This is a genomic window from Janthinobacterium sp. ROICE36 (genome assembly GCF_002869965.1).
Lineage (GTDB): Bacteria > Pseudomonadota > Gammaproteobacteria > Burkholderiales > Burkholderiaceae_D > Janthinobacterium.
The window spans coordinates 57,672-114,697 of the sequence record NZ_PEBS01000007.1 but is presented as its reverse complement, the minus strand read 5'-3'; the positions used below and the strand labels follow the sequence as shown (position 1 = coordinate 114,697).

Below are 57,026 nucleotides of genomic sequence, written 5' to 3'. Positions count from 1 at the left end.
TTCTCGCTCGCTTGTTCAGGCGCGCATCACCCAAGTCCAGCTGTTCAAACTCCGTTGCTGCCCAGTGCGTCGATGCAGTCGCCAATTGATTCATCCAAAAGGCGAGAGTAAACGCGAAAACGGCCAAGTTTACAAGAGCTGCTGCAACTCATTGAATGTAAATGGATTTTCGGCCAGATGCTCGGCGGGCGGGACTTGTGTATAACGGCGTGATATTGCCCTGACCGCACGCACAGCAGAGTCCGGCCCGCCGCACGGCAGGTTTTTAGTGAATTCATCTAATTTGTTGAAATTGATTTTTTGAGCGTGATTGCGTATCATTCCATTCAACTTCATCCTCGACCATAAAGCCCATCATGCACACTGCAGACGTATGCACTACCCAAAAGGCCGCCGAAATCCTCGGCATCTCGGTCACATCGGTGCAGCAATTGGTCGAGGCCGGCGTTATCGAAGCCTGGAAGACCAAGGGCGGCCACCGGCGCATTCCCCTCGCGGCCGTCGAAGCCTACAAGGGCAATCCCGGCCAGCCGGGCCAGGGCCAGCGCGCGGCACGGGCCAACCGCCCCGCACCAGCGGGCCGCCCGCCATCCATCCTGGTGATCGAAGACAATCCGATCGAACGCGCGCTGTATGAAAAGCAGATCGGTTCATGGGGCTTGCAGGCAAGCTTGCGCTTTTGCGAGAACGGCTACCAGGCGCTGATGGAAATCGCCCGCGACCAGCCCGACATCCTGCTGGCCGACATCATCATGGAAGGCATCGACGGCTACGAAGTGATCCGCACCATCCTGGCCGACCCGCTGCTGGCGGACATGCATATCGCCATGCTGTCGAGCCTGACGCCGGAGGAACTGGAAAAACGCGGTGGCGTGCCGCCCGGCGTGGTGTTCTTTGCCAAGCCCGTCAATTACGACGAGTTGCGTGGCTATCTGCGCGCCTGCTGCGCCGGCCATGCGCGGCGCAACAGCCTGGCCGCCTAGCAGTCTGTCGGACTTAAAGCTCGATGATAACTGCCCGGTCGTGTCCAGCTGGATTTCGCCAACTTATTTCCGTGATCGGGCCACGCACGACGCTGTAAAGCGTCCAGTGGCTTTCTGGCACACCGTTTCGCGCTCGATTCCAGGTTTTTTTTAGCCGATCAGGCCATATTCAGTACATTCATGCGCTTCAGATTCCATGCAAGGGCTACCAGTGCCCACTCGTTGGCGACCTTCCGCTTTCCGCGCACCAGAAACTGGCGCAATTTCATCACATGTTTGATGATGCCAAAGACCGGCTCGACTGTTTGCTCTCGCAACGCATAGTCAGCGCGGCCGGTCTCGGTTTTCAGCCGGTGCGCCATGGTTCAGAAAGATCCAAGCGCTCGATCACCTCCACGATGAAGCGCGCCAAGTGGTTCTCCGGCAGCCAGTCTTCCACCGATGGCGGAAACAAGTAGCTGGTCTGTCGGTCTACGGGGATAAATCTGCTCATCCGGGCCTCGTGGGATTCAAATCGTCGTCGGCATCCATTTTACTGGCTCGCTCGCTTCGTTCCAGGTCAAAGTCCTGATCTTCATGGCCGCCACGTTGGGCGCGATGATGCGCGCACCCATCATGGCGGTGGTATTCGCGTTCGAACTGACGCACGACACCAATGCGCTGCTCCCGGTGTTGACAGCATCGGTCGTGGCCTACGATTTTACCGTATTGACCATGCATCGCTCCATCCTGACCGAAAAGATTGTGCGTCGTGGCTATCATATCTACCGCGAGTACGGCATCGATCCGCTTGAGCGCCACAGCGTAGCGGAAGTGATGACGGCCAACCCGACCTGCATCGCGGCCAGTGACCACATCATCGACGTCTTGGAGTCGCATTTCGGCAGCGCGCAGCTACACCGGGCTTTTCCCGTAACACGTGAAGGCGTACTTGTCGGCATGCTTGACCGTACGGAGCTGATCGCAGCAGTCGCCGACAAAATATACGTCAGCGAACTATTTGGAGTGAACGTCCCCATCGTTGCACTGGCCGACGAAACATGCCGTTCGGTTGCCACCCGGCTCGCGGTGCATGAACTCGAGCGCGCACCGGTGGTGGTGGACCCCGGCTCACGTAAGGTAGTTGGACTGGTCAGCCGCAGCGATTTAATTAAGGCAACCCTAGCCATACACGATGAAGAGCATGAGCGCCAGACCATACGGCGTTACTCTTTTTTCTCCATTTCGCGATTCTCAACAACAAAATCCAACAAGAAATAAGGCTGCGGTAATGACGGAATAAGCTGCAACGGTACGGCTTTTCCGGCATTCGGCCAATTGCAATATTGTCAATGCCATACTGAAAATCAAAGAGGTAAAGCCATTACAATGGCGTAAATGACATGCAGGTCGCCGGTCGACCCGGATAAATGTAGCTTAATTTACAGCGAATGCTGATTTGAAGGGGCCTTCAGCGGCAATTATTCCTGGCCGAGAATCCGCTGGAATGCTGGACTGGCCGCTTCAAATTCAGGTCACTACAAAAATTGCTTACCAGTCGCCTTCAGCCGGAGTGCGCAGTCTTACCCCGTGCCGCTGCGCGCACTCCGAGATAACCCTTGAACGTCGCGATCACCAACGGCACCGCGCCGAACAGGATGAACACCAGGTCTCCGGGCAGCCGCAGCCATTCGAGCAGGCGTGATCTCTCGCTACCGATATAATCAAGGCTGCGCGCGTGCCAGTACCCGTGCTGGACCACGTCCCAAATTTGCAGCACTCCGCTCGGGAACAAGCTCATCGTCACCATCATCGCCAGTCCGACGTTTGTGCCCCAGAAGGCGACTTTGATGTATTTCTCAATACCAGACCAGCGCGTATCGTCGCTGGTCTGGCGCAGCACGAACACCATTAGCGCGATCGCCAGCATGCCAAATACCCCCATCATCGCGGCGTGGCCATGGTTCGGCGTCAGCTGGGTGCCGACTTCGTAATAGCTGACGATCGGCAGATTGATAAGGAAGCCGAACATGCCGGCACCGACGAAATTCCAGAAACCCACTGCCATCAGAAAATAGAACGTCCACTTGTGCGGGATCGCGATCGCCTTGCCGCAGACGTCGCAATCGCCGCGCGTCGTGCGGATGAAGTCCCATGCATCCAGGGTCAGCAACGTCAGCGGCACCACTTCGATCGCCGAGAACAGCGCGGAGAGCGCCATGTTGACGTCGGTTTGCCCGGTGAAATACCAGTGGTGGCCTGTGCCCATCAAGCCGCCGAGAAAGTAGAGTATGGCGTCCAGATAGATCACCCGCAGCGCGACATTGCGTCGCGTCAGACCAAGTTGATAGAACGTCAGCGCCACCACGGTCGTGGCGAAAAACTCGAAAAATCCTTCCACCCACAAATGGATGATCCAGAAGCGCCATGTATCGACCACCGTAAAATTGGTCTTCGCGCCAAAGAACAGCGCAGGAACATAGAATACCGGGATTGCCAGCGCAGCAATCAGGAACATCCGGACGATTGGCCTGACTGACGGCTGTTCCAGCGTGCGCGGCCGCACCAGCAGCCACAGCATCGCAAACCACACGAACAAACCGGCAACCAGCAGGTACTGCCACAAGCGGCCCAGCTCCAGATACTCCCAACCCTGGTTGCCCAGCCAAAACCACCAGCGGCCGAGCAGTTGCGAGATACCCAGCCACTCGCCAAGCAGGCTGCCGCCGATCACCAGCGCGAACGCCACGAACAGCACATGGGTCCAGCCGGCCAGCCAGCGCGGCTCATCGGTTCGCAGCGAACGGCCAAGAAACAGGGCGGCCGCGACATAGGCGGTGGCTATCCAGAAGATCGCCATCTGCAAATGCCAGGTGCGCACCAGGTTGCTCGGAAAGATGCGCTCCAGCTGGAAACCATAGAAGCTGCCCGGGTCGGCGCGATAGTGCGCCACGGCGCCACCGACGAGCGATTGCGCCAGCAATAACAGCGCAACAACAACGAAAAATTTCACCAGCGCGTTCTGGCCCGGGCTCGATTGACCAGGGACCAGTTGCGGATGGACGTGATGGCCGCGCGTGATCCAGCCGAGGTAATCGAATTTCCCGAATGCCAGCAGCACCGTAGCAATGCCAGCTAGCAAAACCATCAGGCTTAACGCACTCCACATCAGCGCGCTGGACGTGGGCAGGTTGCCGACGCTCGGATCGTACGGAAAATTGTTGGTATACGAATAGGTCTGGCCGGGACGCTCGGCCACCGATGCCCAGGCCGCCCACATGACGAAGGCGGCGAATTGACGCAGCTCGGTCGGATCGGAAATGAGCTTGGCCTTCAAGCCGCCGTTGCGCGACGGTTCGCGAAAATAGGCGGTCCAGTAATCGACTTGCTGCCGATAGGCTGCGGCCTGCGAGCCGGTAAAGCGCAGCGTCGCGGTGGCCGGGTCGTAACGATTGGTTTTCAGGTCCAAGATGGCTTCGCCTTGCACCGCCGCTTGCTGCGAGCGCTGCAACGCCGCGAAGGGTTGCCCATAGTGTTGCTGCGCAATGGCCTCGACCGTGTGCTGCCCCATGCGGTGCAAAGTCTCGGCCGAATAATCAGGACCAAGATAGGCGCCATGGCCCCAGATGCTGCCATTGGCCATCAAGCCGTACCTGAGAAATATCGCCTGACCGTTGCTGATGTCGTCACCGCTGAATACGGCGCTGCCCTGCTCATCGACGACCTGCACCGGGATCGGCGGGGCATTCTTGTACGACAGCATGGTAACCGTGATCAGCCCGGCAAAGCCAAGCCCCATCACGATCAATATGGCGCGTATCCACCACGGCGAAAGCGGGCCATCATCTTCGGTTACCGGTTGTGCTGCGTCACTCATGATCTATTTCCTTGAATGGCATTTATTGCGTTGTGCGCCAATGAGCTTGGGATTTCGCGGCGTTTGGGCTTCGGTGTCGTCACCGCAGTTGCATGTTGACTTGCGTTGCTTGCAACAGCACAAAAATAGATCGGTATTGGATCGCTGGCAGGAAATGATTGCGTCAACGCTACATCCAGGGCTGCGGCCGAATGTTTTGATTTCAGTTCATTGGCTGCAACATTCCCGCTGGCCTCAGTCAGCGTTAGATTTACAGTCGCTTCATCAGCCTTCGAAAGCGGGAGGTCGGTTATCTCCGCCTGTGCTGGCCACTTCGCATAGCATTGCAACCCACAGAAATAGACGACATCGTCAACGGCCTCGGCGACCTGTGTTTCGGACAGCGGCAGCTCTTTCCCGCATTGTGCGCATGGAGTAATTGCCAACGGAAATCTATTTTCGGGCTGTGACATAATGTTTCTCCGGTAGCGATAAACCATCGCGTCCTGACGTTTCGGCCGCCGCTTCGATTGCCAGGAAATTGGTCCCCTCGCGGAATGCATCAGTTGGGCAAACGTCTACGCAATGCGTGCATTTGCACTTAATGCTGCTTTCGGTCACCACGAATGTCATGCAATTTCTGTCAATGTCACCCATCGGTGGCCACGCATTGCAGTTGCGTTCGTCATAACGAGTTCTTGACCATCATCAAGCGGATTTGCTCGATTGCCCGTGATGGCGCGAGCCCCTTGGGACACACTTCGGTGCAGTTCATGATCGTACGGCAGCGAAATAGCCGATAAACATCGTTCAAGTCGTCGAGACGTTCCTGCGTGGCCCGATCCCGACTGTCAACGATGAAGCGTTCGGCCTGCAGCAGTCCGGCTGGCCCGACGAATTTGTCCGGGTTCCACCATGATGACGGACATTGACTGGTACAGCATCCGCACAAGATGCATTCATAAAGACCGTCGAGCTTATCGCGTTCCTGCGGCGACTGCAGGCGCTCTTTTTCCGGAGCAGGTTCATCGTTGATGAGATAAGGCTTGATGGAGTGATAATGTTTGAAGAACTGTGTCATGTCCACCACCAGGTCGCGGATCACCGGAAAGCTCGGCAAGGGACGCAACACCACCGGTTCCTTAAGATCCCATACACGGGTGATGCACGCCAGCCCGTTGCGGCCATTGATATTCATCGCGTCAGAACCGCACACGCCTTCGCGGCATGATTTCCTGATGGTCAGCGAATCATCTTGCATCTTTATACGCAGAATAACGTCCAGCAGCATCCGGTCGGTGGCTTCCAATTCAATCTCGAAATCCTGCATGTACGGTTTTTTATCTTGTTCCGGATGGAAGCGAAAAATTGAAAATTTCATTGTGTCTCCCAATTTCTTGCGTAGTTGAAGGACGCGTCAGCCATGCGCGCGCCACAAAATGCGAATCACCCATGCGCCAAGCCCGATCAGGCCGAGAGCCAGCAACGCCAGTGCTCCAACACGAACGGCGAGCGGTTTAACGTAGTCGAGGATGACATCGCGCAGGCCAACCCACATGTGCGCCAGCAACGCAGCGAAGAAAACGAATGCGGCGCTGCTGACCACGGGGTGCGCTATCCAGGTATGCCAGGCCAGATACGATCTGGGCAGGTCAAGCAGAAAATACGCAAGCACGAACACGAGGAACAGCAGCATGTAGACTGCGCTCACGCGCTGCACCAGCCAAGCACGCAGGCCGGAAACGGCCCGTCTCAAAACAATGCTCCAGCAGCCAGCAGCGCCACGGCGACCCCGCCAAGATTGACGCTCCAGGCGCTACGCCGCGCGGCAGGTAAACGGGAACCAATATCGATGTCGCTCAAGAGATGGCGCACGCCGGCGAATAGATGGTGTGCCAGTGCCCAGATAAAGGCAAGTGCAGCCACCTTGAAAGCCGGATGTGCAAACAGCTGCGTTACCCCTACGTAGGATTTTGGGTCTCGCAGCGATTGATCGAGCAGATAGGCGCAGAACGGGATGCCGATCGCCAGCAACATGCCGGTGATCCGATGGGTGATTGACGTCACGGCGCCAACCGGCATTTGAATCTGCGTCAGGTTGAAAAATACAGCTTTTCTCATTTCTTGCTCCGTGGTGATTTCACGTGATCGGAAAACGACCCGATCCTTTCGCGCAACACGGGCAATAGCGCATGTTCAAACCAAGGGTTACGCTGGAACCATGACGTGTTGCGCGCCGAAGGATGCGGCAACGGAAGATATTCAGGCGCAAACTCGCGCCACGCCTTGACGGTTTCGGTCAATGACGGCTTGCGCCGTTTGCCCAGAAAGTGCCGTTGTGCGTGCAGACCGACTAAGAGCGTTATTTCAATCTGCGGCAGTTTGGTCAGCAAATGATCAAGCCACAAGCTCGCGCATTCGCGGCGTGGGGGCAAGTCGCCGCCCTTGCCCCGTCCCGGATAGCAATATCCCATTGGGATGATCGCGATTTGCGACGCGTCATAAAACCTGGCCGCGTCGATCCCCATCCACGTGCGCAGCCGCTCCCCACTCGGATCGTCCCACGGTATCCCCGACGCATGCGCGCGCGCGCCGGGAGCCTGACCGACGATGAGGATGCGCGCCGCACCCCCCACTTGCAGCACTGGACGCGGGCCAAGCGGCAAATGCGGCGCGCAGGCCCGGCAGTGGCGCACCTCCGTCAACAATCCGCCAAGGGTGGGATATTCCACGTTACGCATATTGTTTTCGCACCTTAGTGCCCTACGTGCGTCTTCCGGCCCAAGAGAAAATCTCTCAGCGCGACGGCGTCGTTATGCACTTCGTCATGGGCGGAATAGACCAGTGTGATCGGGTTCGTGCGCGCCAGCGTGCGCAATTGCTTGAGCTGTTCGCCGTGCTGGCGTAATTCCTCGGCATAACGAAGCCGAAACTCTGGCCAGCGCGCGGGATCGTGTCCGAACCACTTCCTTAACGCGGTGCTGGGCGCGAGGTCTTTCGCCCAATGATCCAGTGTCGCGTCTACTTTCCTCACGCCACGCGGCCATAATCGATCGATCAATACGCGCGTCCCGTCATCGTGCGCCGCAGGCTCGTATGCGCGTTTCAGTTTGACATTGCCGGCTTTGATTCTGACGCTCATCAGTTCGCTCCTGGACAGCGTAAACAATTGATCTTAGTCCTCTTCTTGTTTCAGCGCCGTTCCTTTGTACATCGCAATGTGGTCAGTCTTATCGCTCTTGATTTCGTACTGTGGATCGTCCACTGTGGCGTGATGCGTCTATCCCTTGTAATCGACGTTTTTTGTGTGCACCTTGGTGATCATGCCGGAGATGTGCCCAGCCTCGGAGGCCCAGCTCACGTGATCGCCGATCTTGACTTTATGATTCATGCTGCGTCTCCGACTAAGGTTCGGCTTGCAAGGCGACGGCATCCGCTGGGGATGGCGGCGGATAGGTGACTTGCGTTCCCTCAACGTGGGCGAACGCAGTCAGAACGTGTGGCTTGCGCCCCTTCGCCCCAATAATGTCTTCAACGCGAATGCCGCGAACAAGAAGCGCGTCGCCGATCATCGATCGATGACAGCGCCACGCAACCGCTTCGGCGCACATCACGGCCCGAAGGAGTGGACCGGGTGCTGGGCGACGCGCTGCGGCTGGAACAGGTGCTGCTCAACCTGACCAGCAATGCCATCAAGTTCACCGCGCAAGGCACGGTCGAGCTGTTGATTTCATCAGCAAACCATTCGACGTGCCGCCGAACGGTGCGGCGCCCGTGATCGACCTGGCGCTGGGGATGGCGCAATGGCGCGATGAAGCGCCCTGCCGTCAGCACCTGTCGCGCTTTCGCGACACCTACCGCAACACGGTCGGCGCCATGCGTGCGCTGCTGGCGGCCAATGCGCGCAGCGACGCCGCCGCGCTGGCGCACAAGCTGGCCGGCGTGGCTGGCAGCCTGGCCCTGCCCGCCACCCTGCAGGCGGCCCAGCAAGCCGAACAGCTGCTGCACGCCGGCGACGATGCCGCAGCAGCCCTCGACACACTGGAACAGGCGCTGGCGCACGCCATCGATGCCGTCAGCGCCTTCACGGCACAGACGCCGCCGCCCGGCCAGCCGGCCATGCCGGAAACGCAACATGGCCGGGCATGCCAATGCTAAACTTGCCAATATAAAAATTGGGGAGACGCTATGATCTGGCTCAGGGATTTGCTGCTGCGTGCCTTCATGCTGGGGCTGCTGCTATTCGTCGTAGGCGAATCGCTGTCGTACTGGACGCCGGAAATCAAAAAACTGCTGGCCTGGCGTCCTTTCTGAGGTGCGCCTAGCCTTCGCGGCCATCCACTCTGGCGCGCCACAGATACGGCGCATACACGTAGGCAAACAGGCCAAAGGCCAGTGACCAGCACGCGCCTGCCGCCAGCAGCAGCGGCATGGCCAGCGCTGCGGGACCGACTGCGGCCAGCAGGCGTGCCAGCGCGCCCAGCTGGATCAGCCAGTACATCGCCGCTTCCGCCCGGCCGCCCGTCAACGGGCGCCCCGTGTGGCCCAGGGTGGTGCGCGTCATCATGCCGATGATCAATCCCGCCATCGACCCCACCGTCAGCGCGTGAAAGGCAGCGCTGGCCGGCAGCAGCCCCAGGCTGGCGGCCGCCAGCAGCGCAAAGCCGACGCCTATCCACGCATACGACAGGTGCAAAATCCACAACAAGGGCACGCGCAAGGTGCGCTGCGGCTGCCAGGCCAGCAGATTGGCCAGCGAGACGCCGGCAGCCACGAGGGCCAGCGGCGCCGTCAGCCAGGCTGGCGCGCCTGCCAGCCACGCGATGGCCGCCGTCGCCATGCAGGCCACGGCGACCAGCGCCCGCTTCGGACTGGCCACCGGCGTACGATTGGGATTGATATCGGGCGCCCCATTGCGCGTAAACATGGGGATCACGCGCGCACCGATCACCGATTCGATCAGCACGATGATGAAGATGGCCGCCTGCACGGGCACGAACAGCGACAGCGGCAACCAGCCCAGCACGGCCGCATGGAACAGGCCATTGGCCAGCGCCAGCAAGGCCAGCAGGCCCACCAGGAACAAGTTACGCGTATTGCCCGAGCGCCGCAGCGCCTGATACAGGGGCCAGGCGGCCAGCGGCAGGAACAGCCACTCGACCAGCGCCGCCACCAGCCCTGGACCGCACAGCATGGCCACGCGCCCCGCCAGCCACAACGCCACCAGCGCCATCAGGCGGGCGCCGTGCGGCGTGGGCAAACCCGTCCAGTTGCGCCCCGCCGTGTACAAAAAGCCTACGACGACAGCCAGCGCGAAGCCGAACACCATTTCATGCATATGCCAGCCCAGGCCCACCTGCAGGCCACCTGCAAGCAAGCCGGCATAGCTGGCCAGCCACAGGGGTATGCTGATGGCCGCAAACACGGCCGCCATCAGATAAAATGGGCGGAAACCCAGCTGCCAGACGGCATGACGGGCATGCCAGGGAGCGGCGCCGCCTGTCGTGGAAGGTGGAGAAGGTTCGCTGATCGGGGTAATAGCCATGATGGGCTCGCTTTTAAAGATATATCCAATATACTACTTTAAAAGCGCAAGGACTGCCATCGGCAAAAAGGACTAGCTGTGGGGGTCTGACCCGGCGGGTCAGACTTCAATTACCGGGCTATTTGCCCTGGCGGTGCTCGACCGCATACACGGCCGCCTGCACGCGGCTGGTGAGGTTAAGTTTTTTCAGCACGTTCTGCACATGGATCTTGACCGTGCTTTCGGCCAGGTCGAGGGTGCGCGCGATGCCCTTGTTGCTCTCGCCGCGCGACAGGCAGTCGATGATCTCCTTTTCGCGCGGCGTGAGCTTGTCGAGTTCCGACACGGGTTCCTCACGCCGCGTGCCCGCCTGCAGCTGCGCCACCAGCTTGCCCGTCATCGCTTCGGCGATGACGACTTCGCCGGCGGCCGCGCGGCGGATGGCGCGCACCAGGTAGTCGGCGTCGATATTCTTGATCAGATAGCCGCAGGCACCCGCGCGCAGGGCTGTCGCCAAGTCCTCGGCGTCTTCGGAGACGGTGAGCATGACGATGGCCGTGTCGGGACAGTCGTGCTGCATCAGTTGCAGCGCTTCGACGCCCGACATGCCGGCCATGTTCAGGTCCAGCAACACCACGTCGGGCTGCAGCTGGATGGCGCGCTTGATGCCTTCCACGCCGTCGGCCGCCTCGCCCACCACGGAAAAGTCGGTATGTCGCTGCAGCAGCGAACGTATGCCGCTGCGGAACAGCGCATGGTCGTCCACCAGCATGACAGTGATCGGTTTGACGGGAGTCTCCATTTTTTTGTACTTTCAGATAGTTGCTTAGGCGGCGCGGCGCTGCTCGCGCGACAGGTGCAGTTCGACCGTGGTGCCGCCACCGGGGCAGGCGTGCACGTCGAACGTGGCCTCGATGCGCTGCGCGCGCTCGCGCATGATATGGATGCCGACATGGCTGTCGCCCTTTTCCAGCACGGCGCAAGCATCGAAGCCGACGCCATTGTCGCTGATCGTCAGCGTAAAGTCCTGGTGATCGGCCAGGCGCACCTCGACATGGCTGGCCTGGGCGTGCTTGCGGATGTTCGACAGCGCTTCCTGCACGATGAATAGTAACTGCAATTGCTGTTCGCGGGGGAATGGCGCGCCATCGACATCGGCCAGCAGCTCGGCGTCGATGCCCGTCTGGCGGCGGAATTTGTCCACCGCCGCGCGCAGGGAGCCGATCAGGTCGTCCTCCATCAGGCGGCTGCGGAAGTTGACCAGCAGTTCGCGCACGTCTTCATAGCTTTCCTTCACGCCCGCATGCAGGGCTGGTACGATGCCCGCCACTTCATCGAAGCGCGCATTGCGCACGGAGTCGTCGAGCATCTGCACTTGCAGGTTGAGGAAATTGAGGCTTTGCGCGATGCTGTCATGCAGGCCCTGCGCCACCAGGTTGCGCTCTTCGGAAATGGCCATTTCACGCTCGCGCGCGGCCAGGCGCAGGTTTTCCAGCGCGATGCCCAGCAGCTGGCCCAGGGTTTCCAGCAGCGCCAGCTCGCGCGCGGAAAACACGCGCGCATGGCGGAAATGCAGGTTGAAAAAGCCCAGGTGCTGTTCGTGCGCATGGAGTTGGAAGACGGAGACGGTGGCAAAACCCTCGCGGTGGCAGCGCAGCTCGTGCGCCTTGTCGATGCGGCGCATGTCGTGCACCTTCGCCACGTTCATCTCGACGGCCGTGCCGCACAGGCAGTCGCCCACCTTCAGGCAATGCTCGGACGCCACCAGTTCTTCCGACAGGCCGTGGTGCACCACCATGTGCAAGTTGCCCCGCTCGGCATCGAGCACGCGCACGGTGGAGCCGTCCGCCTCGAAATAATCGACGATGCGCTGCATGAAGCCGCCGCAAATGTCGGCCAAAGGTTGCGGGCGCTGCAGGAAAGCGGCGCTTTCGTACAGCAGGGCCAGTTCGCGGTTGCGGTATTCCAGGGTAGCCGTCTTGCTGCGCACGCCCTCTTCCAGGTTGCCGTACAGCGCTTGCAGGCGGTCGGCCATCTGGTTGAAGCCGCTGGCCAGCTGGCCGAATTCGTCATTGCTTTCGACGGCCAGGCGCACGCTGAAATCGCGTTCCTTCATGCGCTGCATGCCCACCCGCAGCTGCGTGACCGGTTCGATGATGAGCATGAACATCAGGAAAATCATGCTGACCGTGCCGATGACGGCCATGCCGACCAGGATCAGCTGCGAGGCGCGCAGCCAGAAGGTGCGCTGCTCGCTATCGTGCTCGATCAGCCGTACCAGCTGATCGACCTGGCCGACAAAGGTATCGGCGTCGTGCTCGAACTGGCGCGCCCGCGCGCTGGAATCGGCGGCCAGGGCGGCCGGGCGCAGGGCAGCGCGCCAGGCGACGCCGATGCGCTCGAATTCCGACTTGATGGCGGTACTGGGGGGCAGGAACAAGGGACGCTGCGGGTCGCCGTGGCCGATCTTGGCCAGGGTCGCGTCGATCAGCAACGCTTGCTGACGCGCCTGTTCGCGTGCGTCGCTGGCCAGCAGCAGGGTCAGACGGTAGGTTTGCATGCGCAAGCGGCCCGTCTCGTTGATGGCGGCCGAACTGCCTTCGAGTTGCCACGACAGGAACAGGGTGCAGCCGATGGCACTCAAGGCCAGCACCAGCATGAGCAGCAGCGCGCCGACGATCTTGGTCGACAGCTTCTGCCAGGAGGAAAACATCGCCTTCAATTTCATACCGCCCTTGAATGTAAATGCAAACTGCCTCAGCCGCCCGTCTGCGCCATGAACCTGATGATTTTATCGGGCTGCGTATTGAAATCGTGTTGCTGCGGCTTGAGTTCGATGGCGGCGCGGATCGCCGCCTCGATCTGCGCATCCGTGGCCCCGCCGCGCAGCATGGGACCAAGGGCAAATTTTTCTTCCTGGCCCAGGCACAGATACAGGGTACCATCGACGGACAGGCGCACGCGGTTGCACGTGGCGCAGAAATGCTGCGACATGGGCGTGATGAAACCGATGCTCGATCGACCATCGGGTGTCGCCATATAGCGCGCCGGCCCGCCGCCCAATTCTTGCGCCTGCGGCACCAGGCCAAAGCGGGCCGCCAGGCGCTCACGCACTGGCCCCAGCGGCATGTAGCTGGCATTGCGGCCCGTACTGCCCATCGGCATGGATTCGATCAAGCGCAGGATGAACTGCTGCTCGATACAGAAAGCCGCCATGGCCTCGATCTGGCCGTCGTTGACGCCGCGCATGGCCACCATATTGATCTTGATCGGGTCAAAACCGGCCGCCTTGCCCGCCATCAGGCCGTCCAAAATAGGCTGCAGGCTGTCGCGTCCCGTGATCTGCTGCATGCAGGCGCGATCCAAAGAGTCCAGGCTGACATTGATGCGGTCCACGCCCGCTGAGCGCAGGGCCACGGCGTGCTTGCCCAATTGGGTGGCGTTCGTCGACAGCGACAGATCCTGCAAACCGGGCAGCGCGGACAGCTTTTGCGCCAGCTCGGGCAGATTGCGCCGCAACAGCGGCTCGCCACCCGTCAGCCGTACGCGGCGCGTGCCGAGCCGCACGAAGATGCCCAGCAGGCGCTCGATCTCATCGAACGTCAGCCAGTCCTTCGGCTCTTCGAAGCCGCGAAAGCCCTTGGGTATGCAATAACTGCAGCGCAAATCGCAGCGGTCGGTAACGGACAGCCGCACATAATCGATCGAACGGCCAAAACGGTCCTGCAACTTGACGCTACCCATGACGCTACTCCTGATTCTTCCGTGATTGTAAAGGCTGGGACACGATCTGGCTGTGCCCCAGAAGGCCTAGTGGCCTACGCCTTCCGGCCTACGCATTTCAGCCTACGCATTCAGCCTACTGAACCAGCGGGCTGGCTGTGCCTTCGAGCTCGATACCCGCGATGTCGGCGCGCCCCACCAGCAAGTGCAGATACTGGTGCACGGCGCGCTGCCACGCTGCGCGCGACAGACGGTCGGCAATCTGCGCCTGCACCGCCTCGTAGGCGATAGCCTGGCCTTCGACCCGGCGCAGCACCTGCACGATGTGGTAGCCGAAGCGCGTTTCCAGCAAGTGACCGGCCAGCGCGCCCGCTTCCAGGCGGAACAGCAGCGCGTCGAATTCCGGCACGCTCTGCCCCGGCGACAGCTGGCCCAGGTTGCCGCCCAGCGCACCGGACGGGCAGTTCGAATACTGCGCCGCCAGTTCGGCGAAGCGTTCGGGCGCCAGTTTGAGGGCATCGAGCACGGCCTGCGCCGTCGTGCGCAGCAATTCCAGGGGCGCTTCCGGCGTCACCTGGAACAGGATGTGGCGCGCCTCGACCAGCGCCCCGCTGCGGAACAACTGCGGGCGCTGCGCATAAAAGGTGCGGCAAGCCGCATCGTCGGCGGGCGGCACGCGCACTTCCTGCGCAAACAGCGCCTCGATGCGGTCATCCAGACTGCCGCCTTGCACGCCGAGGCGCTCGGCCTCACCCAGCAGCAGCCGGCGCAGCACCAGTTCATGCACGGCCTGTTTCAACGGATTGCCGGCGCGGTCGTGATGCGGCAGTTCCTGCGCGATGTCGGCATCATCGATATCGATGCCATTGACGGAAATTCCCATGATTGACTCCTTTCTTAGCGGCGGCGAACTAATTGATAAGCGCGGCCCAGGTAAACAACAGCGCCAAAGCCGCTCCACACGTGCACCAGGCGGGTGAACGGGAAGATGACGAACAGCGACATGCCCATGAACAGATGCAGCTTGAACACCAGCGGCGCTTCAACGATGAAGCTGGCGGCGTCGCCGCGGAAGGTGACGATGTGCTGCGCCCAGTGCATCAGCAGGACCATCATGTGGCCATCCATGTGCGAGGCCGAGACAAAGATCGACGACAGGCCCAGCAGCAAGGTCAGCAGGATCCACAGCATCACCAGCTTGTCGCCGGCCGTGGTGACGGCGCGCAGGCGGTCATTGGAAAAGCGGCGCACCAGCAAGATCAGCAAGCCGACCAGGCACAGGCCACCCATGATGCCCCCGGCCGCCATGGCCACGCCCTGTTTCAGGCTGTGCGTCACGCCCAGCGTATCCCACACCCAGACGGGGGTGAGCAAGCCGGCCGCATGGCCGAACAGCAGGCCGATGATGCCGATGTGGAACAGGATATTGCCCAGGCGCAGGCTGCCGCGGTGCAGCAGCTGGCTGGAATCGGACTTCCACGTGTATTGCTCGCGGTCGAAGCGGATCAGGCTACCAAGGAAAAAGATGGCCAGCGCGATGTATGGATAAATGCCATACACAAATTGATGCAAATAATTACTCATGATAACTCCTCGTCATGCGGGCGCGATTCAAGCGGCGCGCCGCGGCTGCGGGTGAAAATGCACGGGATGGACACCGCCCGGGGCTTGGCGCAGCAGCGGCTCGACGCCATCCGCACCGGGACCGAAGGTTTCCAGCGCTTCATCCATGTCGCGGATGGGCGGTTCGGCCAGCATTTCAGCCGCCACGGGGCTCAGTCGTTCGAGCACCGTGAAGACGGGCGCATATGGACTGCCGTTGGCCGTCAGCTTGCGGCCGATATGCGCCAGCACGTGGACGGCGTCGCCCAGCAGCGGCGCCGAAGCCGCCTCGTCGAGCTGCGCCAGGAATTCCAGGAACAGCGGCACGAAGTCGGGCAAATCATCGCCCGTCATCTGCAAGCCATGGCGCTTGTATTCCTCCATCAGGTCGACCATGGCCTGGCCCCGGTCGCGCGATTCGCCGTGGATATGCTCGAACAGGTGCAGCGAGTGCGACGGGTTGCGGTCGAACGTGGCCACGTACTGCTGCTGCAGGTCAATCAGGCTGGTGTTTTCCAGATGTGCCAGCAAGGGCCGCAGCAAGGCGTGCTGCTCCGGCATGGCGGCCAGCGCAGCGTCCAGCTCGGGCAGGTGCGCGATCAGCTCGGGCTCGGGATACAGCAACAGGCGCGAGAGGATTTGATAGTGATGCATAGCGTGTGTCATATCGGTTCCTTAAGCGCCTGGCGCCGTTTTGCGTGACTTCGGCATCTGCATGAAGATGGCCGAGCCGTGTTTTTTCTTGCCGAACAAGGTCGGTTCACTGGTGCCGTCCGAGCAGCCGTTGCCGAAGCTGAAGCCGCACGAGCCTTTCTCGTTGAAGCTGTCTTCCGCCATTTCCTTGTGGCTGCTGGGGATGACGAAGCGGTCTTCATAATTGGCGATGGCCATGATGTGGTACATGTCCTCCACCTGCGCCTTGGTCAAGCCCACTTGCTTGAGGACCGTGAGGTTCTCCACCTTCTCGACCGTCTTGCTGCGCATATAGGCACGCATGGCCAGCATGCGGTCCAGCGCCGTGACGATGGGCGGCTGGTCGCCTGCCGTCAGCAGATTGGCCAGGTACTGCACGGGAATGCGCAGGCTTTGCGTGTCCGGCAGCATGCCATTCACGCCCAGCTTGCCCGATTCGGCGGCCGCCTGGATCGGTGACAGCGGCGGCACGTACCACACCATCGGCAAGGTGCGGTATTCAGGATGCAGCGGGAATGCCACCTTCCATTCGACGGCCATCTTGTAGACGGGCGACTTGGCCGCCGCTTCGAGCCACAGGTCGGGGATGCCCTGGCGGCGCGCCTCGGCGATGATGGCCGGGTCGTGCGGATCGAGGAACAGGTCCAGCTGCGCCTGGTACAGATCCTGTTCCTGCGGCACGGAGGCCGCTGCCTCGATCTTGTCGGCGTCGTACAGCAGCACGCCCAGGTAGCGGATGCGGCCCACGCACGTTTCCGAGCACACGGTAGGCTGGCCGGCCTCGATGCGGGGGAAGCAGAAGGTGCACTTCTCCGCCTTGCCGGACGACCAATTGTAGTAAATCTTCTTGTACGGACAACCGGAGATGCACATGCGCCAGCCGCGGCACTTGTCCTGGTCGATCAGCACGATGCCGTCGTCTTCGCGCTTGTACACGGAGCCGGACGGGCAAGACGCCACGCACGTCGGATTGAGGCAATGCTCGCACAGGCGCGGCAAATACATCATGAAGGTGTTTTCAAACGTGCCGTACATCTCTTTCTGCATGTTGTCGAACAGCTTGTCCTTGCTGCGCTGGGCAAATTCACCGCCCAGGTCATCTTCCCAGTTCGGACCCCATTCGATTTTTTCCATCTTCTTCCCCGTCAGCACGGAGATGGGACGGGCCGTCGGCGGCGTCTGCGACAGCGGAGCGCTTTGCAGATGCTCGTAGTCGTAGGTGAACGGCTCGTAGTACTCGTCGATGGCCGGCAGGTTCGGGTTGGCGAAAATATTCGCCAGAATCTTCAAACGGCTGCCCTGGCGTGGCTCGATCTTGCCAGAGTCCGTGCGGCGCCAGCCGCCATTCCACTTGTTCTGGTTTTCCCACTGCTTCGGATAGCCGATACCGGGTTTCGTCTCGACGTTGTTGAACCATGCGTATTCGACGCCGTCACGGCTGGTCCATACGTTCTTGCAGGTGACGGAACAGGTGTGGCAGCCGATGCACTTGTCCAGGTTCAGCACCATGCCGATTTGCGCTCTGATTTTCATACTATGCTCCTTCTTCCTGCAACGGGCCTTCGAGCCATTCAACATTGTTCATCTTGCGCACCAATACGAATTCATCGCGGTTGGAGCCCACCGTGCCGTAGTAATTGAAACCGTACGCCAGTTGCGCATAGCCGCCGATCATGTGCGTCGGCTTGGGCACGGCGCGCGTCACGGAGTTATGGATGCCGCCCCGCTTGCCCGTCATCTCCGCGCCGGGCACGTTGATGATCTTTTCCTGCGCGTGGTACATCATCGTCATGCCGGACGGGATGCGCTGACTGACGACGGCGCGCGCCGTCAAGCTGCCGTTCACGTTGAACACTTCGATCCAGTCGTTGTCGACGATGCCGGCCGTCTTCGCGTCGATTTCCGACAGCCACACGTGCGGTCCGCCGCGCGAGAGGGTCAGCATGCGCAGATTGTCCGAATACGTGGAGTGGATGCCCCATTTCTGGTGCGGCGTCAGGAAGTTCAGCGCCAGTTCCTTGTTGCCGTTCGGTTTGGTGCCCAGCAGCGCTTCCGTCGTCTTGGTGTTGATCGCCGGCTTGTACACGCACAGGCCTTCGCCGAAATCGCGCATCCACAGGTGATCCTGGTAAAACTGCTGGCGGCCCGTCAGCGTGCGCCATGGGATCATTTCATGCACGTTGGTATAGCCGGCCGTGTAGCTGACTTCTTCGCTTTCCAGACCCGACCAGGTGGGCGAGGAAATGATCTTGCGCGGCTGCGCCTGCACATCGCGGAAGCGGATGCTGTCATGCTCGCGCGGCTTGGCCAGATGCGTATGCTCGCGGCCCGTGATGCTGGAGAGCGCGGCCCAGGCCTTGACGGCCACGTGGCCATTCGTTTCCGGCGCCAGCGTCAGGATCATCTCGGCCGCATCGATGGCCGTATCGAGGCGCGGCTGGCCCTTCGACACGCCTTCGTCGAGCACCGTGCGGTTGATGCCGCGCAGGACCTCGATTTCATGTTCCGTTTTCCAGGAAATGCCCTTGCCGCCGTTGCCGATGGTTTCCAGCAGCGGCCCGATCGAGGTGAATTTCTTGTACACGTCGCGGTAATTGCGCTCGACCACCGTCATGTTCGGCATGGTCTTGCCCGGTACGGCTTCGCATTCGCCGGCGCGCCAGTCCTTGGGATCGAAAGGCTGGCCCAGTTCACCGGGGGTGTCGTGCATCAGCGGCGTAAGGATGATGTCTTGCTGGGTGCCCAGCAGTTCGCCGCCGATTTCCGAGAATTTCTCGGCGATGCCCTTGTAGATTTCCCAGTCCGACTTCGATTGCCACAACGGTTGCACGGCTTCCGACAAGGGGTGGATGAAGGGGTGCATATCCGAGGTGTTCAAGTCATCCTTTTCATACCAGGTGGCCGTCGGCAGCACCACGTCGCCATACAAGCACGTGGTCGACATGCGGAAGTCCAGCACCACCAGCAGATCGAGCTTGCCTTCGGCGGCGGGACGTACTTTTACCTGTGTCGGCGTGATGCAGTCCGCTTCGTCGCTGAGCAGGCCGTTCTGCGTACCCAGTAAATACTTGAGGAAGTATTCGTGGCCCTTGCCCGAGCTGCCCAGGATGTTCGAGCGCCAGACAAACATATTGCGCGGGAAGTTGGCCGGATTGTCCGGGTCGTCGCACGAGAACTGCAGCTGGCCGGCCTTGATCTGGTCCAGCGCATACGCGGCCGGCGCCTGCCCTGCCGCCTTGGCGGCCTTGGCCACTTCCAGCGGGTTCGTTTGCAGCTGCGGCGCCGATGGCAGCCAGCCCATGCGCTCGGCCTTGGCGTTGTAGTCGAGCAGGGTCAGGTCGCCCGTGCCGCTGGCGGCCGATGGCGAGGCGATGTCGCCCGTTTCCAGCTTTTCATGGCGCCACTGGCTGGTGTGCGCATAGAAGAACGAGGTGCCGTTCATCTGGCGCATCGGCCGTACCCAGTCCTGGGCGAAGGCCAACGGCGTCCAGCCCGTTTGCGGACGCAGTTTTTCCTGGCCCACGTAATGGGCCCAGCCGCCGCCGGACTGGCCGATACAGCCGCACATCATCAGCATGTTGATGATGCCGCGATACGTCATGTCCATGTGGTACCAGTGATTCAGGCCGGCGCCCACGATGACCATGCTCTTGCCGCGTGTCTGATCCGCGTTTTGCGCGAACTGGCGCGCCACGGTGATGACGTCGGCGCGTTTCACGCCCGTGTGCTTTTCCTGCCATGCCGGGGTATAGGGCACGTCATCGTCATAGCTTTCCGCCACGTTCTCTCCGCCCAGGCCACGGTCGATGCCGTAGTTGGCCAGGGTCAGGTCGAACACGGTGGTGACCAGGGCGGTAGTGCCGTCGGCCAGGCGTATGGTTTTCACCGGCACTTTGCGCAGCAGCATGTCGGCCGCATCCTTGCCGCCGAAGTAGGCGAAGCCCACTTCGGTGACGGCGTCGCTGTCGTTGATCATGGACAGCATCGGCACGATGGGCACGCCGCTGCCGCCCGCCTTCTGCTCCAGGTTCCATTTGCCCGATTCGCCCCAGCGGAAGCCGATGGAGCCGGCCGGCGCCGTGATGGTGCCCGTGGTCTCGTCGATGACCAGGGTTTTCCATTCAGGATTGTTGGTCTCGTCAAGGTTGTTGTCCAGGTGCGAAGCGCGCAGGAAGTAATCGGGCACCAGGGTGCCGTTATGCTCCTTGAGCAGCACCAGCATGGGGAAGTCCGTGTACTGGCGCGCATAGTCGCGGAAGTAGGCGGACTGGCCTTCCGAGTGAAATTCCTTGAGGATCACGTGGCCCATGGCCAGCGCCAGCGCGGCATCGGTGCCCTGCTTCGGGGCCAGCCAGATGTCGCCGAACTTCACCATTTCGCCATAGTCGGACGAGATGGCCACGGTTTTCGTGCCCTTGTAGCGCACTTCCGTGTAGAAGTGGGCGTCCGGCGTGCGCGTCATCGGCACGTTCGAGCCCCACACCATCAGATAGGTCGAGTTGTACCAGTCGGCCGATTCCGGCACGTCCGTCTGTTCGCCCCACACTTGCGGGCTGGCCGGCGGCAAGTCGCAGTACCAGTCGTAGAAGCTCAGTGCCACGCCGCCGATCAGCGACAGGTAGCGCGTGCCGGAGGCATAGCTGACCATGGACATGGCGGGAATCGGCGAGAAGCCGACGATGCGGTCCGGGCCGTATTTCTTGATCGTCAGCGCATTCGCGGCGGCGATGATTTCATTCGATTCTTCCCAGGTGGCACGCACGAAGCCGCCCAGGCCACGGATGGACTTGTATTGCTGCGAGCGCACGGGATCCTGGCTGATCCAGTCCCAGGCGGTGACGGGATCCATGGTCTTGCGCGCTTCGCGCCACATTTCCATCAGGCGGCCGCGCACCATCGGGTACTTCACGCGCTGGGCCGAATACACATACCAGGAATAGCTGGCGCCGCGCGGGCAGCCGCGCGGTTCGTGGTTGGGCAGGTCGGGCCGCGTGCGCGGGTAATCGGTCTGCTGGGTTTCCCAGGTGATCAGACCATTCTTGACATACACCTTCCAGCTGCACGAGCCGGTGCAGTTCACGCCATGCGTGGAACGCACGATCTTGTCGTGCTGCCAGCGCTGGCGATACGCGTTTTCCCAGGTACGGTCTTCATCGACCACAGTGCCATAGCCGTTGGAAAACGGCTCGGCGGGCTTGCTAAAAAATTTCAGGCGGTCCAGAAAGTGACTCATGCTACCTCCACATTGCGCCGCAGGAGCGGCGCCAGGTCTCAAAAAACGCTATAAGCAGGATGGCTCAAGCGTCGATACAAACAGTCTATCGATGTGGCTTACCCGGCGGTATTGGCAAGAAGTCGGTTTCCGGCACCAGGAATGCCTAGCCGCGTAGTCACCCGGGTAGTCACTCTTGCCTATGGGCGCGGCGACCGTGCTGCGGTATACCTGTCGTCATCGTTCAACACAGAGAAAGAGCACCATGTCGATTACCGATTACGCCAGCCTGCTGCGCAGCGCCCGCGACCAGGAGCAGCCGCAACGCCTGCTGTTCACCTTTACCCAGGCGCAGGCCCAGCCAGGCGGCCAGGGCAAGTCCCTCACGCCCGTGATGTGCGCCGACAAGCTGCCCGATGAACTGGGCAGCTTCGAGACATTGATGGAGGAGTCGAAACAGCTGCAGACGCACTGGGACGTGGTCTTCGTGGCGTGCCTCGCGGGCCAGGACGGCCTGCCGCCCGCCGAGCAGGAATGCGAAGCGCCCCTGCGCGCCATGGTGACGGCCATCGAGCAAGGGCGCATCGACGGCCTGCTGGCGTTTGACCGCAGCGGCGATCTCTTACGTTTTAGCTGAATCCGGCCAAGGGCGTTCATGCAGATGGCGCGCCCTTTCTATCGGACAGACCAGTGGCAAGAACTGCTGCTGGCGCGCCGAATACGCCATCAGGGCGCCGCTGTCGATGTTGAAATACCAGCCATGCAGTTTTAACACCCCCTGCTCCACCCGGCGCTTCAGCCAAGGGTAGGTCAGCAGGTTGTCCAGCGACTGCAGGATGCTGGCCAGCTCGCACGCATGGTGCTGCTCTTCCGACGAGCGGTGCGCCAGCTCGCGCCGCACGCGCTGCGCCACCGGTTCGGCAATGCGCATCACTGTCCCACGAAGTCCGTTTCCTGGCCTTGCGCGCGCGGCTGCGGTTCCAGCAGCGCGCGGATGCCGCCGCAGCGCGCATGTCCCAATACGATGACCCTGGCCACTTCGAGCTTGCAGACGGCGAACTCGATGGCCGAACTGACGCCGGGCGGCGCGTCGGGCGTGCACGGCGGCACCAGGTTGGCGATATTGCGCACCACGAACATGTCACCCGGGTCGCTGCCCGTCAGCAGCATCGGGTCGACGCGCGAATCGCAGCAGCCGATCAGCAACGTCGTGGGCCGCTGCCCGTCGCGCAGGCTGTCGTACAAGGTCTGCGGCTCGCTGAAGTACTGCTGCTGAAACAGGCTGAAGCCGTTGACGAATTTTTCCAGTTCTTCCATGACTACCTCTGGCATTTAGCAAGGCATCGCTGCATTCTTGCGCGCATAGCACCACCAGGTGATCGCGATGCAGCTGACATAAAAGCCGATGAAGCACCACAGGGCCGCGTCAGGGCTGCCCGTCAGCGAAATCGAGGTGCCATAGCTTTTCGGAATGAAGAAGGCACCGTAGGCCGCCACGGCCGACGTGAAGCCCAGGACTGCCGCGCCTTCCTTGTTGGCGTCGATGATGGCTTGCTCCTGCGCCGCCTTGCCTTTGCCGGCCGCCGCGCGCTGGTGCTCCGTCAGAAAGATCACGGGGATCATGCGGAAGGTCGACGCATTGCCGATACCCGTGCCGGCGAACAGCAGCATGAACATCCAGAAGAAGCCGCTGAAGCTTCCACCCACGCCGGCTTGCGGCATGAAGTACAGCACGCCCAGCACGGCGCATATCATCAGCAGGAAGGACCACAGGGTGACTCTGGCGCCGCCCAATTTATCGGAAATCACGCCGCCGGCCACGCGCGCCAGCGCACCCACCAGGGGGCCCAGGAAGGCGTAATCGAGGGGATTGACGTCGGGGAACTGAATTTTGATCAGCAGCGGGAACGCGGCCGAATATCCGATGAAGGAACCGAAGGTGCCCGTGTATAGCCAGCACATGAGCCAGTTGTGCTTGCGCTTGAAGATCACGGCCTGTTCGGAAAACGAAGCCTTGGCCGAGGCCAGGTCATTCATGCCGAACCAGGCCAGCAAGGTACTCAAGGCAATGAATGGCACCCAGATGAAGCCCGCGTTTTGCAGCCACATGTCCTTGCTCACGCCATTTTTGACCCAGGTGAGCGAATCACCGCCCCAGGCGCCGAAGACGGCGAAGGTGATCACCAGCGGCACGACGAACTGCACCACCGACACGCCCAGGTTGCCCAGGCCCGCATTCATGCCCAGCGCGAAGCCCTTGCTCGCCTTCGGATAGAAAAAGCTGATGTTGGCCATCGACGAGGCGAAATTGCCGCCGCCGAAGCCGCACAGCAACGCCAGGATCAGCATGGTCGGATAGCCCGTGTTCACATCCTGCACGGCCAGGCCGATGCCGATGGCGGGAATCAGCAGCGAACCCGTGGAAATGGCTGTCCAGCGGCGGCCGCCAAAAATCGGTACCATGAACGAATAAAAGATGCGCAAGGTGGCGCCGGACAGGCCCGGCAAGGCCGTCAGCCAGAACAGCTGGTTATTACTGTAGGTGAAACCGATGTTGGGCAGGTTGACCACCACCACGCTCCACACCATCCACACGGCGAACGCCAGCAGCAGCGCGGGAATCGAAATCCACAGATTACGCGCGGCCGTGGTCTTGCCCGTCTTTTGCCAGAAGCTCGGGGTTTCCGGCTCCCAGGTATTGATCATGTAGCGGCTTACGGGGTTACTCATAACGTTACTCCTGCAGGTTGATTGGTTGGTGCCGCACGCAGCGGCTTGAACGAGAAATACATCCAGACGAGGGAAACGCAGACGGTGCCGTACAGCAGCATGAAGGCGCTCGAACGCACGCCGGTGAAGTCCACCAGGGCGCCGAACATCACGGGCAGGATGAAGCCACCGAGACCGCCGGCCAGGCCCACCACACCCGAGACGGCGCCGATGTTGTCGGAAAAGTCATCGCCGATGAACTTGAAGACGGAGGCCTTGCCGACGGCCATGGCGATGCCGACGATGAACAGCAGCGCGGTGAACCACAGCGGCGACAGGCCGATGTGGATGGCCAGCGGCCCCGTCACGGTCTCGATCACCATCTGCGTTTGTGGATACGACAGCAGGAAGAAGCACACCCAGCACACCCACATCACGGCCCAGGTGACTTTCGCGGCACCATATTTGTCCGATATCCAGCCGCCCATCGCGCGCAGCACGCCGCCTGGCAGCGAGAAGCAGGCAGCCAGCAGCGCCGCGTGCTTCAAGTCGAAGCCATATTCGGCCACGTAGTACTTCGTCATCCACAGCGCCAACGCCACATAGCCGCCAAACACCACCGAGTAGTACTGGCAGTAGCGCCATACGCGGGGGTCCTTCAGCACCTTCATCTGCGCCGAAAAACTCTCGCCCGATGGCGCCAAATGCGATTTGTCCGTGTACGAAAACAGCCAGAAGATGATGGCCGTGGCCAGCATGGCCACCGCATACACCTTCGGCAGCATCTGCCAGCCGAAGGCGGCGACGATACCCGGCGCGACGAACTTGGTCAGCGCGGAACCGGAGTTGCCAGCGCCGAAGATTCCCATCGCCAGGCCGCGGCGCTCCTTTTCATACCAGCGCGCCACATACGGCGTGCCGACGGAAAACGAACCGCCCGCCAGGCCCACGAACATGCCCAGCACGAGGAAGTGCCAGTAGGCCGTGGCGTAGGAAATCAGGTAGATCGGCACCACGCTGGCCAGCATCAGCCAAAAGAAGACGCGGCGTCCGCCGAATTTGTCCGTCCAGATGCCCAGCGGCACGCGCACGAGGGAGCCCGTCAACACGGGCATGGCGGCCAGCAGGCCGAATTGCGTTTCCGTCAAGCCCAGGTTGGTCTTGAGGGGGATGCCCAGTACGGCAAACATCATCCAGACTGCAAAGCAAATGGTAAACGCGAAGGTACTGCTGATCAGCACGGACGCCTGCTTGCGCCGCATGCCCGGTTCGACTGCCTTGTTACTACTGTTGTTCTTAGTGCCATCTAGGGTAGCCACGATGTTTCTCCATGAATGCACTGGCCGTCTGGCCAGCCGTCCCGACCAGCTTACGTGGCAGAGGTGAAAGGCACTATCGGTCACAGGGTGATTCTGGGAAGGCAATCTGGATAGCCGCATCGGCAAAAGTGACTAGATGACGCGGTGCGGACCTAGCCTGGATGGCGGGTGTTTTACAAACGCAGGTATTTTTGGCACACTCGGCACCGCACAAGAAGGAGCTGGACAGATGCCAGCCTTGGCAGCGCCTTATCCCGACGACGTATGGCGCGGCGCGCCAAAGGCGGCTATGCTGTCGCCACCGTCAATCAACACCCACCACATCACGCATGGATTATCTGAGCCTCAAGCATTTCCACATGGGCTGCGCCGCCGCCAGCGGCTTTCTTTTCCTCTTGCGCGGCGCCTGGATGCTGCGCGCCTCGCCTGCATTGCAGCAACGCTGGGTGAAAATCCTGCCGCACCTGGTCGACACGGCCTTGCTGGCCAGCGCGATCACCCTGGCCGTGTGGAGCGGCCAGTCGCCGGGCAACCAACCGTGGCTGGCCGCCAAGCTGTACGCACTGGTGCTCTACATCGTGCTGGGCACCATCGCCTTGAAACGTGGCAAAACGCCGGCCGTACGCGGCGCCGCCTTCGCCGGCGCCGTGCTGGTATTCGCCTACATCGTCGCCGTGGCAGTCACCAGGCAGGCCTGGCCACTGTCATAGCAAGCAACAGCATCAGAACATGTAGCGCAAGGGTACTGCCCTTGCCCGTAGGCACTTTTGGCAAGACATTCTGCAAGGCGACCTGGCCGGCGGGAGCATGGCAGGACCGGCGCGTCACCGCCGACACCATCCAGGCGGCGGCATTGATGGGCGTGACGTTAGGCCGGCCGCTCACCTACTATCGCGGCATCGAAGCGATGGTGGGCAAGCGGCCGTTCTGAGTACCCGCGCCTATTGCATCGGCAAGGCCGCCACATCGACGCCCGGCGCCTGGCCCCTGGCCGGGCGCGTGAAGTTCTGGCCGGTTTTCACGTACTCGGCGAAGAAGCCGCCGTTACGCAGGTAGAACTTGCCGTTTTCCAGGCCGCCCGCGTAATCCATGCGCTGCGCGTTGGTTGCCGTGGCATCGCCCGTGTAGCGCCCTGCCGTCACTTCGGACCAGGCGCCGGAAACGTTCCTTGCCCACTGGTTGCCAAACTGGACGCGGCGCTCCGTGTAGCCCAGGGTATCGATGAAGTTCTCGAGGAAGGAATGCACGCGCGTCAAATACGTGGAAATCGCCGGACGCTTCCAGGTGGCGATATAGCGCCACCTGCCCGTTTCCGGTGCAAAGAACCAGGCCGAATAATCGCTGCCGCCCTTGCCGTCGGGCCGTGCGCGCGTGATGAAGCGGTAGGTGGTGCCGGCCGCCCAGTCATACGACAAGTAGGTCTGGCCGCCCGTGCCTTCGCCGCCAAACGCATTGTCGATGACGCCGGCGCCCTTGCTGACCAGGGTGGTTTTCGCGCCATTGTCTGCATCCCACACGGAGAACAATATCCAGCGTTCACTGGGCGACTTGACCTGGATGCCCATGTAGCCCTGGCCAAAACCATTGGCCATGAAGTAGGAGCCGATGGCGTCCTGCCCCCTAGGGATCGTCATCTCGTTATAAAAATACTCGGTATTGGCCGGCACCGCGTAGCCCATGTGCACGGACGGTCCGCGCCGCGACCAGTAGTCATTGGCCCGGTCATTGGCGTAATTGAGCGCGGCGTTCGCGGTCACCTTCAGCGCCGCGACGTCGCCGAACGTGGCCTTGGCGCGCGTCAGTCCCTGCAAGTCCACTTTCACATAGCCGGCCGCCGGCACGTTCACCGTGCCCACGGCGTAGGTCTTGCGCGCCTTGCCGGCCAGCTTGACGTCGAACGGCGTGCCGTTGATCTTCACGCAGATGGTGCTGTTGCCGCCATCGGCCAGGCTGGCGTCGAGCGCCACCTGGATGGCGCCTGCTTCTGCCACGCGGAAATACGTGCTGGCGATGGCAGCCGGATTGCTCCAGCCGGCCAGGCCTTATTCGTTGATGATGGCCCCTGTCTCTGCGCTGGTGATGAAGGCATTGCCGGCCAGTTCCACCGTTGCGGGTGTCGCCGGCGCGGCCACGCTGGTGGCCAGCAGCAAGGGTATGGCGGGAAGGACTGCGTAGCGTAATGAACTTCTGTGTTTCATCAACGTCTCCTGGGATAGAAAAAACCCGCTACGGCGGCAGGCACGGTAGCGGGTCGTTAAGGCTTAGTACTTGCCGTCGAGGGCGAAGATCGGCTTGCGCGCTTTCCACTGGCCACCCGTGAAATCGGGGAAATCCAGGGTCTGGAAGTTGGCGGCGATCGATTGCTCGGACAACGGCGTGATCGCGCTCCATGTCACGGCATCGTAGATATCGATCGGCATCGGCGCATTCGCCTTGAGGGCTTCGACAAAGGCGTGTATGACGAAGAAGTCCATGCCGCCGTGGCCCGCGCCTTCTGCCTGCGCCGCGTACTTGCGCCAAACCGGGTGCTCATACTTGTCCTGGTAAGCCTGGAAGTCATCCCACTGGTGCGGCTTGCTGACGCCTTCAATGTGAATCGAATTGTTCAGGTCCATCCACAGGCCGTCTGTGCCTTGTACGCGAAAGCCCAGCGAATACGGGCGCGGCAGGCTGGTATCGTGCTGCAGTATGATGGTTTCGCCGTTCTCGCACGCCAGCGTGGTAGTGACCACGTCACCGAGCTTGAATTTCACCTTGGCGTTCGCATGCTGCGCGCCGCCCGGCTGCTTGACGATGTAGTCGTGCAAGCCGCGCGCCTTGGTAGCGAAGGCATTGATACGCGTAAAACGGTTGCCGCGGTTGATATTCGTGTACATGGCGCACGGGCCGATGCCATGGCTAGGATACAGCTCGCCATTGCGCTCGACCGAGTGTTGCGTGCGCCAATGCGCTTCCGACCAGCCCTTTTCGCCGAATTCCACGCCGCCGCCATACGGCTTGGCCGGATTGCCGCTATTGAATTTGACGGCGCGCAAATCATGCTGGTAGCCGCCCTGCAGGTGCAGCAGTTCGCCGAACAGGCCCGCGCGCACCATCTGCAGCGCAGCCATCACGTCGCGGCGGTAACACACGTTTTCCAGCAACATATAGGGCGTACCCGTTTTCAGCTGGGTATTCAGGACATCCCAGTGGTCTTGCAGGGTGATGCCGGCCACCACCTCGCAACCGACGGCTATCTTCGCCTGCATGGCGGCGATCGCCATGGGCGCGTGGAATTCCCACGGCGTGGCGATGATCACGCCATCGAGGCCGCCCGCGTCCAGCATGCGCTTGTAGGCTTTCTCGTCGCGGTCTTCGCTATACGTGCGCGGACGCGGCTTGCCGGCTTTGGCCACCTGGCCCAGCGCGTGTTTCAGCATGATCGGTTCGATATCGCACAGCGCCACCACTTCCACGTCGTCGCGGCGCACCAGTTCGGCCAGCAGCACCTGGCCGCGCATGCCCGTGCCAATCACGCCCAGGCGGACCTTGTCGCGGCCGGCGGCAGGTGCGGCGTTGGCGCCGCCAGGCAGCAAGGCGCTGCCGGCCATGGCGCCACCGGCCAGTGCGGCACTGGCGGACAGGAAATTGCGTCGATTGATTTGTGTCGTCATTGGTCTCTACTCGCTTCCGTTGGTAATGATCGTCGCCGGTCCGCCGCACGGCGGGCCGGTTGCAGCTTTGAGCCGATCCCAGTAGGGAGCGTCTTCTGCTGGCAGTTCATCAGGAGTGCGGACAAGGCGTGAGGAGGACGCGTGGCGAGCCACGCGACGACGATCAACGCAGTCCCCGCTTCTGAGGGGCGCCAGCAGGGGATGTATTCATCTACTGGGATAGGCTCTTAATAGGTGTATTCCGCCGTAAAGCGCACCGAACGCGGCGCCGTGCGTCCAGCCACCTGCAGGTAGTTGCGGGCGATGGCGCCATGGTCTTCGCGCGTTTCGTTATAGCGGGTCACGGTCTGGCTGTTGAACACATTGAAGACGTCCACTTTCAGGCTCAGGCCCTTGACGGCGCTGGGAGTATAGGCCACATTCATGTCCAGCAGGGCTTGCCACGGCAGGCGACCCTGGCTGCCACGCGGCGCCGGCTTGCCGTTGCAATAGAAGTAGGAATCGCCGTAATCGTTCTCGAACTTCAGGTTATCGGGCAGCGCGCCGATGCAGTTGCGCGGCGCGCCCGAGGTCAGCGACAGGTTGGCGCCGACCGTCACATCCGGGATGAGGTGCATGAAACCGTAAGCCTTGAACGCATGGCGATGGTCGCCCGGCAGATAGCCATACGCGTTGTACATCAGTTCCTTGTGGTCGTCGCTGACCGTCAGGCCCACGTCGCCGCCGCCGATGCTGTCCGTCTGGCCTTCCATATTGCCCTTCAGCCCAGACAAGGTGTAGGTCAGCTTGCCGTACCAGCCGTTCGTGTACGGGTGCTCGACGAACATATTCAAGGCACGATAGGTGCGCGATGGCAGCGGATTACCCCACTCTGCGGCCGAAATATCCACGCGGCGCAAGCCCTTGCCGTCGTCAAAGTCCACCATCAGGCTGTTGTCGCGGCCAGGGTTGATGATGGCGCACTGGAAGCCGCCCCAGTTGCTCGTGTCGACGCTGTTGCGCGTGGCCCAGGCTTGCAGCGGACGCGCGTCGCAGACGTCATCATTGGTGTCGTTCAGCTTGCGATACAAGACGCTGGCGCCCACCACCAGTTTCTTGCTCAGGGCGCGTTCGAAGCCCAGCGAGAATTCATCCTGCGACAGCGGTTTCAGGCCGATGGCCGTCACTTCGCGGGCATCGCGGCTCTGGCCATACGCATTGTTGGCCGAATACGGCTTGCTGATCGCGTGCAGGCCCGTTGGCGCGCCCGTGACCGGATCGACGCCCGTGTAGGTGTACATCTCGCTGGTGGCCAGAAAGGGGCTGGCCATATTGCTCGACAAATTCGATGGCACTGGCAAGTGGTAGCGGCCACCGTTGGCAAAGAATTTCAGGGTGCCATCGCCCAGGTAATCCCAGGTGGCGCCCACGCGCGGGGCGATCATGTTGCGCTGCGAAATGAAGGCCACGCCATCGGTGCTGTAGTTGGTGAACTGTTCCCGACGCAGGCCCAGGTCCAGCAGCACCCGTTGCGTGACCTGGTAGTGATCCTGGAGGTACTGCGCCGATTGCACGCTGGTCGGACGCGCCAGGTTGGCGTTCAGGTCCTTGCTGACGTAATAGCCCTGCGTGCCGTAGCCGCCACCCTGGGCCGGCGTTTCGAAGGCGCCGTTAATCGCGCGGTTCGGATCGTCCGCTTTCAGATAGCTCCAGCGGTAGCCGCCCGCCAGGCTCAGGCCCACCTTCGATTCCACGTCGATGCGGTCGACGCCGCCGCGCAGCGAGTGCTTGCCTAACTTGTATTCGAGGTCAAGGCGCTTGGCTTTCTGGCGGTCTTCCGATGAAGGATCGACCAGGGTACCCGTCACCGTTTGCGGATTGGCATAGCTCAGGCCCGGCACCTGGGTCGACGTGTTCGACGAGGTCTGCGCCAGCAGCGGATTGTAGCCATTCGGCGTGCGGGTATGCGCAGTGCGCGATTCGCCCATCATGGCCGTCACGGTCAGCTTGTCCGTCAGGTAGCCCGTGTACTTGAAGATGTCGATGTTGGCGCCCGGCGCGGCCGATGAGCCACAGCAGTTTACCGTCGTCTCGCCCTTGCCTGCCTGTACGCCATTGCTCGCATGCGTGGCGTAGTTGTAGCCATACGCCTGGCTGTCCGTCTTCGTGCGGTCATACAGTTTGGTGTATTCGAAGTGATGGTCGTCCGTCAGGTTGTAGTCCAGCTTGGCCATCATCCGGTCCACCTTGCTCTGGCTGGTGCTCCAGCCGCGCGCCAGGGCCGTACCCGAATCGGCGGTGGCGGCAACGGCCTGGCTGTCGGTGCGCGTCTGCTCCAGCGCCACGAAGGCGAACAGCTTGTTCTTGATCAGGGGGCCGCTGCCATACAGGCCCACGACCTTGCTGGTGCTGCCGTTGTCGCGGTTCCAGTACAGCAGATTGCCGTCCGTCTTGGGATTAGCGCCCGTGTTCGGATAGTAGGTGTTCTCCGGTTTGCCTTTCAGCGAACGGGGAATGATGGAAACCTTGCCGCCGAATTCGACCTTGTTGCCGCCGCTCTTGGTGGTGATGTTGATCACGCCGCCCGTGGAGCGGCCAAACTCGGAACCGTAGCCGCCCGACAGCACCTGCAGGTTGGAAATCGCGCCAAACGGCAGCTCCGACGCGCCCACCTGGGTCAGGATATTCGTGATGGGGAAGCCGTTGACGTAAAACGCGTTTTCCGACTGGCCCGAGCCGCCGATCGATGGCGCATTGCCATACACACTGTTGGTGCCGCGCGCCACGCCCGGCGTCAACTGCACGATGGAAGCCACGTCATTCCCGACCGGCAGCGCTTTCAATTCCTTGGCCGTGAAGATCACGCCATTGTTGGTGTTCGACACGTCGATCGGGTTGCGCGACGCTTTCACCACGACGGTCTGCGCCTGGCCCACGGTAGCGGCCGCGCCGACCGGGCCGAAGTTCGCTTCGGCGCCCGCGCCGATCAGGGCTTCGACTTCCTGCGATGCTTCGACCGAACCGGCACGCAGCACGCGCACCGCATAGCGGCCTGGCGGCATGGAGTTGGCCACATAGCGGCCCGAGGTATCGGGCGTCAGGCTGCGCTGCACGCCCGTCGTCAGGTTTTCCAGCACCACGGTGGCGCCGGCCGGCGCGCTCACTTCGCCGAAAATGGTACTGGTGGCATTCGACTGTGCCCAGGCCTGGCCTGGCACGCCGGCCGCCAGCGCAATCACGATCGCGGCGGCGCGGCTGATGTCGCGCAATTTGAGTCGGGGGCTATGCATGATGTCTCTCCGTCTATATCGAGGGTTATGCGCGCCCTCCCCACTCCAGGGCAGAGTCGGGGGAACGCAATTTTTATGGTGGTCGTCGGAAGGTAGCGCCAGGCAGTTGCACCTTTCGGGAAATCAGTCCGTTTCGGCTGATTTTCGTTTTCTTGGGATTACTTTAAAAAGAAAAATAAGTATCGTCAACAAAAAGAAAGTTATAACGCAAATTTATCGCTAAATCCAACACGCAAAGGCAATTTATCTTTCGATTTACTCGGCAGCCCGATAAATAACTTTCGTTATCGTGGTGTGGCAGATACACACGAACGCAAGGAGATACTCAGCAGCGCACGATCCGCGCAGTAATCGGGCGAGAAAAACACGAAAGAAGACAGGGGTCGCACCTTTCTCTTGCGTTTATCTTTCGTATTGTAAATTTCGGAATAGTATCTTTTCTTTTCCATGACAAGACCCCTGCCCGCCACCATGCCGACCGGCAGGCCGGGCCAACGTCACGCTTTAAAAGAACTTGTAGCTGGCCGAGAGGGCAAACTGGCGGCCGAACAAGTCCTGGCTATGGTTGTAGCCTTCCCAGCCGTTCGGGTCGTAGTACGGCTGCTTGTTGAACGCGTTTTTCACGTTCAGGCCGATGTCCAGGTGCTTGATCGGCTTCCAGCTGAAGGCCAGGTTCACCGTGGTGTACGACGGCGCACCCTTGCACTGGCCCGCAGGCAGTGCCACGGAGGCGGCGGTGCAGTTTTCCGGCGTGTTGTCCTTGTCCCAGGGGCCATACGCCCAGCGCGTCTTGCCCGAGTAGTTGACGAACACGCTGCTGACGAAGTTGCGGTAGCTCCAGTCAGCGTTCACGGTGGCGCGGTAACGCGGCGAATCGTAGTAGCCGACGGTATTGCCCTTGATGTCGCTGCCGTCTTCGCTGTCATGGGTGTCGCGCTTGCGGATGGTGGCCGCGATGCCGGTACTCAGCTTGCCCCAGTCGCCGAGCGCAAAGCGCGTGCGCGCGTCGATGTCCACGCCGTCCATCAGGGTGCTGCCCCGGTTCGAGTACGAGTTGATCAAGCCGCCCAAGTTGCCCACCGAGTAGCCCGGCACGCCGCCCGCGCACACGCCCGTGTTGGCGGGATTGGCGCACATGGCCGCCACTGCCGCCACGTTGCCCCGGTCCGTATCGGTCAGGTCATTGCGGATGGCGTTAGGCGTGCCGGCCAAGGTCGGGCCGTACTTGTCCACCAGTTCCGTAAACAGTTCGTTGAAGTCCTGGCGCACGATTTCGTCGCGGCGGTTGATGAACCAGTAGTCGATGGAAATGCTCACGTCCTTGGCCGGCTGCAGCACCAGGCCCACGGTGGAAATCTTGGCCTTTTCCGGACGCAGGTTCTGGTTCGGCGGCGTCAGGCCGCCCACCGTCGTGGAGCAATTCGAATTGAGCAGGCTCTTGCCCAGGTCCGCATCCGTTGCCCCCCTGGACTTCATCAGCGCACGCGCCATGGCATTCGTTTCGTCGCAGCGCACCGTGTCGCGGATGCCGCCCACCTGCGCAAAGACGCCGCCCGTGCCCGCTTCGGCCAGGTTGGGCGCGCGGAAGCCTTCCGAATACGTCCCGCGCAGCATCAGGTCCGGCCGCGCGCGCCAGATCACGCCCAGCTTGGGCGCCAGGTTGGCGGCGAAATGCGGGTATTTATCCAGGCGCGCGGCCGCATTGACTTCCAGGGTGTTGCTGAGCGGCACCACCACTTCGCCAAACACGGCGGCGATGGTGCGCCGGCCATCGAACCAGGAACCGCCCTGCTGCGTGATCAGGCCATTGGCCGCATCCGCGTTGCCGGGCGTGAGAAAGCTCTCGCGCATGATGTTGGTGCCCACGGCGGCGCGCACCTCGCGCTCGCCCAGCTTGAACAGGGTGCCTTCGACCTTCGCGTCCCAGGTCATCAGCTTGGTCCAGGATTCGATGGCGAAGGTCGGGTAGGCAGCACGCAGGAGCGCCGCGTTGGCGTCACTGATTTCGCCGAACTGGTAGGCGGGATTATCCGAGATGTACGTGCGGCCGCTGACGGGGTCTTTCGTGAACGGGCCGAACACCTGCTCGAAGCCCTTGATGTTGATGTTCGCCGTCTGGAACAGGGTCGAATGGCTGCCCGCCACGCTGAGCGCCGTTTCAAAATCCCAGCCGCCGCCGATGCTGCCGCGCAGGCCGACCAGCGCGCGATAGTTTTCATCGACATTTTTCTGGCCGAAGTGGCCCGTCGCATCCTGCAGCAGGTAGTTCAAGCCGGCCGCGCCGCCCATCCTGGCCAGCATATCGGCATCAAGCTTGCCTTTCAGGTAGACGTTGTTCGGGCTCAGAAAAGGTGTGGCGAAGGTATTCAAGGTATTGCCTGTGTTGCGTGCAAACCAGTTGTTGGTGCTGCCGCTGTTGAAGCTGGACGGCCCGTTTTCGCCGCGCATCTTGATGTGGGTGTAGGCGCCTTCCGCGAACGCTTCCATGTCGCCGCCGAGTTTCAGCCGGCCGCTCAGGTAGGCCGTGGCCCGCTCCGAGGTGGGCCCCGTGTCAAGCTGGTTGGGCAGCGCATTCCACACGCAGCGCGTACCCGACGCTTCGGTGATGCTGGTGTTGCAGCCAGGCGCGGCGCGCTGGGTGCGCGCATTGTTCTTCGCCTTGTCGAAGACAAAGAAGGTCCCCGGGTTCATCACGCCCGGCTCGCTGCCGACGCCCACACGCATGTTGGGAATGAAATTGGGATTGTTCGCATAAAAATACGCGGGACGCTTTTGATAAGTGTCGGCCAACGCGATGCGGTCGCGCTGGTAGACGTTCACGGAACCGTAGATGTTATAGCCGTCGCTGGCCAGGTCGCCCAGGCCATACAGCACGCTGGCCTGGCGCTCGCCATAGGCTTTCACGCTGGGTGAAAACTCGCCATTGGCGCGCACTTCCAGGCCTTGATACGACTTCTTGGTGATGACGTTGATGACGCCAGCCACGGCATCCGAGCCATACACGGCCGACGCGCCGTCCGTCAAAATTTCCATGCGCTCGATGGCGGCGGCGGGAATGGCGTCGATATTGACGAACATGGTCTGGAAGCCGGCCGGCGCGCCATAGAACGACAGGCGGCGGCCATTCAGCAGCACCAGCGTGCCCTGCGCACCCAGGCCGCGCAAATTGGCCTGTGAGCCACCGTCCGAGCCCGTAAACATCGAGCGGAAATCCTGCTGCGCCGGGCGGGCAGCGGGCAGGTTGTCGAGCACTTGCAGCAAAGTGAGCGCGCCCATGTTTTCAATCTGCTTGGCGTTGATCACCTGCACGGGCGACGCCGTTTCCGCGTTGATGCGCTTCAGGCTGGAGCCCGTCACTTCGACACGCTGCAGTTTTTCCTCCTCCGCTGCCAGCGCTGTCGACGCCAACCCTACCGCCACCATGGCGGCCATCAGTTTTTTCAAGTGCATTCCCATCTCCATTTTTATAAGTGATTTGTTTTCGTCAGGCTGCAAGAGCCCCTCCCCGATCCGAAGAGGGGCTCGTTTTTAGTGAAATGATGAGGTGTCTAGCGCGGCTTGACTGTCGCGCCTTCCGTGCCGGTCAGCACGGCGTTGGCCCAGTTGCCGCACACCTGGGCCGGGTGGGCGCCGCGCGCGCCCAGGGTACGCAAACTGAGCTGGCTCAAGCCGCGCACGTCGATTTCAGGTTTGACTACCCCGGGAGCGGTGACCAGGCCGCTGTCGTACAGCAGCCGCTCACCGCTCCAGACCTGGAATTGCAAGCCGCCCGCGCGGCGGCAGCTATCGTCCACGCCCAGGTCGGCGCGCAGCAGATTCCAGTTGCCCGCCAGCTGCAAGTCGATGCGGCTGCTCGGCCCCACGCCCAGGCCCTTGCGGAACCACAGCCCGTTCATGCGCATGTCGGCTGCCTTGCCGGCAGGCCGGTCGCGGCCGATATTCTTTGGCAGCGCCAGGTCCGACAAGTAGCGCTGTACTTCAGCGCCTTCGGCCACGCGGTGCTCAAGCACGCGGAATTCGGACAGGGTCACGGGCGCCACGTCGGTCGCCAGCGCCGCGTCAAACGCGCGCGCCACCGGCCCCGCCTGCGCCGCCGTGACCATCGGATCGGTGGACGCCGCGCCATCGCCTTCCGGATTTTGCGTGCTTACGACGCGGAAGCGCAGCAAGCGCCCGGCCGTGGCGGGGAAATTGATCGTCTGCGCACCCTGTTCCAGTTTGAGCGTGCCCCGCTGCAGCGGCGCGCCCCATTCGCCGTTGTTGTCGCCGATGTAGATTTCATAGTCGCGCACCTGGCCATGCTTCCAGTGCTGGTCGTTGCGCGGCGCCAGTTCGATGCCGTCCACCAGGCGCCGCTCCGTAAAGCCGATCACCCATTCGTGCGGTCCGCTTTTCACGGACGGGCTGCGCACGCTGCGGAACCACGTCTCCGGCTTGCCATCGAAAGCGTTTTCCAGCGGATAGCCGCTTTCCTCCGCAGGACGCGCCACCACCTGCATGGCGTCGGCCGGCAAGGCGCGGCCCGGCACGGGGGCGGCCGGGAAATCGGCATCGATTCTGGCCACGGCCAGCGCACCGGCGACCTGCAGCATCAAAGGCTGGCGAATGTCCTGCGCTGCCACTTTCACGTGCAGGGTGCCTTGCCTGTCTGCCGCGTCGAAGTACCAGCCTTCGACTGCCTTGTCATAGGCGGCACGGTCGGCGGATGCCGCGATCAGACGTTCGCCAGCCCGCACGGCGGCCGGTGCCCGGCCCGCCAGCATGCGCAGCGCATAGCCGCGACGCGCTTCCTGACCCGCGTACTGGCCATCGACAGCGCCAATATCGACTTGCACATCGCCGCCCGTCTGGCGCATGCGAATGATTTGCTGGCTGAAGGCACCGCCCTGGTACTGGCGCGTGTTACCGTCGTCTTCATACAGCGTGTACTGGGAGTCGCCGTGCGGGTAAATATCGAGGGTCAGCTGATCCTTCGGTTTCTGACCGTCGTACAGCATTTCCGGATACATGGGCAAGATGGCGCCGGCGCGCACGAACACGGGCAGCTTGTCCAGCGTGACCTGCATATCCAGGTCGCGCCCCTGGGCGGCGGCCGTGGCCTGGCGGCCATCCCAGTAGTCGTACCACGTGCCCTGCGGCAGGTGGATGCCCTTGCGCCAGCCGCCGCTAACGGCCTGGCTGCGGTAGACGGGCGCCACCAGCACGTCACGCCCCAGCAGGAATTGATATTTATAGGCTTCCGTATAGGCGGCCGGGTCTTGCGGGTAATCCCACATCAGGCCGCGCACCAGCGGCGCGCCCGATTGCTCCGCTTCGCGCACCAGCGTATACATGTACGGCGTCAAACGCATCTTGAGCTTCAGGTAGCGGCGGTTGATGTCACGGTACGGCTGCTCGAACCACCACGGATGCTTGCGCTCGGCCGCAGCCCAACCGGACATGCCCATCAGGACGGGCGTAAAGCTTTTCCACTGCAAGTCGCGCAGATAGGTTTCCGGGCTGCCACCGAAGATGGCGTCCACGTCGCCCGATGCATACGCCTGGCCCGACAGGCCCGAGCCGATCAGGGTGGGGATGTGCCAACGGATGTAATCCCAGCTGGCACTCTGGTCGCCCGTCCACGCCACGGCGTAGCGCTGGATGCCGGCCCAGCCCATCACCGTCCACAGGAAGGGCCGGCTGTCGGAATTATTCAGGATGCCGTCATAGGCCGACTTGTTCGCATCCATGGCGAACTGGTAGCCCTTGCCCGTCCACGCCACGTCCAGCTTTTGCACGCGGCTGCCGGCCTGGCCCACTTCCCAGGCAATCTTGTCGACGCCGTTTTCCGTCCACAGGCCCGTGCGAAAACCATAGCCGGCCAGGCCCTTCACCGTTTCCGGCAAATTCGTGTAGCCGCAGCCATAACCATCGTTGGGCAAAATCCAGCCGCCCGGCATATCGTGTTCGCGGTACTGGCGCGCCACAGTTTCCACCACGTCCGGCGTCTTGCCCGTGGGGCCATCGCTCCAGCCTTTCGGCACGGAGCCGGGCTTTTTCACGTTGTCGCCATCGTTATAGCAATCGGCGTCGCCATATTCCAGCGCCCAGCGGGGCAGCATGCGCGCGCGGCCCGTCAAGTCCGTGTAGCGGGCGACCACGTCGCGCAGGTCCTTGCCGACAAAGAAATACGCATCGAAGCGCCCTTCTGCATGCTGCAGCGAGATCTGCTCCTTGTCGCGCAAATCGTAGTTTCCGTCGGCCCAGGTATTGCGCAGCACGCCCCAGCCCCGTGAACTCATCAAAAATGGCGCGGGATTCGGCCGGTCGCCCTCTTCCCAGCCGCCCGAATACGACACGGGCACCTGCTTGCCCTTGAATTCGAAGCGGCCATTTTGCTGGCCGCCGCCAAAGTAACGCTCGCCCGGCCGGCTCGATAGCACCTGCACGCCCTGCTTGTCGTCGAGCGACAGCGGCTGCACTTCGCGCCACAGGGGCACCAGGTCGCCCTTGCGGTACAAGGTAAAGCGCAACGGTTGACGGTCGATGCGCAAGCTCAGGGCTGCGGTGCTGATCAGGATATGCTCGGCCTGCTCGCTGAACTGGTACGCCACTTGCGCGGCAGGCTGGCCCACCACGACGGGGGCGGCCTTGTCGCCCGGCCCCGTCAAGCCCGCCTTGCCGCCTGCCTGGATGCGCAGCACATCCGCCTGCGGCAGGCTGATACGCAGCTGCATGCCTGTGTCGCTGCGCAGGTCCCAGCCCAGCCCTTCCCCCTTGGCCGCGTCGGCCGCATGCATGGCGGAAATCGTCTGCAAATTGCCGATAGTCGCGGCCTGCAAGCCGGGCGCAACCAGCGTGGCGAGGGCGGCGAGAACGCAGGCGGCAAGGGCGCGGCGGGGAAGCGGGAGAGGTTTCATCTGAGGGCTTTCAAAAATCAATGCGATGGAAATACTTTAAGAAGAAAAATAAATATCGTCAATCAAAAGAAAGATAAAGAGGCAATTTATTAATAAAATGCCCAAAACCGACGTATTAATCTTACGTTTTGCCAAATTTTCACAAAACATACTTTCGTTATCGTCGCATTTCAGCGACAAGCGGCAGCGCCACAGGGTTTCATGCGGCACTGCAACACGATTTCAAGCGGATAAAACGACATTATTTCGCAAGTCATCAAACAATTGACTTTCGTTTTACTTTCGTATTTGACTTTTCGAAATTTAGTATTTATGCTTTCCCCAACAAACACTTTATTGACACTCCATGACTACCCTTCTTCAGCGTGACATTCAAACCTGGCGCGACATCGGCGGCCTGCACACGGCCGAGGAAATCGCGCACCAGCCAGCCATCTGGCGCGCGCTGTCCAGCATTTTGCGCAAGCAGCAAGCCAGATTGGCCGCCTTCCTGGGCGACGCGCTGTCCAATCCCGCGCAGCGCGTCATCCTGACGGGCGCCGGCAGCTCGGCCTATGTGGGCGAGATCGTCGTCGATACCCTGAATGCCGCCTGGCCCGCGCAGATCCGCGCCATCGCCACCACCACCCTGCTGACCCACCATGAGCTGTACCTGGAAGCGCACGCGCCCACCCTGCTCGTCTCGTTTGCCCGCAGCGGCGACAGCCCGGAAAGCCTGGCGGCCGTGGAACTGCTGCGCCAGGTCGTGCCCGGCGCGCGCTTTTTGAACATCACCTGCAACGCCGATGGCAAGCTGGCACGCCAGGGCGCCAATGACAGCAATACTTATAACTTGTTGATGCCGGAAGGCAGCTGCGACCGCGGCTTCGCCATGACCAGCAGCTTTAGCAGCATGCTGCTGGCGGCCCTGTCTGTGCTGGGCAAGGACACGGATTTGACGCGCCTCGACACGCTGGCGCAGTTGGGCGAGCAAGCCTTGCGCGACTGGTCGGCGCCTGTGGCGGACCTGGGATCAACCCCCGTGCAGCGCGTGGTCTACCTGGGCAGCGGCCCGCTGGAAGCGCTGGCAAAGGAAGCGGCCCTGAAGATCCTGGAATTGACAGGTGGCCGCGTGATGGCGATGGCGAATACCCCGCTGGGTTTCCGCCACGGCCCGAAATCGGCCGTTACCAAGGAGTCGCTGGTGATCCTGCTGCGCAGCAGCAAGCCGCTGGCGCGCCAGTACGAAGACGATCTATTGAAAGAACTGCAGCGCGACAGCGTGGCGCAGACGTGCCTGACGGTGGGCATCGGCGGCGACTTATCTGTCAACTTGACGGCCGACGCACCGGTCTGGCCCGACGCATGGCTGGCGCCATTGTGGCTGCTGATGGCGCAGCAATATGCGCTGCACCAGTCCGCGCTGCTGCAACTGCGCCCCGACAATCCATTTGCCGGCGGCATCGTCAACCGTGTCGTACAGGGCGTCACCATCTATGGCCATGAGCAATTCTAATCACACTGCGGGCTACCACGGCATCGACATCGGCGGCAGCAAGATGGAACTGGTGGCCTTTGCCGACCGCGACGGCGCGCTGGCCGAGGTGTTCCGTGAGCGCGTGGCCACGCCGGGCGACGATTTTGCCGCCTTCGTGCAAGCCATCGTCGACCTGGTGGCGCGCGGCGACGCCGCCCTGGGTCTGACGGCGCCCGTCGGTATCGGCTTGCCCGGCGTGATCGACAGCGCCAGCGGCCGGCAACTGAGCTCCAACGTGCCCGCCCTGAACGGCCGCCTGGTGGCGCAAACCCTGCAGCAAGCTTTGCTACGCCCTGTCGCCATCGGCAACGATTGCCAGTGCTTCGCCCTGTCGGAAGCGCAAGGCGGCGCGGCCCAGAATGCCGCCAGCATGTTCGGCGCCATCCTCGGCACGGGCGCCGGCGGCGGCTATTGCGTGAGCGGCCAGCTGCTGCGCGGCTTTAACGGCGTGGCTGGCGAATGGGGCCACTGGAGCCTGCCCGCCACCCTGCTGGCGCAGCATGGCCTGGCCGAATATCCCTGCCCATGCGGTAAAAGCGGCTGCCTGGAACGCTATGTCTCCGGCCCCGCCATGCGCAAAATCCACGCGCATTTCGGCGGCGACGGTGCCGAGCCGCTCGCCATCGTGGCCCGCGCCAACAGGGGCGATGCAGTAGCAGAACGCACGGTCGCCGTGCACCTCGATGTGCTGGGCCACGCGCTGGCCGGCCTGGTGCTGGCCTACGATCCGCACCTTATCGTACTCGGTGGCGGCCTGTCCAAGCTACCCCACCTGTACGACAAGCTGCCGGCCGCCGTCAAGCGCCATCTGTTCCCCGGCGTGCACGTGCCGCCCATCTTGCCGCCCCGCTTTGGCGACGCCGGCGGCGCGCGCGGTGCGGCCCTTTTGATACGACAACATACAAAGGCGTCAACATAATGAAGCAAGTGGAAAACCCGACCTTTACACTGTCCCCGATCCAGCAAGTGATCAAGGCGCACCGCCGCGGCGAACGCGTGGGACTGTATGCCGTCTGCTGCAGCCACCCGAGCGTGCTGCGCGCCGCCATGCGCGTGGCCAGCGAGTACGACACCGTGCTGCTGGTCGAAGCGACCTCGAACCAGGTCGACCAGTTCGGCGGCTACACGGGCATGACGCCGGTGGCCTTTCGCGATAGCATACTGGCACTGGCGCGGGAACAGGGTTTCCCGATCAGCCGACTGGTGCTGGGCGGCGACCATCTTGGCCCGAACGCCTGGCAGCACCTCGATGCGGCCACCGCGATGGCCCACGCCGAAACCCTGATCGCCGCATATGCGTCGGCCGGTTTCCATAAAATCCATCTCGATTGCAGCATGCGCTGCTTTAATGACCCTTTGCAGCTCGACGATGAAACCGTGGCGGCCCGCTCGGCGCGCCTGTGCATCGTCGCCGAAGCGGCAGCGGCCGCCGCCGGCTTCGCACCGCCCGTCTACGTGATCGGCACGGAAGTGCCGATTCCAGGGGGCGAAGCGTCGCTGGCGCAAGCCGGCGCCGTCACCAGCCCGCAAGCGGCGCGCCGCACCCTCGACGTGCACCGCAGCGCGTTCCTGGAAAACGACTTGCATGGCGCCTGGCGCCGTGTGATTGCCATGGTGGTGCAGCCGGGCGTCGATTTCGACCAGAACAGCATCCAGCACTACGACGCGCCGGCCGCCGCCGAGCTGTCGGCCTTTGTGGCCGAGCAACCTGGCCTGGTGTTCGAAGCCCACTCCACCGACTACCAGCGCGAGTCCGCTTTGCACGCCATGGTGCGCGACCATTTCGCCATCCTGAAAGTGGGCCCGGCCGCCACCTTCGCCCTTCGCGAGGCGCTGTACGCCCTGTGCCAGATAGAAGAAGAACTGCTGCCGGCGCACGCCACGTCGCAACTGATGCAGGTGCTCGACGACGTGATGCTGGCCAAGCCGAAGAACTGGATCAAGCATTACCTGGGCACGCCTGACGAACAGCGATTGATGCGCCGCTACGGCTTGAGCGACCGTTGCCGCTATTACTGGGGCGAGCCGGCAGTGGCGGCCGCCGTCGACAAGCTGCTGGCCAATCTGGACGCCCTGACGATTCCGCTGCCACTGCTGAGCCAGCATTTGCCCGAGCAGTACCTGGCCGTGGTACAGGGCAGCTTGAAAGCGGAAGCGCCAGCCTTGATCGAGCACAAGATCGGCAGCTTGCTGGCGCAATATGCACGCGCCTGCAACCGCAATGCGGCCGTCCCCGTCGTTGCCGAAGCGGCAATCTGTTAAGCTCGATATTTTCATTTTTTACTGAGCCCGCCACCATGCGAAATACCAGCCAACGCCGTGAATCCATCCTCCAAATGCTTGCCCAGCAGGGTACGGTGCAAGTGACCGATCTGGTGGAAAAGCTCGGCGTGTCCGCGGTCACCATCCGCAGCGACCTGAATGCGCTGGAAGCGCAAGGCATGGCCACGCGCAGCCACGGCGGCGCGACCCTGACGCGCACGCCACCGCCGGAGCACACGATACGCCAGAAGGATGCCATCAACCACGAGCAGAAGGAGCGCATCGGCGCCTTCGCTGCGCGGCTGGTGGAACCGGGCGACAACATCATCATCGATTCGGGTACCACCACCATCTCGCTGGCGCGCCATTTGCGCGACGCGACTGGCGTGACGGTGGCCACGAATGGCCTCAACATCGCGTGGGAACTGGCCGACGCGCCCGGCGTGGACCTGATCCTGACGGGCGGCCTGCTGCGCAAGCAATCGCTGTCGATCCAGGGCAGCCAGGCCGAAACCTGCTTGCAAGCGTACAGCTTCGACAAGCTGTTTTTGGGCGTGGACGGCTTCGACCTGCAGTTTGGCGTCACCACCCACCACGAAGCGGAAGCAAGCCTGAACCACAAGATGGTGGAACGGGCCAAGAAGATCATCGTTCTCACGGACGCCTCCAAGTTCGGCCGCGTCAGCCTGCACCGCATCGTGCAGCTGGACCGCGTCGATACCGTCATCACCGATGCCAGCATCAGCCAGGAATACCGCGAAGGGCTGCAAAAGCTGGGCATCGAACTTTTTATAGCGGAATAACACATGCTGAGTGGCAGAATCCTTACCCCATCTGGCTGGATCACGGGCACCATCACTTTTGACCAGCGTATCGTCCAGATACAAGAAGACCCTGCCGCCGACAGCGCGCTGACCATTCTGCCCGGCTTCATCGACCTGCACGTGCACGGCGCGGCCGGCGTCGACATCATGGAAGGCGGCGACGCCGGCGCCACCGTGGCGCGGGTGCACGCGCGCCACGGCACCACGGCCCTGCTGGGCACCACCCTGACGGCCAAGGAACCCTCGATCCTGCGCGCCCTGCAAGGCCTGGCCGGCGTCATCGCCGAGCGCCCGGCCAACGGCGCGCGCATGCTGGGCGTGCACCTGGAAGGACCTTTTTTAAACCTGCATCGCCTGGGCGCGCAGCCGCCCGACGTGGTGCAAGCCAGCCTGGCGCTGGTGCAGCGCTTTCACGCCATCGCGCCCATCAAGGTACTCACCATGGCGCCGGAAATCCCCGGCCATCTGGAATTGATCCCGCAACTGGCGGCGATGGGCATCCGCGTGCAGATCGGCCACAGCGCCGGCACGTATGACGAAGGCGTGGCGGCGCTGAAGGCCGGCGTCTCCGGTTTTACCCACCTGTATAACGGCATGACGGGCATGACCCATTACGACCCCGGCATGGTGGGCGCGGCGCTGGCGCATGCCGAATACGCGGAAATCATCCCCGACCTGCAGCACGTGGCCAAGGGCGCCTTGCGCGCTTCCCTGCGCGCCATTCCGCGCCTGTATGGCGTGACGGACGCCACCTCGGCCACCGGCATGCCCGACGGCGAATACGGCCTGGGCACGCAGCGCGTCTACAAATGCCTGGGCTGCGTGCGCCTGGCCACGGGCTCGCTGGCCGGCAGCGTGCTGACCATGGACCAGGCCCTGCGCAATTTCGTCGAGCTGGGCCTGGACCTGGCCGACGCCTCGAACCGTTTGTCGCTATACCCCGCAGATTACCTGGGCGAATCCGCACGAGGCCGTTTGGCACCGGGCGCCTGGGCCGACATCGTCGTCCTCGATGCCACACTACAGCCCGTGTCCGTCTTCGTTGAAGGCGCGGCCATCGATCTTTCCACCCGCTAGACCCAGCCCCCAACCTCAACCCCGTCCCGGAGTTTTCATGCACGACACGTCACACAAGGCCCCCGTGTGGGCCATGCGCTACCTGCTATTTATTGCCGGCATGGGGGGATTGCTGTACGGCATAGACATCGGCATCATCGCCGGCGCCCTGCCCTACCTGGAATCGACGGCCTCGGTGGCCTGGAAACTGACGGCGCAGCAGCTGAGCTTTATCGTCGCCGCCGTGCTATTGGGCTCAGTCCTCTCGTCGCTGTTCGCCGGCGCCCTGGCCGACCTGCTGGGCCGGCGCTGGGTGATGTTCCTGGCCGGCGCCCTGTTCAGCGCCAGCATCCCGCTGATCGCCCTGGCCGACGGCTACACGCCGCTGCTGCTGGGCCGCCTGCTGCAAGGCATCAGCGGCGGTTTCATCGGCGTCGTCGTGCCCCTGTACCTGGCCGAATGCCTGCCCGCGCAGCAGCGGGGACGCGGTGCCGCCCTGTTCCAGCTGCTGCTGACCATCGGCCTGGTGGCCGCCGCCCTGATCGGCCTGCAGCAGGCGCAGACGGTGGAAACGGCCACACAGGCGGCGCAAGCGTTGCCGGAAGCGGGCCGCATCGCCGCCATCTTCACGGCCAAGGACCACGCCTGGCGCAGCATCTTCTGGGTCTGTCTGACGCCGGGCCTGGTGTTTACCGTCGGCGCCCTGCTGCTGGCCGATTCGCCGCGCTGGCTGGCGCAACGGGGACGCATCGAACAGGCGCGCCAGTCGCTGCTGCGTACGCGAGTGCCCGCCGCCGCCGAGCTGGAGCTGCGCGAGATGCAAGATACGCCAGAGAACGCTGCCAAGGCGAGTGGCAAGGCCAGGGACCCGCTGCTGAGCCGCCGCTATGTACTGCCCTTCCTGCTGGCCTGCCTGATCCTCGCCTGCACGCAGGCGACGGGCATCAATTCCATCCTTGCGTATGTCGTCAATATCCTCAACCAGGCCGGCTTGTCGGGCGCCTCGGCCAATATGGCGGACGTGCTGCTGAAGGTACTGAATGCCGTGATGACGGTGGTGGCCGTGCTGCTGGTGGACCGCAAGGGCCGAAAATTCCTGCTGATGCTGGGCACGGGCGGCATCGTCGTCTCGCTGCTGGCGGCCGGTTTGCTGTTCCGCGGTGCGGAAGCGCACCTGGCCGACGTGCGCCCCGCCATCGCCACGCAGGTACAGGCAGACGGCCTGACCCTGCACCTGGACACCGCCACCCTGCAAGCCCTGGGCGCGGCGACCGACGGCACGCCGCAGCAGCTGACCATCGCCTACGCCTACGGCCCCTTCACCAATGTGAAAAGCCTGCGCAGCGACGATCCCGTGCTGCGCCAGGTGACGATCGCCCGCGCAGATGCCGTGCAGGCCGACAGCGTGATCGGCGTCTTCTTCCGCAAGCTGCACCTGAACCCCTTCGCCGACCCGGCCGCAGGGCGCGAAGCGCCGCTGCGCATCGAGAAAGCCAGCCTGGGCCCCGTGCCCTCATCCACGCACGGCTGGCTGGTGGCTGTCGCCATCTGCGTGTTTGTCTCCAGCTTTGCTGTGGGTCCTGGCGTGTGCGTGTGGCTGGCCCTGTCCGAGCTGATGCCGACCCGCATCCGTTCGAACGGCATGAGCATCGCCCTGCTGGTGAACCAGTTCGTCTCGACGGTGATCGCCGCCATCTTCCTGCCCACCGTGGGCTTGCATGGCTACTCGACGCTGTTCTTCTTTGGCGCCAGCTGCACCGTGCTGTATTTCCTGGCGGCCGCCTTCCTGCTGCCGGAGACGAAGGGCAAGACCTTAGAAGAAATTGAAGCGCACTTCGCCAGCTAAGCAACTGTAGCAGTCTCCTTTACGCCCCCGGTCCATCATCCCGGGGCTTTTTTTTGCCTGCCAGGCAAGTTTAAAGGGCTGGCGCGCGCGGCACTGTACGGTTTTCCTTCAGCAATCCCGGCCGCCTGGGCTAGAATCTGGCTGCGTCGTGCTGCTCACGAGGCGGCAATGGCGCCATGACAAAAACTACCAGGAGACACAGTGAGCTTATTTAGAACCAAGAATTTGGATGACATGATTGCCCACAGCAAGAAGCCGGGAGGTCTGGCCAAGGTGCTGGGGCCCTTCGACCTTGTGCTGATGGGCATAGGCGCCATTGTCGGCACCGGCATTTTCGTGCTCACCGGCACGGGCGCGCTGACGGCCGGCCCCGCCCTGTCGCTATCGTTTGTCGTGGCCGCCGTCGCCTGCTGCTTCGCCGCCCTGTGCTATGCGGAATTCGCCTCCACCGTGCCCGTGGCCGGCTCCATCTACACCTACAGCTATGCCACTTTGGGCGAGCTGGCCGCCTGGATGATAGGCTGGGACTTGCTGCTCGAATACGGCCTGGCCGCGGCCGCCGTCTCCGTCGGCTGGTCCGGCTACTTCCAGTCGCTGCTGTCGGGCTTTGGCATCGCCCTGCCCGTGGCCCTGACGGCCGCACCGGGCGCCCTGCCCGGCGTGACCACCTTCATCAACCTGCCGGCCCTGGTCATCATGCTGCTGCTGACGGCCATGCTGGGCTGGGGCGTGCGCGAATCGGCGCGCCTGAACAACATCATGGTCGCCATCAAGGTGGGCGTGGTGCTGCTGTTCATCATCTTCGGCGCGCGCCACGTGCAGCCGGCCAACTGGCAGCCCTATATGCCCTTCGGCTACCATGGCATGCTGAGCGCCGCCGCCCTCGTCTTCTTTGCCTTCATCGGCTTTGACGCCGTCACCTCGGCCGCCGAGGAAGTCAAGAAACCGTCGCGCGACTTGCCCATCGGCATTATCGGCTCCCTGGCCGTGTGCGCCGTGCTGTATGTGGTGGTGTCGGCCATCATGACGGGCATCGTGCCGTATCAAAAATTCCTCGGCGTCGACCATCCCGTCTCGCTGGCCCTGCAATATGCGGGTGAAAACTGGATCGCCGGCTTCGTCGACCTGGGCGCCATCCTGGGCATGACGACCGTCATCCTGGTGATGGCCTTCGGCCAGACGCGCATCATCTTCGCCATGTCGCGCGACGGCTTGCTGCCCAAGCGCCTGTCGACCGTGCACCCGCGCTTTCACACGCCGTTCTTCGCCACCTGGCTGGTCGGCATCGTCTTCGGCCTGATCGCCGCCGTGATTCCGCTCAACATCCTCGCCGAGCTGATCAACATTGGTACTTTGGCCGCCTTCACCATGGTGTCGATTGCCGTGGTGGTGCTGCGCAAGAAGCGTCCCGACCTGCCGCGCGCCTTCCGCTGCCCTGGCGTGCCGTATGTGCCGGCGCTGGCCGTGATCATGTGCGTGAGCCTGATGACATTCCTCAGCTGGGTCACCTGGATGGCCTTTTCCATCTGGCTGGTGATCGGCCTGGTCATCTACTTCGGCTACGCGCGCCGGCGTTCGCTGCTGCACCCAACGCAGTAAAAAGTCCCCGCAACGACATATTCTGTCGCTGCCGCAGTTAAGATGGCGGTCTCGCAAACAACGCAGGCCGCCATCCATGCAACCCTCTCCCGATCTCATCGCCCAGCTGGACCGGAGCACGGACCAGCTCAAGCGCGCGCGCCTGCGCAGCATGCAGCTGCTGGCCGTCGGCTTGCTGCTGCTGGCCGCGCTGGTATTTGCCGTGGCCCGCTCGCAACGGGGCAGCCACGCCGCCTGGGGCTATGTGGAAGCGTTCGCCGAAGCGTCTATGGTGGGGGCGATTGCCGACTGGTTCGCCGTCGTCGCCCTGTTCCGCCACCCGCTCGGCATCCCCCTGTGGCATACGGCCATCATCCCGAACAGCAAGGCGGACATAGGCCGCAGCCTGGGCGCCTTCGTGGAAAACCATTTCATTAGCGAGCAAGGCATCGCCGAGCGCATCGTGCAAGCCGACCCCGCCGCGCGCATGAAAGACTGGCTCAGTGACGAGATCCACGCGCAGCAGCTGGGCAAGGCCGGCGCCGGCGTCGCCAGGCAGCTGCTGGCGATGGCCGATCACGACAAACTGGGTCGCTTGTTGCGCGAGCAGGCCAGCAGCTACCTGGGCCAATTGAATCTGTCGGATGTGGCGGCCGACTGCATCGATGCGCTGATCGCCGATGGCAAGCCGCAGGAACTGCTGGACTTTATGCTCGACCGCAGCGCCGCCTACCTGGACGACGAAGCGCACCACGCTGCCATCGGCGACTTCGTGCTGGGCGCCTTCCAGATCGAGAACGCGCTGGTAAAAAAGGCCGTGAAAGCGTATCAGCCGCGCATGATCGCCTCACTGCAAAAGTTTGCCCTCGCCGTGCGCGTCGACCCGGCCCACCCGCTGCGCCAGCGCATCGCCGGCTGGATTGCCGACAGTGCGCTGCACCTGAAGGCCGATCCGCAGTGGCAGGACACCGTGCGCCGCTACCAGCTGCAACTGGTCGCCAGCGATACGGTGCAAGCCATGCTGGGCGACGTCTGGAACAACCTCCGCAGGCGCCTGCTGGCCGACCTGCACGCCGACCAGCCCATGCTGGCGCAAGCGATCGCCAGCCTGGCGCGCAACATGGGCCAGGTGCTGGGCACGGATGCGACTGCGCGGATATGGCTGAACGACGCCATCGTCGCCGGCAGCGGCTCGCTGGTACGCCGCTACCGGGGCGAAGTGGGCGCCTTCATCGCCGGCCGCCTGGACTTGTGGAGCAAGGAAGAAATGAGCGAGCGCATCGAACTGGCCATCGGGCGCGACCTGCAATTCATCCGCATCAACGGCACCATCGTGGGCGGCCTGGCCGGTTTGTTGATCTACGCCGTCAGCCAGGCGTTTTAAGCGCCACCTACCAGCCGGACACGCTGCCAGCCGCGGCTGCGCACGACACCACGCCGCACGCGGTGCTGAACAACATCGGCACGCCGGCGCGCCCCGTGGCGATGCAGGTCACGGCGGGGGGCACAGCAAACAGCAAGGCCAGACAGGCTATCGTCTGCAGGCGCCCCAGGGGCGGGGACGGGGCGGCCATGCTGCGCCACATGCCGGCGCACACCGCCAACGTCAAGCGCGGATGGCGCATGCGCCTGAACGGCAGCTTGTCCATGCCTGCCTCTGCCCTTCCCTTTGCCGACCTGTTCGCATGCATGTCCATCTCCTCTGTCAGCCAATACCGGCTAGGCCCGCCGACTTGGGCGCCTGGCCCACTTACGTATCAGGCTGCCATTGCATTTTGCCGCATAAAGTTCCCAAATACAATAAAGAGATCCATAGAGAAACATTTTTTTGGGGGTCAGCCTGCGGTGCAACAGGGAAATTCTGTCTTCTCAGAATGACATTGCGGCGCGGCGCGCTTGCACTGGCGTCCAGGCCGAAACAACACCATAGATGAAATTCACATAAAATCATGACAATCAATAATTTTCGTCAAATTTCATTTATTTAACGCAGGATATTCCCGCGCTCCCAAGCGGACCGCCTGTGCATGGCGCTGCAGGAGACTGGCGCGCCAGGCAGCATGCTCCACGCATCCCGTCAAAGTTGATGTACATCATAATTTTCTAAACAAATTCTTGCTATCCTGTAAAAAATTGACAGGAATACCGGATGAGCAAGACGCAGTCACACGCCACCCTGACAGACCACGTGGCGCCATGGCGCTCCTTCTACAAGCTGCAACTGTGACCGACTCGGACGTCGACTTCCTGCTCACATCGGGCTGCCACCATGCGGGCGTGGTCTCGCCGCCTGGCAAGCCTGGCTGGCGCAGGGCCCGGGCGCGCAAGTGGCGCCGCCGGCCATGGCCTGCGACCTAGACGACGCGCCAGGCAGTTACGTACGACAAACCTGATCACCGACAGCCGACAACCGAGGAAAACACCATGCCCTACACCACCCTGCTGGTCCACGTAGACAATTCCCGCCACTGTGCCCAGCGCATCCGCCTGGCCGCGCGCCTGGCCATTGCTGAAGGCGCCCACCTGATCGGTTCGGCCATGAGCGGCATCTCGCGCTATGCGTACGGCGGCGGCGTCAATGCGCTGCAATTCGCGCCGGCGCAGATGCAGGCGCTGCGCAGCCAGGCCAGCGAAGCCTTGCATGAATTCGAGCGCATCGCCCGCGAAGAAGGCCTGGGCACTTACGAAACGCGCTTCGTCGACGACGATGCGCAAGGCGCGCTGCTGCTGCAGGCGCGCTATTGCGACTTGCTGATCCTCGGCCAGACGGATGCGCAGGATACGCCGTCGCGCGTCATCGCCGGCACGCCCGAATACCTGATGCTCCATTGCGGCCGGCCCGTGCTGATGGTGCCGCACGCGCCGTCCGCTGCGCTAGCGGGCAGCGCGCAGCATCCGCTGCTGGCCTGGAACGGCAGCGCCGAAGCGCTGCGCGCCATCACCGATGCGCTGCCGCTGCTGCAACGTGCGCAGCAGGTGACCCTGGCCGTCGTCAATTCGCACGCCCAGCCGGCCGCGCACGGCGAGCAGCCGGGTGCCGACCTGGCCCTGTACCTGACGCGCCACGGCGTCAATGTCGAGGTGCTGCAACACGACACGCCGCCGGGCCAGGACGTGGGCGCGGCATTGCTGGCGATGGCCGCGCAGCGGCGCTGCGACCTGGTGGTGATGGGCTGCTACGGCCACATGCGCCTGCGCGAGGCGCTGCTGGGCGGCGTCACGCGCACGGTGTTGCAGGAGATGACCTTGCCGGTGCTGGTCTCGCACTGACAGCGTCAAGCTGCCGTGGCGCCGAACAGCGCACCGATGCCCGATGCCGCCGCCGGCCCACGTTGTGCATCCGGTGAAACTCGCGGTGCCGCAATGGCATGCTGAAACTCCTTTATGCATGAATGGACGGGCCGGTGGGTGCGGGAAAGCGCACCGTCACCACCAGGCCCGTGCCGTCCGGCCCGGCGGCCAGCTGCACGCTGGCGCCATGCGTTTCAGCGATGCGCCGCACGATCGACAAGCCCAGGCCGCTGCCCGGCTGGTGCGCACCAGCAGCGCGGAAAAAGCGTTCGAACACGCGCTCGCGCAAAGGCTCGGCGATGCCGGGCCCCGTATCGCTCACGCGTAGCAGCACGCCATCGGCCCCGGTGCAGCAGGCCAGCGCCAGCGTGCCGCCGGCCGGCGTGTAGCGCATGGCGTTGTCCATCAGGTTGCGCGCCAGGATCAGAACATGGTCCAGTTGCAAACGGCATGGCGCCGTGGCCAGGTCGGCCCGCAGCAGCAAATCCTGGCGTTGCGCCTGCACCATCCAGGCAGGCAGCTGTTCGGCCAGCAAGGCGGCCAGGTCCAGCACGGGCAGCTCGGGCGGCGGCGACTGCGGGTCGAGCCGGGACAAGGTCAGCAACTGCCCCACCAGACGCGTGGCGCGGTCCACGCTCAGGCCCAGGCCCGTCACGGACTCGCTGCGTTCAGCATCGCTGCGCGCGCGCTGCAACACCTGCAGGTTGGTCTTGATGGCCGCCAGCGGCGTGCGCAATTCATGCGCGGCATCGGCCGTGAAGCGCTGCTCCTGCTCGCGCGTCTGGCGCACGCGCACGAACAGGCGGTTGATGGCCTGCAGCAGCGGCTGCACTTCCATGGGGGCGCCCGTCACGCTGACATTGGCGAGATCGTCGGGCGTGCGCTGCGCCACTTCATCGGCGCAACGGCGCAGGGCGCGAAACACGCGGTTGATGCTCCACCAGATGGCCAGCGCCGCCAGGGCCGCCATCGGCAAACCGATGGCCAGCAGCTTCAGGGCGAAGCGGCTGCTGATTTCCTGGCGATGGCTGGCCGGTTCCGCCACCTGGATCTGCAGCTGCGCGTCGTGATTCCAGCTCGTGTAGATGCGCCACAGGCGGCCATCGTTGTCGCGCCAGCTGTAGCCGACATCGGCAGGCGCGGCGAATGCCCGGTCCGGCGCGCCGGCGTTCTTGTACATCAGGCGGTGCTGCGCATCCCATACCTGGAACAGCAGGTACTGGCGGTGGTTGCGGTTCTGCGCCGCCGGCATCACCAGCGACGTGCTCGCGCCATGCTCCTGCACTTCGTGTTCCGCCAGAGAGAGCAGCAAATGCCCCGTCTCGGCCAGCGACTGGTCGAACAGTTCCTGGCTTTCGCGCCCCGCTTCCAGATACACGATGGCGGCGCTGAAGCCCCATAAGGTGAATGTCAGTCCCAGCAGCACGGCCAGCAGCGTGCGCCGCAGCGACCATGCGCCCGCGTTACCCGGGATGGCGGGCATCATGGACACGCCTGCGTATCGGGCGTAGCGGGCTTGTCGATGCTGTAACCGATGGCCAGTGCCTGCATGCCATCCTCGCCCGGCAGGGCCGGGGCTAGCAACAAACAGCCATAGCGGTGCAGGCGCACGGCCATATGCGCGCTTTCGGCCGACTGCACCCAATCGACCGCATAGCCGGCTTGCTCCAGCCCCATCTGCGTGGCGCGCCCCAGCTGGGGGTCGTCTTCTGTCAGCAATATGCGCATCCTGGCCTGTCCTGTCTGAATTTCATGCAGGCAGCGTAGGGGCCGGACATTAAGAACTTCTTAACATCTGCTGGCGACCATCCGTCCAACGTCCACTTCCGCTGCCTCCCATCTTAACCGCTGCCAGCCTTGCTGGACAATACTGGCCCTGCTCGACGCTCGCCATCCGGTCCATCGACTGAGGCGGCGCCAACACGATTCATCCACGCGACTCACCGAGAAGTATCTACCATGAACACCGAAAAATTGACGACGCAAGGCTGGCGCCACGCGGCCCCGGCACACCTGCTGCACTGGCTGATGGCCGTGCTGATCCCCGCCATGCTGGCCCTGGGCTGGACCATGATGGAGGTCGAGGACGATCCCGGCAGCGAGGTGTACTTCAATCTGCATAAATCGCTGGGCTTGCTGCTTTTGCTGCTGCTCGCCGCGCGCGCCGCATGGCGCCTGGGCCACAGGCCGGCCTGATCGTGCTGCATGCGCTGGCGGGCCTCAAGCATCTGCTGCTGGACAAGGACGGGGTCTTCCAGCGCATGCTGTAGCGCGCACCGCCTTTCATCGCTTCTTCACGCAGCGCTCAGCCGCGCTTCATGCACGGCGCCGATACTGGTCATGCCTTCCACCCGATGAGCAATACAGCATGGCCACAACAGACTACACCTCGCATTTCCACGCCCGCCGGCGCCTGCTGTTCAGCGCCGGCACGCTGGCGGCCCTCGCCGCCTGCGGCGGTTCGTCCGTCTCGCTCATCGCCCCGGTGACGCAGCGGCAGATCGCCGTCGCGCCCGGCGTCAGCCTGCAGGTGCGCGACTGGCCAGCAACACCGGGCGGCGCAGGCGACGACGTCATTGTGTTGCTGGCCGGACTGGGCGCCAATGCGCATGCCTTCGACAGCCTGGCGCCCGCGCTGGCGCAGCGCCACCGCGTACTGGCCATCACGCGGCGCGGCTATGGCGCTTCGGGCAAGCCGCTGCCCGTGGACGACGCCAGCTATGCACCCGCCACCCTGGTGGCCGACCTGCTGGCCGTGCTCGAGGCCCTGCACATCGAGCGCGTCATCTTGGCCGGCCACTCGATCGCCGGCAACGAGCTGACCCTGTTCGCCGGCATCCATCCGCAGCGCGTGCGGGGACTCGTGTATCTGGACACGACCTTCGATTACCTGGCCAGCGGTGGCTTTGAGGAGCCCGAACCCTCATTCCTCGATGAACCACAGCCCGGCCCGGCCGACCTGGCATCGATGCCCGCCTCGATCGCCTATGCCAAGCGGCTCACCAAGCAATGGTGGCCGGCACTGGAAGCGAACTGGCGCGCCACCTTGGAAGTGCTGCCCGGCGGCGCGGTGCGGCCGAATACCCCGCCCGCCATTGCCAGGGCCATGGACAAGGCTGCGCACAATTTCTCGCCTGACTACCGCCGCGTGCGTGCGCCGGCGCTAGTGGTCACCGTCGATCCCGGCACCCTGCGCAAGCTGTTTCCATGGCTGTTGCAGGCCGATCCCGCCACCCAGGCCGCCGCGCAAGCGGTGCTGGACTCTTTCCGCCCGCTGCGCCTTGCCGATGGCGAGCGCCTGGCGGCCGCCCTGCCCGGCAGCAGCCACCTGGTGATACGCGACGGTTTCCACAGCGATTTCTTCATCGAATACGAATCAGCCGTGGTCGGCGCCATCGAGGCCATGCGTTGGGACAGATGAAGCACCGCTGGCCAGCACCTTCGGCGACCCGGCCTGGCAGCATCAACCCAGCTGGTACCAGATTTCCAGCGCCGACCACCTGATTTCGCCCGTCAACCAGGAGCGCATGGCAGCGCGCCTGCAAGCGCGCAAAGTCATCGCCCTGAACGCCAGCCACGCCTGGCCTCGCGCCCCGTGGAAGTGGCGGCGCTGATACTGGAGGCGGCTGGCTACAGCCAGCCCTCGCGCCTCAGACGCCGGTGCAGCCAGTAGCAGCCGGCGATAATGACCACGATCACGGCCGGATAGCTGCCGCGCCACTTCAGTTCGGGCATGAATTCGAAGTTCATGCCATACAGGCTGAAGACCATGGTGGGCACGGCCAGGATGGCGGCCCAGGCGGCCAGGCGCTTGACCACCTCGTTCTGGCGGATCGAGATTTGTCCCAGCGCCACCTGCATGGCCGAATTGACCAGTTCGCGCATCTGCCCCGCCGTGTGCGTGACCCGCTTGACGTGGTCGAGAATGTCGCGGTAATAGATGCGGTTTTCCTTGGGCACGATATCGCCATGAAAACGGATCAGCTGGGTGCAAATGTCATGCAGGGGATGCACGGCCGCATCGAGTTTCAGCAACTCCGTCTTGAGCTGGTAGAAATCCTGCAGCTTGTCTTCGGAGAGACTGGGCTGGAACAGTTGCAATTCATAGTGCTGGAACCTGGCTTGCAAATGGTCGATGCAGGGCTGGTACTGGTCGACGATGAAGTCGATGATGGAATACAGCACGTAGCCGGGACCGCTGGCGAGTTTCTGGGGCACGCTTTCCTTGCGCTCACGCAACTTCGCATAGCCGGCCGAGGCGCCATGGCGCACCGTAATGATGAAGCGGGGGCCGAGAAACACGTGGGTTTCGCCGTAGACGATGACGTCGCCGTCCAGGGTAGCCGTGTGCATCACCATGAACAGGGTGTCGCCATACTCTTCCAGCTTGGGCCGCTCGTGCGCGCCCTGCGCATCTTCGACGGCCAGTTCGTGCAAGCCGAAGGCCGATTGCAGCGCCTGCATGGCCGTGACGTCGGGGCTGGCCATGCCGATCCACACGAAACAATCGGGGTCGCCGAGGAAGTCGCCCACTTTGTCGATGTCGAAATGGGCTATTTTCTTGCCATCGCGATACGCTTCGCAATTGACGATGGCGGCGTGGGTACTCAGGTCCATGGTGATTTTCAGCTGATGGGGGCAATATTGGGGGGCCAGTATAGCGGAAAGACCAGGTGCCTTGTATCGCCAAGCGGGTCGGCACAAGGCGGTCCGGCCCGCTTGGCCTCAATAGCGGCAATTCAAGCTCTGCATCACATTGCGCGGATCGCCGTAACTGACGCGGCGGCCTGTGCCGATGCCCTAGTGCTGGCGTCCCGCGCGATCTTGTAGGTGTCGCCAGCCTGCAACTGCCAGCCCGGCATCAGCTGGCCCGGCACTTCCAGTTCCACGCCGCGCGAGCGCACGCCGTCCATGGTGCGGCAGGCATCCATGCCCGTCAAAACCGCTGAGTTTTCGTCACACGCGGAGGAAAAAACACTTCACAATGTCAAACGACACCGTGCGGCAAGGCAGCACCATCACGCCGTGCTCTCCACGCGGCTCAGTTACGCCATCACCTTGTCGTGGAGCTTGCCAATCAGCTTGTCCAAGGTGACCGGATATTGCCTCACCCTCACCCCCGTCGCGTTGTAGACGGCATTCGCAATCGCCGCCGCCACGCCGCAGATGCCCAGCTCGCCCACGCCCTTGGCTTTCATGGGCGAGGACATGGGGTCCGTTTCATCGAGGAAG

General features: G+C 62.8%; 51 protein-coding genes and 6 pseudogenes (2 of these 57 cut by a window edge). 20 read left to right on the top strand and 37 right to left on the bottom strand.

The window, feature by feature from the left end; genetic code table 11:
* Positions 1–94, bottom strand: a pseudogene (locus tag CSZ94_RS04965) (IS4 family transposase); it reaches 1,264 nt to the left of the window's first position.
* Positions 95–129: 35 nt separating this feature from the next.
* Positions 130–321: a hypothetical protein gene (locus CSZ94_RS27530; RefSeq protein WP_146009744.1), complete on the bottom strand. Its 192-nt coding sequence runs from the start codon at positions 319–321 to the stop codon at positions 130–132.
* Positions 322–356: 35 nt separating this feature from the next.
* Between CSZ94_RS27530 and CSZ94_RS04960 the strand changes: the two genes are divergently transcribed.
* Positions 357–983, top strand: a complete 627-nt coding sequence (locus CSZ94_RS04960) for a response regulator (protein ID WP_102120490.1) — start codon at positions 357–359, stop codon at positions 981–983.
* A 158-nt stretch (positions 984–1,141) separates the two neighbouring features.
* Here the strand turns inward: CSZ94_RS04960 and CSZ94_RS04955 are convergent.
* Positions 1,142–1,348 (bottom strand): annotated as a pseudogene (locus CSZ94_RS04955) (transposase); the annotation flags it as partial.
* On the bottom strand, positions 1,330–1,476 hold the full coding sequence (locus CSZ94_RS27925) for a hypothetical protein (protein WP_180977371.1): 147 nt from the start codon (positions 1,474–1,476) through the stop codon (positions 1,330–1,332). The pseudogene CSZ94_RS04955 and the gene CSZ94_RS27925, both read right to left, overlap by 19 nt.
* On the opposite strand from CSZ94_RS27925, the gene CSZ94_RS04950 reads away from it, so the two are divergent.
* Positions 1,467–2,243, top strand: coding sequence for a CBS domain-containing protein (locus tag CSZ94_RS04950; protein ID WP_258000782.1), 777 nt, complete (start codon positions 1,467–1,469; stop codon positions 2,241–2,243). The genes CSZ94_RS27925 and CSZ94_RS04950 overlap by 10 nt on opposite strands.
* 283 nt (positions 2,244–2,526) lie before the next feature.
* On the opposite strand, the gene CSZ94_RS04945 is transcribed toward CSZ94_RS04950, so the two are convergent.
* The 9 genes and pseudogenes from CSZ94_RS04945 to CSZ94_RS04905 all read right to left on the bottom strand — a co-directional run bounded on the left by CSZ94_RS04945 (position 2,527) and on the right by CSZ94_RS04905 (position 8,209).
* Positions 2,527–4,839, bottom strand: coding sequence for a nitric-oxide reductase large subunit (locus tag CSZ94_RS04945; RefSeq protein ID WP_102120489.1), 2,313 nt, complete (start codon positions 4,837–4,839; stop codon positions 2,527–2,529).
* Positions 4,836–5,291, bottom strand: coding sequence for a DUF3330 domain-containing protein (locus tag CSZ94_RS27525; RefSeq protein ID WP_146009743.1), 456 nt, complete (start codon positions 5,289–5,291; stop codon positions 4,836–4,838). Before CSZ94_RS27525 ends, CSZ94_RS04945 begins: the two co-directional genes overlap by 4 nt.
* Before the next feature lie 52 nt (positions 5,292–5,343).
* A pseudogene (locus CSZ94_RS04935) lies at positions 5,344–5,451 on the bottom strand (ferredoxin); the annotation flags it as partial.
* Between the two features lie 52 nt (positions 5,452–5,503).
* Positions 5,504–6,199: a succinate dehydrogenase iron-sulfur subunit gene (locus CSZ94_RS04930; protein WP_102120488.1), complete on the bottom strand. Its 696-nt coding sequence runs from the start codon at positions 6,197–6,199 to the stop codon at positions 5,504–5,506.
* Positions 6,200–6,235: 36 nt separating this feature from the next.
* Positions 6,236–6,574 carry a succinate dehydrogenase, hydrophobic membrane anchor protein gene (gene sdhD, locus CSZ94_RS04925; RefSeq protein WP_102120487.1) on the bottom strand — a complete coding sequence of 113 codons (339 nt, stop codon included), beginning with the start codon at positions 6,572–6,574 and terminating at the stop codon, positions 6,236–6,238.
* Positions 6,571–6,939: a succinate dehydrogenase, cytochrome b556 subunit gene (sdhC, locus tag CSZ94_RS04920; RefSeq protein WP_102120486.1), complete on the bottom strand. Its 369-nt coding sequence runs from the start codon at positions 6,937–6,939 to the stop codon at positions 6,571–6,573. The genes sdhD and sdhC overlap by 4 nt, the downstream gene beginning before the upstream one ends.
* The gene (locus CSZ94_RS04915) at positions 6,936–7,559 is read right to left on the bottom strand and encodes a uracil-DNA glycosylase family protein (RefSeq protein WP_102120485.1); all 624 of its coding nucleotides are present in this window, start codon (positions 7,557–7,559) and stop codon (positions 6,936–6,938) included. The genes sdhC and CSZ94_RS04915 overlap by 4 nt, the downstream gene beginning before the upstream one ends.
* 14 nt (positions 7,560–7,573) lie before the next feature.
* On the bottom strand, positions 7,574–7,960 hold the full coding sequence (locus CSZ94_RS04910) for a DUF488 domain-containing protein (protein ID WP_102120506.1): 387 nt from the start codon (positions 7,958–7,960) through the stop codon (positions 7,574–7,576).
* Positions 7,961–7,993: 33 nt separating this feature from the next.
* Positions 7,994–8,209, bottom strand: a pseudogene (locus CSZ94_RS04905) (DUF2945 domain-containing protein).
* Between the two features lie 243 nt (positions 8,210–8,452).
* On the opposite strand from CSZ94_RS04905, the gene CSZ94_RS27920 reads away from it, so the two are divergent.
* Genes CSZ94_RS27920 through CSZ94_RS28465 form a run of 3 tightly spaced genes read left to right on the top strand, consistent with a single transcriptional unit; the run spans position 8,453 to position 9,132 of the window.
* A complete protein-coding gene (locus CSZ94_RS27920) occupies positions 8,453–8,596 on the top strand; it encodes a hypothetical protein (RefSeq protein ID WP_180977370.1) in 144 nt (47 codons plus the stop codon).
* Entirely contained in the window at positions 8,569–8,976 is a 408-nt protein-coding gene (locus CSZ94_RS04895; RefSeq protein ID WP_146009742.1) for an Hpt domain-containing protein, read from the top strand. Before CSZ94_RS27920 ends, CSZ94_RS04895 begins: the two co-directional genes overlap by 28 nt.
* Positions 8,977–9,006: 30 nt before the next feature.
* Positions 9,007–9,132 (top strand): hypothetical protein, encoded by a 126-nt coding sequence (locus CSZ94_RS28465; RefSeq protein WP_258000777.1) that lies wholly within the window; start codon positions 9,007–9,009, stop codon positions 9,130–9,132.
* 7 nt (positions 9,133–9,139) lie between these two features.
* Here CSZ94_RS28465 and CSZ94_RS04890 read toward each other — a convergent pair whose 3' ends face one another.
* From CSZ94_RS04890 to CSZ94_RS04850, 9 genes are all read right to left on the bottom strand, one after another.
* Complete coding sequence (locus CSZ94_RS04890) at positions 9,140–10,363, bottom strand: NnrS family protein (protein ID WP_102120483.1); 1,224 nt, start codon at positions 10,361–10,363, stop codon at positions 9,140–9,142.
* A 118-nt stretch (positions 10,364–10,481) separates the two neighbouring features.
* Complete coding sequence (locus CSZ94_RS04885; RefSeq protein WP_071323820.1) at positions 10,482–11,144, bottom strand: response regulator; 663 nt, start codon at positions 11,142–11,144, stop codon at positions 10,482–10,484.
* Between the two features lie 24 nt (positions 11,145–11,168).
* On the bottom strand, positions 11,169–13,070 hold the full coding sequence (locus tag CSZ94_RS04880) for a type IV pili methyl-accepting chemotaxis transducer N-terminal domain-containing protein (RefSeq protein WP_102120482.1): 1,902 nt from the start codon (positions 13,068–13,070) through the stop codon (positions 11,169–11,171).
* Between the two features lie 29 nt (positions 13,071–13,099).
* Positions 13,100–14,086, bottom strand: coding sequence for a GTP 3',8-cyclase MoaA (gene moaA / locus CSZ94_RS04875; protein ID WP_102120481.1), 987 nt, complete (start codon positions 14,084–14,086; stop codon positions 13,100–13,102).
* A gap of 115 nt (positions 14,087–14,201) precedes the next feature.
* A complete protein-coding gene (locus CSZ94_RS04870) occupies positions 14,202–14,948 on the bottom strand; it encodes a peptidylprolyl isomerase (protein WP_102120480.1) in 747 nt (248 codons plus the stop codon).
* Positions 14,949–14,962: 14 nt separating this feature from the next.
* A complete protein-coding gene (gene narI, locus CSZ94_RS04865) occupies positions 14,963–15,649 on the bottom strand; it encodes a respiratory nitrate reductase subunit gamma (protein ID WP_102120479.1) in 687 nt (228 codons plus the stop codon).
* A gap of 27 nt (positions 15,650–15,676) precedes the next feature.
* On the bottom strand, positions 15,677–16,333 hold the full coding sequence (narJ, locus tag CSZ94_RS04860; RefSeq protein ID WP_258000775.1) for a nitrate reductase molybdenum cofactor assembly chaperone: 657 nt from the start codon (positions 16,331–16,333) through the stop codon (positions 15,677–15,679).
* Between the two features lie 9 nt (positions 16,334–16,342).
* Positions 16,343–17,893 carry a nitrate reductase subunit beta gene (narH, locus tag CSZ94_RS04855; RefSeq protein ID WP_102120477.1) on the bottom strand — a complete coding sequence of 517 codons (1,551 nt, stop codon included), beginning with the start codon at positions 17,891–17,893 and terminating at the stop codon, positions 16,343–16,345.
* Between the two features lies 1 nt (position 17,894).
* On the bottom strand, positions 17,895–21,593 hold the full coding sequence (locus CSZ94_RS04850; protein ID WP_102120476.1) for a nitrate reductase subunit alpha: 3,699 nt from the start codon (positions 21,591–21,593) through the stop codon (positions 17,895–17,897).
* Between the two features lie 244 nt (positions 21,594–21,837).
* On the opposite strand from CSZ94_RS04850, the gene CSZ94_RS04845 reads away from it, so the two are divergent.
* Entirely contained in the window at positions 21,838–22,209 is a 372-nt protein-coding gene (locus CSZ94_RS04845) for a ribonucleotide reductase subunit alpha (RefSeq protein ID WP_102120475.1), read from the top strand.
* Here the strand turns inward: CSZ94_RS04845 and CSZ94_RS04840 are convergent.
* The 3 genes and pseudogenes from CSZ94_RS04840 to CSZ94_RS04830 all read right to left on the bottom strand — a co-directional run bounded on the left by CSZ94_RS04840 (position 22,195) and on the right by CSZ94_RS04830 (position 25,543).
* Positions 22,195–22,889: pseudogene (locus CSZ94_RS04840) on the bottom strand (carbonic anhydrase). The gene CSZ94_RS04845 and the pseudogene CSZ94_RS04840 sit on opposite strands and share 15 nt — an antisense overlap.
* Positions 22,890–22,904: 15 nt before the next feature.
* Positions 22,905–24,302: a NarK family nitrate/nitrite MFS transporter gene (locus tag CSZ94_RS04835; RefSeq protein WP_102120474.1), complete on the bottom strand. Its 1,398-nt coding sequence runs from the start codon at positions 24,300–24,302 to the stop codon at positions 22,905–22,907.
* A complete protein-coding gene (locus CSZ94_RS04830; RefSeq protein WP_102120473.1) occupies positions 24,299–25,543 on the bottom strand; it encodes an MFS transporter in 1,245 nt (414 codons plus the stop codon). The genes CSZ94_RS04835 and CSZ94_RS04830 overlap by 4 nt, the downstream gene beginning before the upstream one ends.
* A gap of 386 nt (positions 25,544–25,929) precedes the next feature.
* On the opposite strand from CSZ94_RS04830, the gene CSZ94_RS04825 reads away from it, so the two are divergent.
* Both CSZ94_RS04825 and CSZ94_RS04820 read left to right on the top strand, forming a co-directional pair.
* A complete protein-coding gene (locus tag CSZ94_RS04825; protein ID WP_102120472.1) occupies positions 25,930–26,310 on the top strand; it encodes a SirB2 family protein in 381 nt (126 codons plus the stop codon).
* A gap of 41 nt (positions 26,311–26,351) precedes the next feature.
* The gene (locus CSZ94_RS04820) at positions 26,352–26,531 is read left to right on the top strand and encodes a hypothetical protein (RefSeq protein WP_102120471.1); all 180 of its coding nucleotides are present in this window, start codon (positions 26,352–26,354) and stop codon (positions 26,529–26,531) included.
* 10 nt (positions 26,532–26,541) lie between these two features.
* On the opposite strand, the gene CSZ94_RS04815 is transcribed toward CSZ94_RS04820, so the two are convergent.
* The 6 genes from CSZ94_RS04815 to CSZ94_RS04795 all read right to left on the bottom strand — a co-directional run bounded on the left by CSZ94_RS04815 (position 26,542) and on the right by CSZ94_RS04795 (position 39,421).
* On the bottom strand, positions 26,542–27,639 hold the full coding sequence (locus CSZ94_RS04815) for a DUF3472 domain-containing protein (protein WP_258000781.1): 1,098 nt from the start codon (positions 27,637–27,639) through the stop codon (positions 26,542–26,544).
* A 3-nt stretch (positions 27,640–27,642) separates the two neighbouring features.
* Positions 27,643–27,798: a hypothetical protein gene (locus CSZ94_RS28460; protein ID WP_258000774.1), complete on the bottom strand. Its 156-nt coding sequence runs from the start codon at positions 27,796–27,798 to the stop codon at positions 27,643–27,645.
* Positions 27,799–27,861: 63 nt separating this feature from the next.
* The gene (locus CSZ94_RS04810) at positions 27,862–29,253 is read right to left on the bottom strand and encodes a Gfo/Idh/MocA family protein (RefSeq protein WP_219725969.1); all 1,392 of its coding nucleotides are present in this window, start codon (positions 29,251–29,253) and stop codon (positions 27,862–27,864) included.
* A gap of 227 nt (positions 29,254–29,480) precedes the next feature.
* Complete coding sequence (locus CSZ94_RS04805) at positions 29,481–32,522, bottom strand: TonB-dependent receptor (protein WP_102120470.1); 3,042 nt, start codon at positions 32,520–32,522, stop codon at positions 29,481–29,483.
* Positions 32,523–33,026: 504 nt separating this feature from the next.
* A complete protein-coding gene (locus CSZ94_RS04800; RefSeq protein ID WP_102120469.1) occupies positions 33,027–35,972 on the bottom strand; it encodes a TonB-dependent receptor plug domain-containing protein in 2,946 nt (981 codons plus the stop codon).
* Between the two features lie 98 nt (positions 35,973–36,070).
* On the bottom strand, positions 36,071–39,421 hold the full coding sequence (locus CSZ94_RS04795) for a TIM-barrel domain-containing protein (protein WP_180977369.1): 3,351 nt from the start codon (positions 39,419–39,421) through the stop codon (positions 36,071–36,073).
* Positions 39,422–39,767: 346 nt separating this feature from the next.
* Here CSZ94_RS04795 and CSZ94_RS04790 point away from each other — a divergent pair, with 346 nt between their 5' ends.
* The 8 genes from CSZ94_RS04790 to CSZ94_RS04755 all read left to right on the top strand — a co-directional run bounded on the left by CSZ94_RS04790 (position 39,768) and on the right by CSZ94_RS04755 (position 49,887).
* Entirely contained in the window at positions 39,768–40,916 is a 1,149-nt protein-coding gene (locus CSZ94_RS04790; RefSeq protein ID WP_102120468.1) for an SIS domain-containing protein, read from the top strand.
* The gene (locus CSZ94_RS04785) at positions 40,903–41,856 is read left to right on the top strand and encodes an ROK family protein (protein WP_102120503.1); all 954 of its coding nucleotides are present in this window, start codon (positions 40,903–40,905) and stop codon (positions 41,854–41,856) included. Before CSZ94_RS04790 ends, CSZ94_RS04785 begins: the two co-directional genes overlap by 14 nt.
* On the top strand, positions 41,856–43,199 hold the full coding sequence (locus CSZ94_RS04780) for a D-tagatose-bisphosphate aldolase, class II, non-catalytic subunit (protein ID WP_219725968.1): 1,344 nt from the start codon (positions 41,856–41,858) through the stop codon (positions 43,197–43,199). Before CSZ94_RS04785 ends, CSZ94_RS04780 begins: the two co-directional genes overlap by 1 nt.
* 35 nt (positions 43,200–43,234) lie before the next feature.
* Positions 43,235–44,002 carry a DeoR family transcriptional regulator gene (locus CSZ94_RS04775; protein ID WP_102120467.1) on the top strand — a complete coding sequence of 256 codons (768 nt, stop codon included), beginning with the start codon at positions 43,235–43,237 and terminating at the stop codon, positions 44,000–44,002.
* A 3-nt stretch (positions 44,003–44,005) separates the two neighbouring features.
* Entirely contained in the window at positions 44,006–45,100 is a 1,095-nt protein-coding gene (locus CSZ94_RS04770) for an N-acetylglucosamine-6-phosphate deacetylase (protein ID WP_102120466.1), read from the top strand.
* 37 nt (positions 45,101–45,137) lie between these two features.
* A complete protein-coding gene (locus tag CSZ94_RS04765; protein ID WP_102120465.1) occupies positions 45,138–46,925 on the top strand; it encodes an MFS transporter in 1,788 nt (595 codons plus the stop codon).
* Positions 46,926–47,126: 201 nt separating this feature from the next.
* Positions 47,127–48,524 carry an amino acid permease gene (locus CSZ94_RS04760; protein WP_102120464.1) on the top strand — a complete coding sequence of 466 codons (1,398 nt, stop codon included), beginning with the start codon at positions 47,127–47,129 and terminating at the stop codon, positions 48,522–48,524.
* 76 nt (positions 48,525–48,600) lie between these two features.
* Positions 48,601–49,887 carry a DUF445 domain-containing protein gene (locus tag CSZ94_RS04755; protein ID WP_102120463.1) on the top strand — a complete coding sequence of 429 codons (1,287 nt, stop codon included), beginning with the start codon at positions 48,601–48,603 and terminating at the stop codon, positions 49,885–49,887.
* 7 nt (positions 49,888–49,894) lie between these two features.
* On the opposite strand, the gene CSZ94_RS04750 is transcribed toward CSZ94_RS04755, so the two are convergent.
* Positions 49,895–50,194 (bottom strand): hypothetical protein, encoded by a 300-nt coding sequence (locus CSZ94_RS04750; RefSeq protein ID WP_146009741.1) that lies wholly within the window; start codon positions 50,192–50,194, stop codon positions 49,895–49,897.
* Positions 50,195–50,927: 733 nt separating this feature from the next.
* Between CSZ94_RS04750 and CSZ94_RS04740 the strand changes: the two genes are divergently transcribed.
* Entirely contained in the window at positions 50,928–51,773 is an 846-nt protein-coding gene (locus CSZ94_RS04740) for a universal stress protein (RefSeq protein ID WP_102120461.1), read from the top strand.
* 112 nt (positions 51,774–51,885) lie between these two features.
* On the opposite strand, the gene CSZ94_RS04735 is transcribed toward CSZ94_RS04740, so the two are convergent.
* Positions 51,886–53,280, bottom strand: coding sequence for an ATP-binding protein (locus tag CSZ94_RS04735; protein WP_102120460.1), 1,395 nt, complete (start codon positions 53,278–53,280; stop codon positions 51,886–51,888).
* The gene (locus CSZ94_RS04730; protein WP_258000772.1) at positions 53,277–53,522 is read right to left on the bottom strand and encodes a response regulator; all 246 of its coding nucleotides are present in this window, start codon (positions 53,520–53,522) and stop codon (positions 53,277–53,279) included. Before CSZ94_RS04730 ends, CSZ94_RS04735 begins: the two co-directional genes overlap by 4 nt.
* A gap of 231 nt (positions 53,523–53,753) precedes the next feature.
* Between CSZ94_RS04730 and CSZ94_RS04725 the strand changes: the two genes are divergently transcribed.
* The 3 genes and pseudogenes from CSZ94_RS04725 to CSZ94_RS28455 all read left to right on the top strand — a co-directional run.
* Complete coding sequence (locus tag CSZ94_RS04725) at positions 53,754–53,990, top strand: cytochrome b/b6 domain-containing protein (RefSeq protein ID WP_258000771.1); 237 nt, start codon at positions 53,754–53,756, stop codon at positions 53,988–53,990.
* A gap of 172 nt (positions 53,991–54,162) precedes the next feature.
* Positions 54,163–55,215, top strand: coding sequence for an alpha/beta hydrolase (locus CSZ94_RS04720; protein ID WP_102120459.1), 1,053 nt, complete (start codon positions 54,163–54,165; stop codon positions 55,213–55,215).
* Positions 55,208–55,467, top strand: a pseudogene (locus CSZ94_RS28455) (alpha/beta hydrolase); the annotation flags it as partial. The gene CSZ94_RS04720 and the pseudogene CSZ94_RS28455, both read left to right, overlap by 8 nt.
* Here the strand turns inward: CSZ94_RS28455 and CSZ94_RS04710 are convergent.
* The 3 genes from CSZ94_RS04710 to paoC form a co-directional block, all read right to left on the bottom strand.
* Positions 55,425–56,411, bottom strand: coding sequence for a magnesium and cobalt transport protein CorA (locus CSZ94_RS04710; RefSeq protein ID WP_102120458.1), 987 nt, complete (start codon positions 56,409–56,411; stop codon positions 55,425–55,427). The pseudogene CSZ94_RS28455 and the gene CSZ94_RS04710 sit on opposite strands and share 43 nt — an antisense overlap.
* Before the next feature lie 134 nt (positions 56,412–56,545).
* The gene (locus CSZ94_RS04705) at positions 56,546–56,725 is read right to left on the bottom strand and encodes a hypothetical protein (protein ID WP_146009740.1); all 180 of its coding nucleotides are present in this window, start codon (positions 56,723–56,725) and stop codon (positions 56,546–56,548) included.
* 114 nt (positions 56,726–56,839) lie between these two features.
* Positions 56,840–57,026: the 3' portion of an aldehyde oxidoreductase molybdenum-binding subunit PaoC gene (paoC, locus tag CSZ94_RS04700; RefSeq protein ID WP_102120456.1), read on the bottom strand. It continues 2,018 nt past the right edge of the window; the window shows 187 of its 2,205 coding nt (coding positions 2,019–2,205); its start codon lies off the right edge, out of view — the gene reads right to left on this strand; the stop codon is at positions 56,840–56,842.

Coding starts and splice junctions, on each gene's coding strand:
- CSZ94_RS27530 (WP_146009744.1), bottom strand. CDS start 321: ATGATACGCAATCACGCTCAAAAAATCAATTTCAACAAATTAGATGAA.
- CSZ94_RS04960 (WP_102120490.1), top strand. CDS start 357: ATGCACACTGCAGACGTATGCACTACCCAAAAGGCCGCCGAAATCCTC.
- CSZ94_RS27925 (WP_180977371.1), bottom strand. CDS start 1,476: ATGAGCAGATTTATCCCCGTAGACCGACAGACCAGCTACTTGTTTCCG.
- CSZ94_RS04945 (WP_102120489.1), bottom strand. CDS start 4,839: ATGAGTGACGCAGCACAACCGGTAACCGAAGATGATGGCCCGCTTTCG.
- CSZ94_RS27525 (WP_146009743.1), bottom strand. CDS start 5,291: ATGTCACAGCCCGAAAATAGATTTCCGTTGGCAATTACTCCATGCGCA.
- CSZ94_RS04930 (WP_102120488.1), bottom strand. CDS start 6,199: ATGAAATTTTCAATTTTTCGCTTCCATCCGGAACAAGATAAAAAACCG.
- sdhC (WP_102120486.1), bottom strand. CDS start 6,939: ATGAGAAAAGCTGTATTTTTCAACCTGACGCAGATTCAAATGCCGGTT.
- CSZ94_RS04915 (WP_102120485.1), bottom strand. CDS start 7,559: ATGCGTAACGTGGAATATCCCACCCTTGGCGGATTGTTGACGGAGGTG.
- CSZ94_RS04910 (WP_102120506.1), bottom strand. CDS start 7,960: ATGAGCGTCAGAATCAAAGCCGGCAATGTCAAACTGAAACGCGCATAC.
- CSZ94_RS28465 (WP_258000777.1), top strand. CDS start 9,007: ATGATCTGGCTCAGGGATTTGCTGCTGCGTGCCTTCATGCTGGGGCTG.
- CSZ94_RS04890 (WP_102120483.1), bottom strand. CDS start 10,363: ATGGCTATTACCCCGATCAGCGAACCTTCTCCACCTTCCACGACAGGC.
- CSZ94_RS04885 (WP_071323820.1), bottom strand. CDS start 11,144: ATGGAGACTCCCGTCAAACCGATCACTGTCATGCTGGTGGACGACCAT.
- CSZ94_RS04880 (WP_102120482.1), bottom strand. CDS start 13,070: ATGAAATTGAAGGCGATGTTTTCCTCCTGGCAGAAGCTGTCGACCAAG.
- moaA (WP_102120481.1), bottom strand. CDS start 14,086: ATGGGTAGCGTCAAGTTGCAGGACCGTTTTGGCCGTTCGATCGATTAT.
- CSZ94_RS04870 (WP_102120480.1), bottom strand. CDS start 14,948: ATGGGAATTTCCGTCAATGGCATCGATATCGATGATGCCGACATCGCG.
- narI (WP_102120479.1), bottom strand. CDS start 15,649: ATGAGTAATTATTTGCATCAATTTGTGTATGGCATTTATCCATACATC.
- narJ (WP_258000775.1), bottom strand. CDS start 16,333: ATGACACACGCTATGCATCACTATCAAATCCTCTCGCGCCTGTTGCTG.
- narH (WP_102120477.1), bottom strand. CDS start 17,893: ATGAAAATCAGAGCGCAAATCGGCATGGTGCTGAACCTGGACAAGTGC.
- CSZ94_RS04850 (WP_102120476.1), bottom strand. CDS start 21,593: ATGAGTCACTTTCTGGACCGCCTGAAATTTTTTAGCAAGCCCGCCGAG.
- CSZ94_RS04845 (WP_102120475.1), top strand. CDS start 21,838: ATGTCGATTACCGATTACGCCAGCCTGCTGCGCAGCGCCCGCGACCAG.
- CSZ94_RS04835 (WP_102120474.1), bottom strand. CDS start 24,302: ATGAGTAACCCCGTAAGCCGCTACATGATCAATACCTGGGAGCCGGAA.
- CSZ94_RS04830 (WP_102120473.1), bottom strand. CDS start 25,543: ATGCGGCGCAAGCAGGCGTCCGTGCTGATCAGCAGTACCTTCGCGTTT.
- CSZ94_RS04825 (WP_102120472.1), top strand. CDS start 25,930: ATGGATTATCTGAGCCTCAAGCATTTCCACATGGGCTGCGCCGCCGCC.
- CSZ94_RS28460 (WP_258000774.1), bottom strand. CDS start 27,798: ATGAAACACAGAAGTTCATTACGCTACGCAGTCCTTCCCGCCATACCC.
- CSZ94_RS04810 (WP_219725969.1), bottom strand. CDS start 29,253: ATGACGACACAAATCAATCGACGCAATTTCCTGTCCGCCAGTGCCGCA.
- CSZ94_RS04805 (WP_102120470.1), bottom strand. CDS start 32,522: ATGCATAGCCCCCGACTCAAATTGCGCGACATCAGCCGCGCCGCCGCG.
- CSZ94_RS04800 (WP_102120469.1), bottom strand. CDS start 35,972: ATGCACTTGAAAAAACTGATGGCCGCCATGGTGGCGGTAGGGTTGGCG.
- CSZ94_RS04795 (WP_180977369.1), bottom strand. CDS start 39,421: ATGAAACCTCTCCCGCTTCCCCGCCGCGCCCTTGCCGCCTGCGTTCTC.
- CSZ94_RS04790 (WP_102120468.1), top strand. CDS start 39,768: ATGACTACCCTTCTTCAGCGTGACATTCAAACCTGGCGCGACATCGGC.
- CSZ94_RS04785 (WP_102120503.1), top strand. CDS start 40,903: ATGAGCAATTCTAATCACACTGCGGGCTACCACGGCATCGACATCGGC.
- CSZ94_RS04780 (WP_219725968.1), top strand. CDS start 41,856: ATGAAGCAAGTGGAAAACCCGACCTTTACACTGTCCCCGATCCAGCAA.
- CSZ94_RS04775 (WP_102120467.1), top strand. CDS start 43,235: ATGCGAAATACCAGCCAACGCCGTGAATCCATCCTCCAAATGCTTGCC.
- CSZ94_RS04770 (WP_102120466.1), top strand. CDS start 44,006: ATGCTGAGTGGCAGAATCCTTACCCCATCTGGCTGGATCACGGGCACC.
- CSZ94_RS04765 (WP_102120465.1), top strand. CDS start 45,138: ATGCACGACACGTCACACAAGGCCCCCGTGTGGGCCATGCGCTACCTG.
- CSZ94_RS04755 (WP_102120463.1), top strand. CDS start 48,601: ATGCAACCCTCTCCCGATCTCATCGCCCAGCTGGACCGGAGCACGGAC.
- CSZ94_RS04750 (WP_146009741.1), bottom strand. CDS start 50,194: ATGCATGCGAACAGGTCGGCAAAGGGAAGGGCAGAGGCAGGCATGGAC.
- CSZ94_RS04740 (WP_102120461.1), top strand. CDS start 50,928: ATGCCCTACACCACCCTGCTGGTCCACGTAGACAATTCCCGCCACTGT.
- CSZ94_RS04735 (WP_102120460.1), bottom strand. CDS start 53,280: ATGATGCCCGCCATCCCGGGTAACGCGGGCGCATGGTCGCTGCGGCGC.
- CSZ94_RS04730 (WP_258000772.1), bottom strand. CDS start 53,522: ATGCGCATATTGCTGACAGAAGACGACCCCCAGCTGGGGCGCGCCACG.
- CSZ94_RS04725 (WP_258000771.1), top strand. CDS start 53,754: ATGAACACCGAAAAATTGACGACGCAAGGCTGGCGCCACGCGGCCCCG.
- CSZ94_RS04720 (WP_102120459.1), top strand. CDS start 54,163: ATGGCCACAACAGACTACACCTCGCATTTCCACGCCCGCCGGCGCCTG.
- CSZ94_RS04710 (WP_102120458.1), bottom strand. CDS start 56,411: ATGGACCTGAGTACCCACGCCGCCATCGTCAATTGCGAAGCGTATCGC.
- CSZ94_RS04705 (WP_146009740.1), bottom strand. CDS start 56,725: ATGGATGCCTGCCGCACCATGGACGGCGTGCGCTCGCGCGGCGTGGAA.